Here is a 49,520-nt window from a genome sequence, read left to right as displayed (position 1 = left end):
GGCGCCCCACGTTTGCGGGACAACTCCACTGCCGCCCGCGGACGTTGTGGCCGGCCACCGTCCCGGCATCCGGACGAGATCGATCCGGCCGTTCGCCCTGTGATGGCATGCTTGACCTACGGGCAGCTACGGCCACGGCAGGGAGGACCGCGATGGCGATCGAGACGGCACAGACGCCACCGCGCCCCATGCGCGCGGACGCCCGGCGCAACTACGAGCGGCTGCTCGCCGAGGCCCGTACGGCCTTCACCCGCACCGGCACCGATGCCCCGCTGGAAGACATCGCACGCCGCGCCGGTGTCGGCATCGGCACCCTCTACCGCCACTTCCCGAACCGCACCGCGCTGATGGGCGCGGTCTTCCAGGGCGAGATGTGCGCCCTGCTGACCCGTTCCCGTGAGCTGGCCGAGGCCCCACAGCCCTGTCAGGCCCTGGTCGACTGGCTGCGGGCGATCATCGACCACGCCAGCACCTACCGCGGTCTCGCCCAGGCCCTGATGGCCTGCTCGACCGACGAGAGCTCGGCGCTCTCCCGCGGCTGCAACCTGCCGCTGCGCGAGGCGGGCAGCGAACTGCTCGCCCGCGCCCAGCGGGCCGGGGCCGTACGGCCCGATGTGGTGATCGCCGACCTGATGCAGCTCACCAACGCCATCGCGCTCGCGGTGGAGCAGTCGCCCGACGACCCCGGACTGGCCGACCGGCTGCTGGCGCTCACCTTCACCGGCCTCAAGGCCCGCTGAGCCTCAGCGGCGGCGCGGTGCCAGATCCGCCACCCGGCCCGGCTGCTGCTCCGCGAGCGGCACCGCGCTGCGGAGCTGGGTGCCATGCGGGTGGTTACGGCGCGGTCCCGGCAGCGGAAGCCCGTCCTCACCCGCTCTGGGAGGAGGGCCCAGCCGCCCCGGGCGCCCCGGGCCACCCCCCTCACCGCCCGCCCCCGCGCCCGGTCCGGCCACGGAGATCTGCACCCCCTGGTCGGCCAGCGCCTGGAGCTCGGTGAGCGCCCGGTCGTCATGGCCCGGTGGCTCATCGGTGACCAGCCGCGTGATCACATCGGTGGGCACGGTCTGGAACATGGTGTCGGTGCCCAGCTTGGTGTGGTCGGCGAGCACCACCACCTCCGCCGCGGCCTGCACCAGCGCCCGGTCCACACTGGCCGAGAGCATATTGGAGGTGGACAGCCCGCGCTCGGCCGTCAGCCCGCTGCCGGAGAGGAAGGCACGACTGACCCTCAGCCCTTGCAGGGACTGCTCGGCACCACTGCCGACCAGGGCGTAGTTGGAGCCGCGCAGGGTGCCGCCGGTCATCACGACCTCGACCCGGTTGGCATGCGCCAACGCCTGTGCGACCAGCAGGGAATTGGTGACCACGGTCAGCCCCGGCACCCGCGCGAGCCGGCGGGCCAGCTCCTGCGTGGTCGTACCGGCGCCCACCACGACGGCCTCGCCCTCGTCGACGAAGCCGGCCGCGAGATCGGCGATGGCCGTCTTCTCCGCGGTCGCTAGATGGGATTTCTGCGGGAAGCCGGACTCCCTGGTGAAACCGCCCGGCAGCACCGCACCGCCGTGCCGGCGGTCGAGCAGTCCTTCTGCCTCCAGCGCCCGCACATCACGCCGGACGGTCACTTCGGAGGTCTGGACGACGCGGGCGAGCTCCCGGAGCGATACCGCTCCGTTCGCGCGCACCATTTCAAGGATCAATTGGCGACGTTCTGCAGCGAACACGAAACTGACAGTAACGCCAACGACCGTCTGCTTTCAGCAGCTTGCACCAATTAACAGAAGTTGTTCATCTGCGTGGCCAAGAGCTGCTATAAGGGGGCCGACTACGCCTCACCCTGCGTCTTGCGGGTGTGCAACTGCCGCGCCACCTCGGCGATCGAGCCGGACAGCGACGGATAGACGGTGAACGCGTTGGCGATCTGCTCGACCGTCAGGTTGTTGTCCACCGCCAGCGAGATCGGGTGGATCAGCTCGCTCGCCCGCGGCGAGACCACCACACCGCCGACCACGATGCCGGTGCCCGGACGGCAGAAGATCTTCACGAAGCCGTCCCGGATGCCCTGCATCTTCGCCCGCGGGTTCCGCAGCAGCGGCAGCTTGACCACCCGGGCGTCGATCTTCCCGGCGTCCACGTCCGCCTGGGAGTAGCCGACCGTGGCGATCTCGGGGTCGGTGAAGACGTTGGCCGAGACCGTCTTCAGGTTCAGCGGGGTGACCGCGTCCCCCAGGAAGTGGTACATCGCGATCCGGCCCTGCATGGCGGCCACCGACGCCAGCGCGAACACCCCGGTGCAGTCACCGGCCGCGTAGACGCCCGGAGCGCTGGTCCGGGAGACCTTGTCGGTCTTGATGTGCCCGGACTCCCGGAGCCGGACCCCGGCCTCCTCCAGGCCCATGTCCGCCGTGTTCGGGATCGACCCGACCGCCATCAGACAGTGGCTGCCGGTGATGACCCGCCCGTCGGCGAGCGTGACCTCCACCCGGTCCCCCACGCGCTTGGCGGCCTGCGCCCGCGAACGGGACATCACGTTCATCCCCCGGCGGCGGAAGACGTCCTCCAGCACCGCGGCCGCGTCCGGGTCCTCGCCCGGCAGCACCCGGTCCCGGCTGGAGACCAGCGTGACCTTCGACCCCAGCGCCTGGTACGCCCCGGCGAACTCGGCACCGGTGACACCGGAGCCGACCACGATCAGCTCCTCCGGGAGCTCGTCCAGGTCGTACACCTGCGTCCAGTTCAGGATCCGCTCACCGTCCGGCTGCGCGTCCGGGATCTCCCGCGGATGGGCACCGGTGGACACCAGCACCGCGTCCGCGACCAGCGTCTCCTCGGACCCGTCCGCGGCCCGGACGATCACCCGTCGCGAGCCGTCCGGCGACTGCGAGGGCTCCAGCCGCCCGCGCCCGCGCATCACCCGGCCGCCGGCGCGCGTCACCGAGGCGGTGATGTCATGCGACTGCGCCAGCGCGAGCCGCTTCACCCGGCGGTTGACCTTGCCCAGGTCCACGCCGACCACCCGGGCCGCCTGCTCCAGCGGCGGGGTGTCATCGGCCACGATGATCCCCAACTCCTCGTACGAAGAGTCGAACGTCGTCATCACCTCCGCGGTGGCGATGAGCGTCTTCGACGGCACGCAGTCGGTGAGCACCGACGCCCCGCCCAGGCCGTCGCAGTCGACGACCGTCACCTCCGCGCCGAGCTGCGCGGCGACCAGCGCCGCCTCATAGCCGCCGGGTCCGCCACCGATGATCACGATCCGAGTCACATGCCCCATTGTCCCGCACCCGCTCATCCGGCCACCCCGGGGGGTTGTCCACCCCTCTCCCGTACCCTCGACCCATGTCGCTCTACGCCGCGTACGCCGGCAACCTCGACGCGCGGCTGATGTCCCGCCGCGCTCCTCACTCGCCGCTGCGCGGCACCGGCTGGATCACCGGCTGGCGCCTCACCTTCGGCGGCGAGCAGATGGGCTGGGAGGGCGCCCTCGCCACGATCGTGGAGGCCCCGCGCTCCCAGGTCTTCGTCGCCCTGTACGACATCGCCCCCATGGACGAGGACTCCATGGACCGCTGGGAAGGCGTCGGCCTCGACATCTACCGCCGGATGCGGATGCGGGTGCACACCCTGGACGGCGAGGAACCCGTCTGGCTCTACGTCCTCAACGGCTACGAGGGCGGCCTCCCCTCGGCCCGCTACCTCGGCGAGATCGCCGACGCCGCCGAATCCGCCGGAGCACCCCACGACTACGTCATGGAGCTGCGCAAGCGCCCCTGCTAGCCCCGCGTGCGAATCACAATCCGAACACCGCGGCCGATTACGTCTACGCGCGTAGGCAGTAAGCGGCTACCCTCGACCGCGTGAACGCATCAGTTACTTGGGACAGCCAGGGCGACCCCCACGCCGCCGCCGACGCCGCCGCCGCGCGCCTGCGCGAGCTGACCGGCGCGGAGACCCATGACGTCGCCCTGGTCCTGGGCTCCGGCTGGGTCCCCGCCACCGACGCACTCGGAACGCCGGAGCACGAGTTCCCCGTCACCGAGCTGCCCGCCTTCCCCCCGCCCGCCGTCGAGGGCCACGCGGGCACGATCCGCTCGTACAAGATCGACAACAAGCGGGTTCTGGTCTTCCTCGGCCGTACGCACTTCTACGAGGGCCGCGGTGTCGCCGCCGTCGCGCACGGCGTCCGCACCGCCGTCGCCGCCGGCTGCAAGACCATCGTCCTCACCAACGGCTGCGGCGGCCTCCGCGAGGGTATGCGCCCCGGTCAGCCGGTACTGATCAGCGACCACATCAACCTCACCGCCACCTCCCCGATCATCGGCGCCAACTTCGTCGACCTCACGGACCTCTACTCCCCCCGGCTGCGCGCCCTGTGCCAGCAGATCGACCCCACCCTCGAAGAGGGCGTCTACGCACAGTTCCCCGGCCCGCACTACGAGACCCCGGCCGAGATCCGCATGGCCCGCGCCATCGGGGCGGACCTCGTCGGCATGTCCACCACGCTGGAGGCCATCGCCGCCCGCGAGGCGGGCGCGGAGGTCCTGGGCATCTCCCTGGTCACCAACCTGGCCGCGGGCATGACGGGTGAGCCCCTCAACCACGAAGAGGTCCTCCAGGCGGGCCGCGACTCCGCCGCCCGCATGGGCAGCCTGCTGGCCCAGGTCCTCAACCGCCTGTGACCTAGCCGGTCGGGCCACCGGGGCAACGCGGGGTGCTGCCCCACCCGGGCAGCACCCCGCGCCCTTCCCGGCGCGGCACCGGACCGCAGCCCCGGCGGGGCACACCGGAAAGCCTCGCCGGACCACCGGCGGGGCGCCGGGGATGCCCGGGCACCCACCGGCAGGGTCCCGGGCAGCACTGGCCGGAAGCCGGAACAGCACCAGAGACCACGGCCGCACCACCCCGGCGGGGAGCCAGGCACACGCCCGAACCGCTGGCGGACGACCGGCCGGGAGCCGGGGGCACGCCGGAAGCCGCTGCCGGACCACCGGCGGGGAGCCGCCGACGAGACGGGAGGGGCCGGGGTCGCAGGGGTGGGGTCCTGGACGCTGTCGTGTATTTGTGGCGCCGATCTCCGGCCCAGGCTCACGTCTCCGGGCAACGGCGCCGTAAATATACGGTCCAGGACCCCGCCCCGGAGGCCCCGGACCCGCACCCAGCAACGCACCCACCCCCACCCACCCCGCACCCAGGAGACCTCATGGAGCCCGACCTCCTCACCCAGGCCCGCACCTGGCTCGCCGAGGACCCCGACCCCGACACCCGGGCCGAGCTCAGCGAGCTCCTCCGCACCGAGGCGCTCGACGAGATCGCCGACCGTTTCTCCGGCACCCTCCAGTTCGGCACCGCCGGTCTCCGCGGGGAACTCGGCGCGGGCCCCATGCGTATGAACCGCGCCGTCGTCATCCGCGCCGCCGCGGGCCTCGCGGCGTACCTGGCCCAGCAGGACACCGCCCGCGGCCTCGTCGTCATCGGCTACGACGCCCGCTACAAGAGCGCCGACTTCGCCCGTGACACCGCCGCCGTCATGACCGGCGCCGGTTTCCGCGCCGCCCTGCTGCCGCGCCCCCTCCCCACCCCCGTCCTCGCCTTCGCCATCCGTCACCTCGGCGCCGTCGCGGGCATCGAGGTCACCGCGAGCCACAACCCGCCCCGCGACAACGGCTACAAGGTCTACCTCGGTGACGGCTCCCAGATCGTGCCGCCCGCCGACGCCGGCATCGCCGCCGAGATCGCCGCGATCGGCAGCCTCGACGACGTCCCGCGCCCGGACGGCGGCTGGGAAACGCTGGGCGACGACGTGCTGGAGGCGTACCTCGCCCGCACCGACGCCGTCCTCACCCCCGGCTCCCCGCGCACCGCGCACGTCGTCTACACCCCGATGCACGGCGTCGGCCGCGACACCCTCACCGCGGCGTTCGCCCGCGCGGGCTTCCCGGCCCCGACCGTGGTCGCCGTCCAGGCCGACCCCGACCCGGCGTTCCCGACCGTCGCGTTCCCGAACCCGGAGGAGCCGGGCGCGATGGACCTGGCGTTCGCAACAGCCCGCGAACTCTCCGCCGCCCCCGACATCATCATCGCCAACGACCCCGACGCCGACCGCTGCGCGGTAGCCGTACCGGAGGAGACCTCCGGCGACTGGCGGATGCTCCGCGGCGACGAGGTCGGCGCGCTGCTCGCCGCCCATCTGGTGCGCAAGCGCGCCCACGGCACGTTCGCGACGACGATCGTCTCGTCCTCCCTCCTCTCCCGGATCGCGGCCGCCGCGGAACTGCCGTACGCCGAGACGCTGACCGGCTTCAAGTGGCTCGCACGCGTGGACGGGCTGCGCTACGCCTTCGAGGAGGCGCTCGGCTACTGCGTGGACCCCGCGGGCGTACGCGACAAGGACGGCATCACGGCGGCGCTGCTGATCGCGGAGCTCACCTCGGAGCTGAAGGAGCAGGGCCGCACCCTCTCCGACCTCCTGGACGACATCGCGCTCACGCACGGACTGCACGCGACCGACCAGCTCTCCGTCCGCGTGGAGGACCTCTCCCTGATCGCCACGGCGATGAAGCGGCTGCGCGACCAGCCGCCGACGTCCCTCGCGGGGCTGACCGTGACGACGACGGAGGACCTCTCCCAGGGCACGGCGGCACTCCCGCCGACCGACGGTCTCCGCTACCACCTGGCCGGTAACGGCACCATCCGCTCGGCGAGGGTGATCGTCCGCCCGAGCGGCACCGAGCCGAAGCTGAAGTGCTACCTGGAGGTGGTCGTGGACGTCCCCGGGACGGACGCGCTCACCACGGCCCGCACCACGGCGGAGACGGCGCTCGCGGGGCTCAAGACGGACCTCGCGACCGCGGCGGGCATCTGAACGGCTGTCCGCGCAAACCACCGCCTGCCTCTCTCAGCGTGGGGTAGTGCACGGTCCTCGTCCTGGCCGCCTGCCTCCAAGCACCGGCCGGACGAGCCCTTCTCGACCGGGCTCCGATCGGCGCCGGATCCCCCGCCACCCTGCCGAGGGGGTGTACGCGCCGACGGCAGGGGTCTGGAGGGTGCGCCACCGACGGCGAAGCCACCCCGGGGCGGGGCCCCGGGACCCTGGCATCACCTGATCGGGACGGACCCGGATGCGCTCACGATGACCTGGATAGCCGCAGGGCCCACCCAGCCGGGCCGTCTCCGTCTTCACACCGAACCAGGCTCGGTACGTAGCTCTCGGGAGCCGGGCGCCCTGCCGTCTCCCAGTTGCTGAGCCAGACACGCAGGACTTCAAGAGAGGGAGAGTTGGGCCGGTCTGCCAGAATCGTGCCGTCCTGTTGAATGACTGCTGCTGCGGTCCGGGTTGAGTGCCCGAGCGCCCACAGGTCCGGCTTCAGCCCGGCCATCGTCAGATGCGGATTGCCTGCCGCGGCAAGGAAGGTCCGCCAGGATGGCCAGTCGACCTCGGCACCGTCGTAACGCTCGGTGTACGCGTCCCCCAACAGCCGGTGCAAGGTGGTGCGGGCACCTGAGTTCTGCCAATCATCCTTCCCGCGCCACGCAATGGAGATCCAGGATGGACCCGGGACACGGTTCTCCCAGTCGACCCACCTGCCGGGCAGGTCGAGATCTCCCTTCGGTGAGGCGGTCGCCTCGATGTAGCCGCCTGTGAACACGGCCTCCACCTCGGGCTGCCTGTCACGGACGCGGATCTTGGCGACCACCGTCATGTTGGGCACGGGCGCGACCGGCAGAGGCGTGACGATGAAGCCGCCGCCGACCACCTGCTCCACCCATGCCTGGGGAAGCAACGGAGGGGTGCACCACGCCACCATCCGGTCGTACGGAGCCCGCTCCGGGAAGCCGGCCGTGCCGTCGGCGGTGTGGCAGCGGATGTTGCCCAGGCCCCGGTCGTGGTGGATGAGGTTGGCCCAGCGGGTCAGGTAGTGATCGATGTCGAGGCTGGTCACCTGTCCGGTGGGTCCGACGAGTTGAGCAAGTAGAGCGCCGGAGTATCCGGACCCGGTGCCGAACTCGGCTACGTGCATGCCCGGGTGGACGTCGAGTGTGGTCAGCTCACGGTGGATGACAACCGGGTTGGAGCGGTGTGGAGTGGCGCCGCGGCCTTCGTGGTGGGTGTAGTGGCGTTCGGGGACGGTTTCGGCGATGTCGGCGAGGGTGGTCACTGTTCACTCCTTCGAGGGGATGGGGCACTTGTTTGCGATAACCGCTCCGGATGGGCGAAGGACACGCGCCCGACGACCGCGCCGCGGGGTCAGACCGTCAGGGCGGTGTAGTGGTGCCAGCCTGCATCTGTGTACTCGCCGACCGGGCCGCCGCCAGGGAGTTCGGCCCAGGCGTGGTACTCCACCGGCGGCGGAGAGAATCGCGCTCCCAAGCACCAATTCAGACGGCGGCCGAGGAGCGCGGCCGCCAGGACAGCGCCGAGCGAGGTTTCCATGCACGCGGCCCGGCCGGGCCACAGGCGGCCAGTGTGCCTGACAGCCGAGACAAGGGCTTCGGCCTTCGCGGGAGTCAGCGGCCGTCGGCCCGCCCACCGTGCCCAGCGGACTGCCCGAACGGTGTGGCGGAAGGGCAGCCGCAGCAGCGCCAGGGCCAGCGCGAGACCGACCGCCGCGGCACATCGTTCGAGGAGGGTTCCGGTACGAACGGTGGAGTACGCCTCCATACTGGTCATCGCCACCACCTCAGCCACCGGGGACGGCTCGTACTCGCGATCTCGGTGACGGCGAGTCCCTGCGAGATGAGAGCATCAGCCACGGTGCTGACGTCGGCAGCGGCCTGCACGGTGCTGATGCCGTAGCGGGTGGCGTACTGCTCAACGGCCTGGCGCTCGGTGGTGCCAGCCAAAAGGATCATGACCGCGGCGGCTGCGGTGGGGGTCAGATAGGACCAGCGCCCGGAGAACTCGTCGAGAATGGCCCCGCCTTCGTCGGTGAGTACCGCATGGGCGCCCTCATGTAGCTGCCACATGGCCGGCCACCTCCCACCATGAGGCGGCGGTGGTGGTCTCGAGCTGGCGCAGCCAGACCTCAGCGCTGACGGCCAAGTGCAGGGCGCCCTGGGCGGTCGGCTGTCCGGCTGTGGCACGTTGCAGCATGTGCTCCACGGGAGGCTGAGTGATCAGTCCGGCGGCAGAGAGGCGGGACGAGGGGCCGAGCAGACGGGCGAGGATGGCTGCGTGTCGGGTGAGCCCTGCGTAGGCGATCGCGTTGAAGCCGCCCTTGGTCGCGCGGGCCAGAACGAAGCCCGGCAGAACATTGGTGTGGGCGAAAGCCTCGGCCAGCAGCGGTTTGTACCGGCCGGGGGCGCCGCGCTGGTCAGCGGGGACAGCCAGGCACGCGCGGATCACTTCGTTGTCCAGAAAGGGCGCGGCGACGTCCATGCCGTAGTCGGCACGGGCGAGTTCGCGCAAGCCGCTGGTGTCTGTCCCGACCCGCGCGAGATCCTGCCGGTCCGTCCAGGCAGCCAGGTGCCGAGGTTCTTCGGACAGTTCGTCGGCAGCCGCCTCCAGTGCCTCCGCGAGCTGGTGGCGCACCTCGGGGCTCATCCAGTCAGCGGCGGCCAGTAGGGGTGTCCAGGCGACGGGTCGCTCTGCCTGTGGCACCCACTCACGGGGAGCCTGGTGCAATTCGGTGGCGGTGCACCGCCAGGCGCCGCCCAGCCCGGTGCGCGAGGCCGGACGAGCGCGCCGCAGCACGGTCAGCGGGGAGATGTGCCGCAGCCGGGCGTGGCCGTGCGCGTGTGCAAGGGCTCGGCGGTGCTGGCGGTCGCGCAGCAGATCGGACAGGTAGGAGGAGGGCGCGGACAGTACAGCGTCCCCGGCCGCTCCAGTGAAGTGCACCGCCGCCGACCGGTGTTCGGTCACGGTCTCCAGGACGGCCCGCTTGATAGCGGCCGTGACCGCATACGCGTTGGGCGCGTCAGTCAGCGGCAGCGAGGACAGGTCGTCCAGGCCGCTGTAGTACACGGCCTCGTCGCGGCCGGGCACCGCGTGATGGGTGAGCTGCGGTATCGCAACAGCGGTGCGAATCGCGTAAGTGAGGTCGTCATCGCGCAGCCGGGCATCAGCGAAGGTCACAGCGGTGACCGGCCCGCGCCGAGCAGCGAGGCACGCCAGCGTTGTGGAGTCCAGCCCGGCCAGGTCCGCGCTCGCCGCTCGTGTGCCGTCCAGGCGCATGTCGACTGCGTCGCTCAGTGCGGCCCGTACCCGCGGGGCGGCGTCCGGCAGGCTCACCGGCTGGTAGTTGATCGGCTCATAGCGGACGGTGGTCGCCCCGCCGGGCGTCATCAGCAGCAGGTGGCCGGTCGGTACACGGCTCACTGCGCGGAACAGACTCCGCTGCCCCAAGACATCCGGTTGCGCGAGGGCCAGGTGAGCGGCGAGAGCGGTCGGATCGAACGGTGCGCCATCCAGCGCGGCCAGAGCCCCGGCCGATGTCGCCCACCACGTTCCCGTGCCCTCTGTCCGCCAGTACACCGGGTACTGGCCGGCCAGATCGCCGATCACTGCCAGAGACTCGCCGCTGCGCGCGATCGTGAGATAGGAGCCGGGCCAGCAGGTCAGCGCAGCCCAGCCTCTCGTCCGCACGGTCTTCAGCGCTTGGTGTAGCTGCTGGTCGTCGGCGCCGCAGTCACCGATGACTGCCAGGGCCAGCGGGCCTGAGCCTACTGACCGGACCTGGTTGGTGAGCCAGCCAACGGCCCACGCTGCGTCCAAGCCCGGTACGGGCTTTCTGTTCCTCGGTAGCCGATCGTGTCTGCTCGCTCCGTACCATCCAGTACTCCACCGCATCAGCCGCCCGCTCTCGTCGCCATCGCTCTTGGTGGTCAAAACGGAACGGGCGCCGGGCTACTGGCGGCCGTGCCCCAACACGGTCCTCCGTGACGCTCCGGCGCCCGTTCAAGTCCGGAGCCTGGAGCCGGGCCACGGCGCACACCGCCCGGCCCCAGGCAGCCGATGGATCAGGCGTTCTTGTACTGGGTGTCGTCGGCGGTGTCGAAGTTATTGGTGCCCAGCGTCACCTCGACGACCTCGCCGGCGTCCAGGACGACCGGAGCGTTGTACTCGAGAGCGGTGGTCTGCGTGTTCATGATTCCTACCTCCGTGGTGTTCCATCCCGCGCGCCCGAGAATGGGCGCGCTGTGGACGTGGTACCTGGCCCTGCAGCCGAGGCCGGGGGAGCCACGTTTTTCCCCGACCCCCTGGCCCTGACAAACAGTCAACCCAGTTCAGAGGGTTGGCGGTACGGTGTCGGGCAGGCCGAGCGGTATATCGGGTATACGGGGCAGGTACTCATGACCAAGCGCACGCCGAATCAGCAGCTGACGAGCCTCGTCGCCGAGTCCGGGCTCACGTATGAGTCCCTGGCCAAGGAGGTACGCGCCGTAGCCGCCGAGTGCGGGAAGTTATTACGGACCAACAAGTCGAACATCGACCACTGGATGCGCGGCGCAGTCCCCGCACGCGATACCGGCCGCTATCTCGCCGTAGCCTTGTCCCGTCGGCTCGGCCGCCTGCTGACCCTTCACGATCTGGGCCTCGCACCGCACCAAGGGGAAGACGACAGCCTGGGACTGTCCATCAACCAGGATCCATTGGACACCCTGCTGCCAATGTGGAGGCACGAATTGGACCGGCGCCGCTTCCTCACCACGTCCGCCTACTCGGTCGCCGCCGCCGGCCTCCCGCTGTCGTATGTACAAGAGATTGCCGAGCGCACCGCCGCCGCCCGCACGGGCCAGACCATCGGCATGGCGGAAGTTGCTGCGGTCCGCGACATGGTGCGCCTTTTCTCCGAGATGGATGAACGCCACGGTGGACAGCACGGGCGCAGTGCCCTGGTGCAATACCTTCGCGACGACGTCGCCCCGCTGTGCCGAGGCCGTTTCCGAACCGACGAGATTCGCCAGCACATGCTTTCTGCCGCCAGCCGCGGCGTGCACCTGCTCGGCTGGAAGTCCTATGACGCAGGACAGCAGGGCCTGGCTCAGCGCTATTACCTTCAGTCCTACGCGCTCGCAGTCGAGTCCGGCGTTGCCGGGCACGATGGGTTCGTGATGCGCACGATGGCCATGCAAGGACTCAAGCTGCACAGGCCCGAGCACTGCCAGGCTCTGGCCGAGACCGGGCTGAACCATGCGAAGGGCAAGGTCGATGTGCAGACAGAAGCGCTCTTCCGCGTCGTGCATGCCCACACCCTGGCCAAGTCCGGGCGGAGGCAGGCGGCCATTGCTGAGGCCGAGCGGGCCCGTGCCCTCCTGTCGGCTGACTGTGGGGACGAAGTACCGTTCTGGGCTCTTGCCTGGGGTCCGCCTGCTGCGTCGGTCTACTCGCGCAATGCCAAGGTCTACGAGACGTTGGGCGATCGGAAGGCGGCAGCGGAGCAGTACGCGCGGGCCGCCGCGTCTCGCCCAGCCGCCTATGCACGGATCGTCGCCCTCGACCTGGTGGCGAGCGCCGAGATGCAGCTCAAGGGCGGCGGTATCGAGCAGGCGTGCGCGACCTGGAACACGGCGATGGACCATATGAACGGTGTGCGGTCCGTCCGCACCCGCAAGGCCGTGAAGCGGATGCGTAGTGATCTCGCTCGTTTTCGGGCCCGCGGTGTGCGATGTGCCGCTGAGCTGGATGAGCGGGCTGTCGAGTTCCTGGCCGCGACCTGATCGCCACTCGTTGGAGAGTCGGCCGGCGGCTGTGATCCCCACGTGGACCTCCCCGGCAGACACATCGACCTCCGGAAGGCGGCCGACGCCGAGCGCACCCCACCGGCCCTAGATGGCCAGCATGATCACCAGCAGTACGGCCCCCGCCACCGCCGGTGCGATGACCTCGACCGCCCAGCGGATCTCAGGAGCCCCCTGCGCACCGTCCCGCCCCGCGTTGAGCTCGGCCATCTCCCGCAGGTCACCGATCGCCGCGTCGGACGGCGCGCGCCGGTCCTCGTGGGTGTCGACGGCGACATGGGCGGAGGTGCGGCTGTAGGGGTCCTCGGCGGCGGACCGGGCCTGACGCCGTGCGGCTCGCTTGCGCTGGCGCAGGGAGACGGGGATCGCCCACAACTGGTACTTGCCCCCGGCGGCCAGCACCTCGCTGGTGTAGCCCGCGCGCAGCGCGTCGACCGAGGCCCACGGCAGGGTGATGGTGCGGAAGGGGTTGCGGACCAGCAGCCGGTCCGCGCCCGCGTAGACGGCGGGGCGGACGGTGAAGGCGATGACGACCGGCACCGCGAACAGCAGCCCGGCCAGGGCCAGCCAGGGCGTCCGACCCTCGCCTCGGATCATCGCGTCGATGCCGAGCCAGGCGCCGACCGCGAGCAGCAGCACCCCGCCGGCGATACCGGCCGGGGACCGGTAGACGCGGTCGGCGAAGGCGCCCTCCTGGCCGTCGTCCGAGGACTGCGGGGCCGCGTCCGGACCCGGCGCGGGGGCCGGGTCGCGACTCGGGTCGCGACCCGAGTCGCGGGCCGAGTCAGAGGTGGAGTCATCCGGGCTCGTCATGCGCCCGATTGTGCACCACGCCCCCGCGGCACCGGACCCCGGAGCGAAGGACCCGCCTTCCGCAACAGACCCCCGAAGGATCCCCACCCCCGGGGGTGACATCTGCTACGCGCGTAGATATGCTCACCTGGTGACCATGCCCAGCACAGTTCCCGCATACGGCAAAGAGGCCGCGGAGCGACTCGCGTCCATGGCGGACGTGACCGCCTCGGACGGCGCGCTGCGCCGCTTCCTGCACGGCCTGCCGGGCGTCGACGCGGTCGGCCTCCAGGTGCGCGCCGCGACCCTCGGCACCCGCTCGATCAAGACCACGGCGAAGGCGTACGCCATCGACCTGGCGATCTCGATGATCGACCTGACGACCCTGGAGGGCGCGGACACCCCGGGCAAGGTCCGGGCGCTGTGCGCGAAGGGGGCCCACCCCGACCCCACCGACCGTACGGTCCCCAAGGTCGCGGCGATCTGCGTCTACGGCGACATGGTCGCGACCGCCAAGGAGGCGCTGGCCTCCGCGAGCGGGAGCGACATCCACGTCGCCGCCGTCGCCACCGCCTTCCCCTCCGGCCGCGCCGCGATGCCGGTGAAGCTGGCGGACACCCGGGACGCGGTGGCCGCAGGGGCGGACGAGATCGACATGGTGATCGACCGCGGCGCCTTCCTCTCCGGCCGCTACCTCGACGTCTTCGAGGAGATCAAGCAGGTGAAGGAGGCGTGCGCCCGCCCGGACGGCGGCGCGGCCCATCTGAAGGTCATCTTCGAGACCGGTGAGCTCCAGACCTACGACAACGTCCGCCGGGCGTCCTGGCTGGCGATGCTGGCCGGGGCCGACTTCATCAAGACCTCCACCGGCAAGGTGGCGGTGAACGCCACCCCGCCGGTCACCCTGCTGATGCTGGAGGCCGTGCGCGACTTCCGCGCCGCCACCGGGGTGCAGGTGGGCGTGAAGCCCGCGGGCGGCATCCGCACCTCCAAGGACGCCATCAAGTACCTGGTGATGGTCAACGAGACGCTGGGCGAGGAGTGGCTGACGGCCGACTGGTTCCGCTTTGGCGCCTCCAGTCTGCTCAACGACCTGTTGATGCAGCGCCAGAAGCTCCGCACCGGCCACTACTCCGGTCCCGACTACATGACGGTGGACTGAGACACCCATGGCACCCACGACTCCCACGAAGCCCATGACCTTCGCATACGCACCCGCACCCGAGTCCCGGTCCGTCGTCGACATCGCCCCCTCCTACGGGCTGTTCATCAACGGCGAGTTCACCGAGGCGGCCGACGGCAAGGTCTTCAAGACCATCTCGCCCTCCTCCGAGGAGGTGCTCTCCGAGGTCGCCCAGGCCACGGCCGAGGACGTCGACCGCGCGGTGAAGTCCGCCCGCAAGGCGTTCGAGAGCTGGTCCGCCCTGCCGGGTTCGGAGCGCGCCAAGTATCTGTTCCGGATCGCCCGTGTCATCCAGGAGCGCTCACGCGAACTGGCCGTGCTGGAGTCCCTGGACAACGGCAAGCCGATCCGCGAGTCCCGGGACGCCGACCTCCCGCTGGTCGCGGCGCACTTCTTCTACTACGCGGGCTGGGCCGACAAGCTGGCCCACGCGGGCTACGGCCCCGACCCCCGGCCGCTGGGCGTGGCCGGTCAGGTCATCCCGTGGAACTTCCCGCTGCTGATGCTGGCGTGGAAGATCGCCCCGGCCCTCGCCGCGGGCAACACGGTGGTGCTCAAGCCCGCCGAGACGACACCGCTCTCCGCCCTGTTCTTCGCGGACATCTGCCGTCAGGCCGGACTGCCCAAGGGCGTGGTCAACATCATCACCGGCGACGGCGCCACCGGCGCCGAGCTGGTCGGCCACCCGGGGATCGACAAGGTGGCCTTCACCGGTTCCACCGAGGTCGGCAAGGCCATCGCCCGCACCGTGGCGGGGACGTCGAAGAAGGTCACCCTCGAACTGGGCGGCAAGGCGGCCAACATCGTCTTCGATGACGCGCCGATCGACCAGGCGGTCGAGGGCATCGTCAACGGGATCTTCTTCAACCAGGGCCATGTCTGCTGTGCGGGCTCCCGCCTCCTGGTCCAGGAGTCGGTCCAGGACGAGCTGCTGGACGCCCTCAAGCGCCGGATGCGGACGCTGCGCGTGGGCGATCCGCTGGACAAGAACACCGATGTCGGCGCGATCAACTCGGCCGAGCAGCTCGCCCGTATCCGCACGCTCGCCGAGGCGGGCGAGGCCGAGGGCGCCGAGCGCTGGGCCCCGGACTGCGAACTGCCCGGCTCCGGCTTCTGGTTCGCGCCCACGCTGTTCACCGGCGTGACACAGGCCCACCGGATCGCCCGCGAGGAGATCTTCGGCCCGGTGCTGTCCGTGCTGACCTTCCGCACCCCCGAAGAGGCCGTCGCCAAGGCCAACAACACCCCCTACGGCCTCTCCGCCGGGATCTGGACGGAGAAGGGTTCGCGGATCCTGTGGATGGCGAGCCGGCTCCGCGCCGGGGTGGTGTGGTCCAACACGTTCAACAAGTTCGACCCCACCTCGCCGTTCGGCGGCTACAAGGAGTCGGGCTACGGCCGCGAGGGCGGTCGCCACGGCCTGGAGGCGTACCTCGATGTCTGACCGCAGTGAGCGACTGTCCGTGCTCAAGACCTACAAGCTGTTCGTCGGGGGCAAGTTCCCCCGGTCCGAGAGCGGGCGGGTGTACGAGGTGACCGACGCAAAGGACCGCTGGCTGGCCAACGCCCCGCAGGCGTCCCGCAAGGACGCCCGGGACGCCGTGGTGGCCGCTCGCAAGGCGTTCGGCGGCTGGTCGGGAGCCACGGCCTACAACCGCGGCCAGATCCTCTACCGCGTGGCCGAGATGCTGGAGGGCCGCCGCGAGCAGTTCGTCCGCGAGGTGGCCGACGCCGAGGGGCTCTCCAAGTCCAAGGCGGGCGCCCAGGTGGACGCGGCGGTCGACCGCTGGGTCTGGTACGCGGGCTGGTCCGACAAGGTCGCCCAGATCGCCGGATCCGCCAACCCGGTCGCGGGGCCGTACTTCAACCTCTCCAGCCCCGAACCCACCGGGGTCGTCGCGGTCCTGGCCCCGCAGGACTCGTCCTTCCTCGGCCTGGTCTCGGTGATCGCGCCGGCGATCGTCACCGGTAACACCACGGTGGTCGTCGGCAGCGAGGACCGTCCGCTGCCCGCGCTCTCCCTGGGCGAGGTGCTGGCCACCTCCGATCTGCCGGGCGGCGTGGTCAACGTGCTCTCCGGCCGCACCGCCGAGATCGCGGCCCCGCTCGCCTCGCACCAGGACGTGAACGCGTTCGACCTCACCGGCGCGGCGCCCGAGCTCGCCGCCGAACTCGAGGCGGCCGCGGCGGAGAACCTCAAGCGGGTCGTCCGTCCACAGGCTGTGGACTGGACGGCCGACCCCGGCACCCGCCGGATGCTGTCGTTCCTGGAGACCAAGACGGTCTGGCACCCCATGGGCGTCTGACGGACGTCCGAGGGGCGTCCGACCCCACCGGCTCACCGGCTCACCGGCCCACCGGCCCCCGCTCCTCCCGTCCGAGGATGCGGGGGCCGGTGCACATCACATCCGCCCCGCCGCATTTGTCCGGACCCGGGAGGTCACAGGGGCGGCGCCATACGCCACACTGGTCTTCCGTGACCTTCCATCCCGCCCCCGCCCGTGTCGTCCTGCTGACCGGTCCGTCCGGCTCCGGCAAGTCCTCGCTCGCGGCCCGCACCGGGCTGCCCGTGCTGAACCTCGACGACTTCTACAAGGAGGGCGACGACCCGACCCTCCCCAAGCTGGCGGAGGACGGGAGCACCGACTGGGACTCCCCGCTCTCCTGGGACGCGGACGCGGCGGTGGCGGCGGTCGAGGAGCTGTGCCATACGTCGCGGACGACCGTGCCGGTGTACGACATCGCCTCCAGCTCCCGCGTGGGCGCGGAGCCGTTGCACATCGGGCGGACCCCGCTGTTCGTGGCCGAGGGGATCTTCGCGGCGGACATCATCGGGCGGTGCCGGGAGCTGGGACTGCTGGCGGACGCGATCTGTCTGCGGGGCCGTCCCTCGACCACGTTCCGGCGGCGGCTGCTGCGCGATCTGCGGGAGGGCCGCAAGTCGGCGTCGTATCTGGTGCGAAGGGGCTGGCGGCTGATGCGGTCGGAGCGCGGCATCGTGGCGCGGCAGACGGCGCTGGGCGCGTACGCCTGCGACCGGGACGCGGCCCTGGGCCGGATAGCGGCGGCGGCCGTGGCGGGCCGGCGGCCCGCGGGGGTCAGGACCTGAGTTTTCCGGACACCCCGAGAAGACCCCTCGCATAAAACGACGGCGGAGCGCCCCGGAATCGGGACGCTCCGCCGTGGTATTCAGCCCGCGGCCGGAAAGGACCGCCGAATGGCTGATTTACCAGGGGTACATGATGACCGCGTCGCCGTGCGGCACACAGTTGAACCCGGTGAGCTCACCCTGCTGAGCCAACTTGTTGCCCAGCGTCTGGCACTCGAGGTAGGAGTTGGTCCAGTGCGGGAGCAGACGGGTCTCGGCCGAGGCCGTGTTCGCCATGGCCACCGGCAGGGCGACGGCGGCCGTGGCGACGGCGGCCACGGCGAGCGCCTTCGCGCGTCGGGTCTTCTTCATGTGAGCCTCCAATTAAGCGGGGGATACACAACAGAGCCTTTTCCGCCCACGGTCGGCCACACCTTCACAGCGGCATTCCACCACCAGAATTCCGGGCCGCCGCGGCGACGCGAAAGACGTTAGCAGCGCACTTGGCGTTTTTGCCCGACCGACAATAGTGAAACAAGGGAAAGGCAATTGCCGCGATTTCTGGAACCCGGAATTCCCTCGGCGCATCAGGCACGCGAACCCGCACACATGCGAGCGGGACCGGATGGACCCCCCGGCCCTCCGGTCCCGCACTTGTTCCCCCGTGCTCCCCCGTGTCCCCCGTACTCTCCCGCGGATCCCCCGATCCCCGGTTCCCCCGTTTTCCCCCGATCCCCCGTACTTTCCCCCGTGTTCCCCCGTTTTCCCCCGCCTTCGATCTCCCGCCGCCGTCAGGCGACCAGTTCGCCGAAGGACTCCTCTTCGTCGCGGCCGAAGCTGAGGGCTTCGTCCTCGCGCAGCCGCCGCAGCGACCGCCAGATACTGCTCTTGACCGTTCCGACGCTTATGTTCAGTATGTCCGCGATCTCCGGGTCCGTACGGCCCTCGTAGTACCGCAGGACGAGCATCGTGCGCTGGAGCTCGGGGAGCCGGGCCAGGGCCTGCCACAGCACGGCGCGCAGCTCGGTGCCGCGCATCGCGTCCTGGTCGCCCGCCGTCTCCGGCAGCTCCTCCGTCGGGTACTCGTTGAGCTTGCGGCGCCGCCAGGCGCTGATGTGCAGATTGGTCATGGTCCGCCGCAGATAGCCGCCGACCGCCGCCTTGTCACTGATCCGGTCCCAGGCCCGGTAGGTCGAGAACAGCGCGCTCTGCAGCAGGTCCTCGGCCTCGAACCGGTCTCCGGTCAGGTGGTAGGCCGTGGCGTACAGGGAGGCGCGGCGCTCCTGGACGTAGGCGGTGAACTCCGCCTCCGACGCAGCGCGCCGCTCCCCCATTGCCTCCCCGTACGAGCCGCCCCCGTTTCCCCCGTGCCCCCCGAGGCCGCCGGTGTCCCCCTCGGCCTCCGTCTTCGCGTCAATGGCCACCATGTAAGGAGGCCGCTGACGCCCGGCGCCGCGAGCGCACCCCCGCCCGCTCACGGCACCGGACTTCTCGTGGCTCCGGCCGGCGTCGTGAAGGCGTGTGCGAACTGCGCTGGTGGTAGTGAAGTGCAGTGTGCTCATCTCGCGCCCCCCGTCGGTGGAGCCGGTCCGTCCGGTCTGGTTCTGGTTGCTCCGGCCGGTGTACCGCCCCGGTGCACAGATGACTCTGCCGGGCCAGTTTCATCGCGCTGTCTGTCGACTGTCACAGGCTCGTCACAGGGGATCGGGCCGATAAACCCCCGGCGGTCGAACTACAGGCCCCTTGTAGGCCAGAATGACCAACGTGCCTTTCCTGTTGCTGATCGAGGACGACGACGCCATCCGCACGGCCCTCGAACTCTCACTGTCCCGCCAGGGCCACCGTGTGGCGACGGCGGCGACAGGCGAGGACGGCCTGAAACTGCTGCGCGAGCAGCGGCCGGATCTGGTCGTGCTGGATGTGATGCTGCCCGGGATCGACGGCTTCGAGGTGTGCCGTCGTATCCGCCGCACCGACCAGTTGCCGATCATCCTGCTGACCGCACGCAACGATGACATCGATGTGGTGGTCGGGCTGGAGTCGGGAGCCGACGACTATGTGGTCAAGCCCGTGCAGGGGCGGGTGCTCGACGCCCGGATCCGCGCGGTGCTGCGCCGGGGCGAACGGGAGGCGAACGACGCCGCCTCGTTCGGCAGCCTGGTGATCGACCGTGCCGCCATGACCGTGACCAAGAACGGTGAGGATCTCCAGCTCACCCCCACCGAACTGCGGCTCCTGCTGGAGCTCAGCCGCCGGCCGGGGCAGGCGCTGTCCCGGCAGCAGTTGCTGAGACTGGTGTGGGAGCACGACTACCTCGGCGATTCCCGGCTGGTCGACGCCTGTGTGCAGCGACTGCGCGCCAAGGTGGAGGATGTGCCGTCCTCGCCGACGCTGATCCGTACCGTGCGCGGAGTGGGTTACCGGCTGGACGTTCCGCAGTGAGCGCAGCCGGGGCCCGGGGCGCAGGCGCCGAGATCCGGGGCGGAGACGTAAGGAATTGAGCGGGGTGAGCGAGGAGCCCGGTCGTGCGCGGGGCTGGACCGCGGGTCTGCTGCGGTGGCTGAGTCTGCGGCTGCGGCTGATGCTGGTCTTCGGTCTGGTGGCGCTGGCCGCCGCCGTGTCCGCCTCGGCCATCGCCTACTGGCTGAACCGTGACGCGGTGCTGACCCGTACCCAGGACGCGGCGCTGGACGAGTTCCGCAAAGCGCTCAAGGAGGACACCGACCCGCTGCCCGCCCTACCGACATGTCCCGAATTGCAGGACGCGGCGGACCGTATGTCGGACAACAGCCAGAAGTACGAAGTGCTGCTGATCTCCGGTACGCGCGGCGGCGGGACCTGTGTCGCGGCCTCGGACGAGGCGCTGTTCACCCAGAAGGTGGTGCCGAGGTCGCTGCGTCACGCGGTGGACCAGCGGCGTGCGATGGACGGCTCAAACGAGGCCCCGTACCACCTCTACTGGCAGCGGATCACGCTGGACGGTACGCCGTACCTGGTCGGCGGGGCGAAGGTGAACGGCGGCGGCCCGACGGGCTACATGCTCAAGTCGCTGGACACCGAGCGCCAGGACCTCAACTCGCTGGCCTGGTCGCTGGGGATCGCCACCGCCCTGGCGCTGATCGGTTCCGCGCTGCTGGCCCAGGCCGCCGCGGCCACCGTGCTGCGGCCGGTGCAGCGGCTCGGCGAGGCGGCACACCGGCTGGGCGAGGGGCAGTTGGACACCCGGCTCCAGGTGTCCGGCTCCGATGAGCTGGCCAATCTCTCCCGCACCTTCAACCGGACCGCGGAGCGGCTGGAGAAACGGGTGGCGGAGCTGAGCGCCCGGGAGGCGTCCAGCCGCCGCTTCGTGGCGGACATGTCGCATGAGCTGAGGACCCCGCTCACCGCGATCACGGCCGTCACCGAGGTGCTGGAGGACGAGGCCGATTCGCTCGACCCGATGATCGCCCCGGCGGTGCAGCTCGTGGTGAGCGAGACCCGGCGGCTGAACGACCTGGTGGAGAACCTGATGGAGGTGACCCGCTTCGACGCGGGCACGGCCCGTCTGGTGCTGGACGACGTGGACGTGGCGGACCAGGTGACGGCGTGCATCGACGCACGCGCCTGGCTGGACGCGGTGGAACTGGACGCGGAGCGCGGGATCATGGCCCGGCTCGATCCGCGGCGGCTGGATGTGATCCTGGCGAACCTGATCGGGAACGCGCTGAAGCACGGTGGTTCACCGGTGCGGGTGTCGGTGCACACCGACGGCGACGACCTGCTGATCAGGGTGCGGGACCACGGCCCCGGTATCCCCGAGGACGTCCTGCCGCATGTCTTCGACCGCTTCTACAAGGCGAGCGCCTCCCGGCCCCGGTCGGAGGGGAGCGGACTCGGTCTGTCCATCGCCATGGAGAACGCGCATATCCACGGCGGTGACATCAGCGCGGCCAACTCCGAGGAGGGCGGGGCGGTCTTCACCCTGCGGCTGCCGATGGACGCCTCGCAGCTCGCCTCGGAGGAGCAGCTCAAGGACGAGGAGTGCAAGAACGACCGGCGCAAGGGCTCCGAGCAGCGCAAGAACGAAGGGGGCGCCCGATGAAGCGGACGGTCGACCGGCGCCGTACCCGTCCGGCGCTCGCACTGCTGACCGCGGCGGCCGCGCTGCTGGCCACCGGCTGCGGAATCCGGGGGACATCGGTGCCGGTGGACGCGGGGGCCGCGCCCTCGCGCGCGTCATGCGAGGCGCCGGAGCCGGACCGGTCGGCCGAACGGACGGGCCGGGTCTCGATGCGGATCTATCTGCTGTGCGGTTCCCGCGTGCTGTCGGTGAGCCGCGAGGTGCGGATGCCGGACGAGAAGCCGCCGGCCGAACCGGTGCAGATCGGGCGTGCGCTGCTGGAGCAGTTGCGGCAGCCGCCCTCGTCGGCCGAGACGGGGGCCGGGTTCGCCACCGCGGTGGAGGACTGGGTGCAGGTCTCCGCGCCCGCGCAGGACGATCCGGACCGGGCGCTGCGGCTGAACCGGCCGCCGGAGGAGCTGCAGTCCATGGCGCTGGCCCAGATCGTGTGCACGCTCGCGGAGTCCACGGCGGCGGACGAGCACCACCGGGTGGTGCTGGGCGGTCCGGAGAGCGACCGCGATCCGCTCAAGCGCTACACCTGCTCCGAGGAGATGCGCCGCCATCCCGAGATCGCGGTCAACTCCGGGGTGCTGCTCTCCTGATCAGCTCTGACCGCTTCTCGTATCGCGGACGACCGCTCGTGATCGCGTGAGGATTCGTTACGTTTCATGAGCCGGTCACCCCAGGTGGGGCCCCTCTCGGTAACAAGCTGCTGACCAGCGGGGCACAGGCGGAACCGGCACCCCCGCACGGCGCGTCCTGTGATGCGTGCAGGGTCGTTCCGGCCGAAGGGCCGCCTTCCGCTACCGCGCCACGGGCGTCGTACTCCTTGTCGTACACCTGTCGTTCGTGGGCTGGCTGACCCTGCGCCCGCTCACGGTGCCCTGGGTGTCAGCCGAAACCCTGGAGCCGCTGGCCACCATCCGCGCCGATCTGGCGCTCAGCCCGTGGGCGGCGATCCGCTCGATCGGCGGCGAACTGCTGCTGCTCGCACCGCTGGGGGTGCTGCTGCCACTGGCCGCGGGCCGGGTGGAGGCGTATCCGCTGATCTCACTGGCGCGTACGGTGCTCACCGGGGCGATGGCGGCCCTGGCGGTCGCGCTGCTGCGCAGCGAGGTGACCGGGCAGATCATGAACGTGGACTCGGTGCTGCTGAACACCGCCGGGGTGGCGCTCGCGCATGTCCTGGTGGTCCCCGCCGTGAGGGGCGGACTCCGCCGCCGGGCTGACCGGGCGCGCTCCACGGCCCTCCCCCGGGAGGAGGGGACTCCGACGGTGACCCCGACGATTCACAGGGTCGGGCTGGCACCCTGGAGCGACGCCTCGACGGGCTCGCGTCCCTAGCGTTGGAGGTATCGGGAAGAGCTTCCCGGGTACCCCGGCCTCCGGTCCACCACGGATCGCACCGGTCCGGAGTCCGACGAGACGAGGAGTCACACCATGGCCGCCGCACTGTCCCGCCCCCGTAGCCAGAAGATGATCGCCGGAGTCTGCGCGGGGCTGGCCCGCCGCTTCGGCACCACCCCGACCACGATGCGGGTGATCTTCGTGGCTTCCTGTCTGCTGCCGGGTCCGCAGTTCGTGCTCTACCTGGCGCTGTGGTTCCTGCTCCCGGCGGAGGACGGCCACCGCGAGGCATGGTGACGCGGGGCGGTGCGGCCCGCCCCGGGCGCACCGCGCCGTACCGCGGTTACAGCCCCGCCTTCTCCAGCTTCGCAAGCTGCTTGTCGACGATCACCCGCGGCACCGGGAACTCGCTGAGCCCCTTGAAGTCCACGCCCATGAAGAGGGCGACGGTCGAGCCGGAGCGCACCGCGACCACCCGCATCGGGATCTTCGTCCCCTGGGCGGAGGCGGTCAGTCCGTAGCCGACGCTGTCGTCCCCGGCCGCCTTGAGGGGCTCTGGCCGCACCTCGCTGTAGCGCACGGTCCGCCCGCTGAGCGTGGTGCTGAACCCGCCGGAGCACTTGCCGAGCGCGGCCTTCAGCTCACGCATGAAGGTCTTGGCCTCCGCCGCGCCGTAGCTGCTGATCCCGGCCGTGACGCCCTTGTACGGCGCCTTGTGGCCGTTCACCCCGCGCCGCACGGTCTCCTTGGCCGCGGGGCTCGGCTCGTCACCGGTGGCGTCGGCGAGCGGCTGGCAGGCGCGGGTGCCGGACTTCGGCTGACCGCTGGCCCAGTTCTCGGCCTTGCGGGTGGTGACCCGGTAGCCCTTGAGGTCGCCCTGCGCCAGGGCGGCCTTCTCCAGCCGGGTGGGGGCCGGAGCGGCGGACCGGCTGCGGTCGGCGGACGGGGTGGCCTTGGCGTCACTGTCGTCCGAACCGCCGCCGCACGCGGTGGTGAGGGCCAGGAGGGGACAGGCCAGGAGGGCCGTCACGGTGGTCGCGCGGGTCCGCCCGGACCGCGCCGCCGGTCTGCTCGTCGATGTCCGCACGGGAGGCTCCCCCACAGTCGGCCGCCGGTCTGCCGCGGCATGTCGGCATGATCCTGGCATACGACGCGGCCGGGCCGCACACCCCTGTACGGGACGCGCGGCCCGGCCCGTCGCCGGACGTGCGGATCAGCCCAGGCGCAGGCCGTTGCCCAGCACACCGCCGACCGGGAGCTTGCCGAGCAGCCCCTGGTCGGGCGCGGCCTTGCCGGCCGCGGGCTTGCCGGCGCCCTGGCCGGGGATCTGCGGGGTGGCCGCGCCACCGCCGGGCACCGGGGCAGGCGAGACCGCCGACGCGGTGCTGCCTCCGGCGATGATGGCGACCGTGCCGAGGGCAACGACGCCGAGGGTCTTCAGGGTTCCCTGCTTCATCAGAAATCTGTCCTTGAGACGGGGGCTTGACCGATACGAAAACGTAGTCATGGATTTCGCCTGCCCGCAAACACCGGAAAGGGCTGCCGTGACATCACGCCGTATCGGTCAACTCCGCGCCCCGCCTCGTGAGATCAGCTCTCGTCGCCGGCAGAACCCCTGGTCACAGCGGACTCGGACGCCACTTGGCGGAACAGCCATTCGGACTTCAATTCAGCATACCCAGGCTTGATCACGTCATTGATCATCGCCAGACGTTCACCAAAAGGAATGAAGGCCGACTTCATGGCATTGACCGTGAACCACTGCATGTCGTCCAGCGAATAGTGGAATGTTGATACGAGATGCTGGAATTCAGCACTCATACTCGTTCCACTCATCAGACGATTATCCGTATTGACGGTGGCCCGGAAGTGCAGCCGGCGCAGCAGTCCGATGGGGTGCTCGGCGTACGAACTGGCCGCGCCCGTCTGGAGGTTGGAGGTCGGGCACAGCTCCAGCGGGATGCGCTTGTCCCGGACGTAGGAGGCGAGGCGGCCCAGTGTGATGCTGCCGTCGTCCGCCACCTCGATGTCGTCGATGATGCGGACGCCGTGGCCGAGCCGGTCCGCACCGCACCACTGGAGCGCCTGCCAGATGGACGGCAGCCCGAACGCCTCACCCGCGTGGATGGTGAAGTGGTTGTTCTCCCGCTTCAGGTACTCGAAGGCGTCCAGGTGGCGGGTGGGCGGGAAGCCCGCCTCGGCACCCGCGATGTCGAAGCCGACGACGCCGAGGTCGCGGTAGCGGTTGGCGAGTTCGGCGATCTCCAGGGCGCGGGCCGCGTGGCGCATCGCGGTCAGCAGGGCCCCCACCCGGATGCGGTGGCCGTTCTCGCGGGCCCGCCGCTCACCCTCACGGAAGCCCTCGTTGACGGCCTCGACGACCTCCTCCAGGGACAGCCCCTTCTCCAGGTGCTGCTCGGGGGCGTAGCGCACCTCGGCATAGACGACCCCGTCGGCGGCGAGGTCCTCGGCGCATTCGGCGGCGACCCGGACCAGCGCGTCCCGGGTCTGCATGACGGCGCAGGTGTGCGAGAAGGTCTCCAGATAGCGCTCCAGCGAACCGGAGTCGGCGGCCTCGCGGAACCAGACGCCCAGCTTGTCCGGCTCGGCCTCGGGCAGTGCGTCGTACCCCGTCTCGCGGGCGAGGTCGATGATGGTGCCGGGGCGCAGCCCGCCGTCGAGGTGGTCGTGCAGCAGCACCTTGGGGGCGCGGCGGATCTGTTCGGGGGTGGGTTGGTGGGTGTGCTCGCTCGTCATCTGCGAAGCCTAGCCCCTACGCGCGTAGAACGGGATGGATAGATACGCAACAGTGACCCGCACGGGTAGTGGAGTACACCTGTCCTTCTGCGATCGTGTCGGCATGGCTCAGCAAGCGTTGCCCGAACGGGGCGCACGGCTGGGGCGGCCGATGGGCGCGGCCGCCGCGCGGAGGACCGTACAGGGTGTGGTGCTGCTGCTCCCGGGCGGTGAGGCCGTCGGGACCCGGCGCCCCTCCCGGATGTCGGCGGCGGCCGTACTGCCACTGGCCCGAAGACTGGTGCGGGCCGGTCAGGAGGAGGGTCTGACCGCCCATGTCGTCCGCTATCGGCGGCGCGGCTGGAACGGCTCCGCAGCGGACCCCGCCGCGGATGCCGCATGGGCGGCGGACGAGGTGGGGCGGCTCTACGGCGACGTACCGGTCTGTCTCACCGGTCACGGCATGGGCGGCCGGGCCGCCCTTCATGCCGCCGGACACCCGGCCGTCACCTCGGTGGTCGCCCTCGCCCCCTGGCTGCCGGAACCGGAACCGGACACGGACCCGACCCCCGAACCGGTGAAACAGCTCACGGGGCGGCAGGTGCTGATCGCCCACGGGACCAATGACGAGCGCACCGACCCCGATCTGTCCTACCGGCTGGCGGAACGGGCCAAGAAGATCAACCGGGATGTGTGCCGGTTTGAGGTGCACAGCGACGGCCACGGTCTGCACCAGCACCGCTCCGAAGTCCAGGCCCTCACCGCGGACTTCCTGCTCGGCTCCCTCTTCGCCACCGGCTACTCCCGCCCGGTGGCCGACGCGCTGGCGGCTCCGCCGCCGCTGGGCCTGCGGATGCCGCTGGCGGCGGGCTTCGGCTCCACGCTGCGCCGCTGAGCGCTGCGGGGGGCCGTTGCCGCTGCCGTGACGCGTCCGCGGCCACGTCGCGGCCGGTCGCGCCCACGCGGCGGAGCCGTACGCCGGCACAGGCCCGCGCCCGCCACCACTGGCGGACCGGGACCGGAAAGGGCGGAGGGGCCGCTCGCTGGACAGGGGCGAGCGGCCCCTCCGGGCCTGTGGGGGGGCGTTCAGGCGCGGACGGGGACACCGCGCAGGGCCTGGCGGGCCACCTCCGCGCGCCGCTCCACCTGGGCCTGACGGGTGCCGTAGAGCGTGATCCCCGCCGCGCCGGTCACGGCCGCGAGGCCGAGCACGACCACACCGGACCATCCGGCCGCGTGGAAGGCGAGGGCGCCCAGCGCGCCACCGGCGCTGCTGCCCAGGTAGTACGACGCCTGGTAGAGCGCCGCGGCCTGGGCCCGCCCGGTCTTCGCGGTGCGGCTGACCGCCGAGGAGGCCGCCGCATGGCCCGCGAAGAAGCCCGCGGTGATCAGCACCAGACCGAGCAGCACCGCGCCGATCGAGTCCAGCAGGGACAGCAGCAGTCCGGCCGCGGTGGTGGTCACCGCGACGTACAGGGCGCCGCGGCGGCCCAGACGGCCGACCAGCTTGCCGGTGGCGGCCGAGGAGACCGTGCCGACCAGGTAGATCAGGAAGATCGAGCCGATCACGGACTGCGAGAGGCCGAAGGGCTCGGCCACCAGCCGGTAGCCGATCACCGTGTAGACGGCGCCGAAGACGGTCATGAAGAGCGCGCCGATCGCGTACAGCCGGCACAGCAGCGGGTCGCGGAGGTGTCCGGCGACGGTACGGCCCAGGTCGCGCGGACTCACCGCGGTCGGGGTGAAGTGCCGGGCCGGGGGCAGCAGCAGCCGGAAGGCCACCGCGCACAGCAGCGCCATGACGCCGACCGCGGCCAGCGCGGTCCGCCAGCCCCAGCCGTCGGCCACCCAGCCGGTGAGGATCCGGCCGCTCATACCGCCGATGCTGTTGCCCGCCACGAACAGCCCGATCGCGCCGATCAGGGCCTTGGGCTGCACCTCCTCCGAGAGGTACGCCATCGCCGAGGCGGGGATCCCGGCCAGGGCCGCGCCCTGGACCGCGCGCAGTCCGATCAGCCAGCCCAGGTCGGGGGCGAACGGCACCAGCAGGGCGAGCGCCACCGCGATGGTGAGCGAGCCCGTCATCATCGCGCGGCGGCCGAACCGCTCGGACAGGGCGCTCAGCGGGAGCACCGCGAGCGCCAGACCCGCGGTGGCCGCGGAGACGCTCCAGCTCGCCCGGTCGGCCTGGACATGGAGGTCGCCGGAGATGGCGGGCAGCAGCGCCTGGGTCGAGTAGAGCAGGGCGAACGTCGCGATCCCTGCGGTGAAGAGGGCGAACCGCATCCGGACGTAGCCGGGGCGGCCCGGGCTCATCCGCTCGGGAGCGGGCGCGGCGGCGGTGGAGAGAGGTGCGGAGGACAGCGCGGGGGAGGCGTCCACACGGTGGTTCCCGGTGGACGCCCCGGTATCAGCGGGAGGCATGGTTCGACCGTATGTACCCACGGCTGATGCGTCCAATGCACGGAATCAAGATAATCGTTCCATCACAGCATCAGCCGAGGTCAGGGGCGTACGTGTCACGCATCAGTTACGAACACGACATTCCGGTGACAGGAGGAATGGAGGCGGAGGAGGAGTCATGGGCGGTGGCGCTCACCCCGCGGCTCGCCCAGTTCGCCGCCGTGGCCCGCCACGAGCACGTCACCCGGGCCGCCCAGGAGCTCGGGGTACCGCAGTCCACGCTCAGCCGGGCGATGGTCCGGCTGGAGGAGGACCTCGGGGTCGCGCTGTTCGCCCGGCGCGGCCGCACGGTGGCGCTCACCCCGGCGGGCCGGACCTTTCTGCGCTCGGTGGAACGGGCCCTGGCCGAGGTGGACCGCGCCGCCGAGTCGGTACGGGCGGACGCCGATCCCGCCGCCGGGCGGGTCTCGTTCGGCTTTCTGCACACCCTCGGCTCGGAGACCGTGCCCGGACTGATCCGCGCCTTCCGGGTGGACCATCCCCGGGTCCGCTTCCAGCTGGTGCAGAACTACGGCGAGGCGATGATCGAGCGGATGCGGGCGGGCGGCCTCGACCTCTGTCTGACCTCGCCCATGCCCGACGCCCCCGATCTCGTCGCCCGGCGGCTGGACGAACAGCGGCTGCGGCTGGTGGTGCCGGACGGCCACCGGCTGGCGAACCGCCGCCGGATCCGGCTGGCCGAGGCCGCCGCCGAGGTGTTCGTCACCCTCGAACCGGGCTACGGGCTGCGCCGGATCACCGACGCGCTGTGCGCCGAGGCGGGGTTCACCCCGAAGATCGCGTTCGAGGGCGAGGAGGCGGAGACGATCCGCGGTCTGGTGGCGGCCGGACTGGGGGTGGCGCTGCTGCCGCCCCCGGCGGTGCCGCGCCCCGGAGTGGCCGAACTGACGGTCACCGCGCCGCGCGCGGTGCGGGAGATCGGCGTCGCCTGGCTGGACGGCCATCCGGACACCCCTCCGGTGGCGGCCTTCAAGCGCTTCCTGCTGAGCAGGAGGGGGCAACTGCTGGACTGAATCCCTGGACTAACATTCGATCAACTCGGGCCGCCGGCAGGCGAAGCCCGGCATCGACAAGAGTTCTTTCTCTGAAAGGGCAACGGGGACTTGCGATCCAACAGAAGGCTGCGCTCCAGCAGGAAGCGCCGGATATCCATCGTCGCGGTGTGCGCCGCGGCGGCGATCACCGGAGGGGTGCTCTCGTCCAGCGCGTTCGGCACCGGCGACGAGGAACGGCCCGCGACGGCGAAGCCGTCCACGGCCTCCCTGCCGGTCACGGACAACGCCGGGGCCGCCACCGATGACGCCACCTTCGACAAGGGCGTCATGACGCTGAAGGCGGCGCCCGCCGCGCAGCGCAAGGCCGCGGCGGCACAGCCCCACGGTGAGGGCTGGAAGCTGGGCGGTCCGGGCAAGGCGCTGGCCACCGGCTACACGATCAAGTTCTACGACCAGAAGTCCGCGGACTGGCTGTCCCGTTACGCGAAGGCGACCGCGGCGGACCTCCGGCGGGTCACCCATCTGCCGATCACCGTGGACACCACACCGGTCGGCTGGGAGTACGAGCGGCCCAGGGGCGAGATCGTCATGGGCGTGCTCAAGCGCCCCTGCGTCCCGCCCGCGGACGGCGGCAGCCACGGCTGGAAGGTCGTCCACGACGGTTCCGGCACCAAGAACCTCAGCTGCGGCTTCTACGCCTCGTCGGTGGCCGACACGGTCACCAGCGGCCACACCTACATCGACAGCTCGTTCTTCACCGCGGACGGCAAGCCGCTGCCGTCCTGGGGCGAGACGTTCATGCGCAACCACATCAGCCATGAGCTCGGGCACACGATGGGCATGACGCACGCCAACCGCAGCTCCGCGCGCGGCGACTGCGTCAAGGGCACCGACTCCGGCCAGAAGCCGGTGATGTGCACCCCGGCCGACGCCTACCAGGACAAGCGCGCGGGCACCTACGTCCAGCAGTTCGACGTCCAGGGCCTGCGCCATCTCGCCAAGGGCGCCGGGGCCACCCTCTCGCCCCAGGGCAAGGTGACCGGCATCGGCGGCAAGTGCCTGGACGTCAAGGGCGGCAAGGCCGCCAACGGCACCCAGATCCAGGTCTTCCGCTGCCATGGAAAAGCCTCCCAGTCCTGGCTGCTGGAGCAGGACGGGACCTTCCGTGCCAACGGCAAGTGCCTGGACGACGCCGGCAACGCGGCCACCGACGGCAACAAGATCCAGCTCTCCGACTGCACCGGCAAGGCGTCGCAGAAGTGGTCGGTCAACGCCAAGGGCCAGATCGTCCACGTCGCCTCGGGCAAGGTGCTCGATGTGACCGGCGGCTCCACCGCCGACAGCACCAAGGTCCAGCTCCACTCGGCCAACTCCAACAAGCGACAGGTGTGGGTCGCCCCGAAGTAGCGCGTACACGCCGAGAGGGCCGGACGGGGAACTCCCCGTCCGGCCCTCTCGCGTCGGTGCGCCGCGCGTTATGCGATGCGTTCCATGACGATCGGCGAGGCGGTGAACTCCGTACCGGCCGGGGCGTAGTCGACCGCGCCGTCCAGGGCCTGGAGGGCGTAGTCGAACTTCTCGGGGGTGTCGGTGTGCAGGGTCAGCAGCGGCTGACCGGCGGTGACCCGCTCCCCCGGCTTGGCGTGGATCTCGATACCGGCGCCCGCCTGCACCGGGTCCTCCTTGCGGGCGCGGCCCGCGCCCAGCCGCCAGGCGGCGACACCGACCGCGTAGGCGTCCAGCCGGGTGAGTACCCCGTCGGCGGTGGCCGGGACCACCTGTCGCTCACGGGCGACCGGCAGCTCCGCGTCCGGGTCGCCGCCCTGGGCGGCGATCATGCGGCGCCAGTGGTCCATCGCGGAGCCGTCCGCGAGGGCCTTGGCCGGGTCGGCGTCGGGCAGGCCCGCGGCGTCGAGCATCTCCCGGGCCAGGGCGAGGGTGAGCTCCACGACATCGGCGGGACCGCCGCCCGCCAGCACCTCGACGGACTCGCGGACCTCGAGCGCGTTGCCCGCCGTCAGACCGAGCGGGGTGGACATGTCGGTGAGCAGCGCGACGGTGCGCACACCGTGGTCGGTGCCCAGGCCCACCATGGTCCGGGCCAGCTCCCGGGCGGCGTCGATGTCCTTCATGAAGGCGCCGGAGCCGACCTTGACATCGAGCACCAGCGAACCGGTGCCCTCGGCGATCTTCTTGGACATGATCGACGAGGCGATGAGCGGGATGGACTCGACGGTGCCGGTCACATCGCGCAGCGCGTAGAGCTTCTTGTCGGCCGGGGCGAGTCCGTCGCCCGCGGCGCAGATGACCGAGCCGACGTCCCGCAGCACGTCCATCATCTCGTCGTTGGACAGCAGCGCCCGCCAGCCGGGGATGGACTCCAGCTTGTCGAGGGTGCCGCCGGTGTGGCCGAGACCGCGGCCGGAGAGCTGCGGTACGGCGGCGCCGCAGGCGGCCACCAGGGGCGCCAGCGGCAGGGTGATCTTGTCGCCCACGCCACCGGTGGAGTGCTTGTCGGCGGTGGGGCGGGTGAGCGAGGAGAAGTCCATCCGCTCACCGGACGCGATCATGGCGGCGGTCCAGCGGGCGATCTCCGCGCGGTCCATCCCGTTGAGGAAGATCGCCATCGCGAGCGCGGACATCTGCTCGGGGTCGACCTCGCCGCGGGTGTAGGCGTCGATGATCCAGTCGATCTGGCCGTCGTCGAGGCGGCCGCCGTCGCGCTTGGCGCGGATGACGGAGATGGCGTCCATGGTGGGGTGCGGGCCCTTTCTCAACGGGTGCGGGCGCCGCAGGTACGGGGCGCCGGGGAAGGAGGGGGCGCGGCCCGGTGGTGGCCGGACCGCACCCGGAAGGCCGCCGTCAGGCGCCGAGGCGTTCGAGGTCGGCCGGGCCGAAGGCGTCCGGCAGCAGCTCGGAGAGCAGTCGGACGCCGGAGGCCGTGTCGATCCGGAGACCGGGGCCGCCGTGCTCCCACAGGAGCTGGCGGCAGCGGCCGCAGGGCATCAGCACCGCGCCCTCGCCGTCGCAGCAGGTGAAGGCGGTGAGCCGGCCGCCGCCGGAGGCGAAGAGCGCCGAGACCAGTCCGCATTCGGCGCACAGGGCGACACCGTACGCCGCGTTCTCCACATTGCACCCGGTGACCGTGCGGCCGTCGTCGACAAGCGCCGCGGCGCCCACCGGGAAGCGGGAGTACGGGGCGTAGGCCCGGGACATCGCGTCCCGGGCCGCCGCGCGCAGCGACTCCCAGTCGGGAGCCGCCGCAGCGGGTGTCGTCATGTGCCCTGTCCCTTCCGGTAGGGCCGGTTGTTGGCCTTGGGCATCCGCAGCCGTTGTGAGGCCAGGGCCATCACCAGCAGGGTGACGATGTACGGGGTACCGGCGACCAGGTCGTTGGAGACGGTGTCGGTCAGCAGGTACCAGACCATCAGCAGCACCGCACCGGCACCGGCCGTCGCGCCCGCCAGATAACTCTTGCGGAAGAGCCGCCAGCCCGCCAGCAGAGCGAGGCCGAGTGCCACCAGCAGGAGCAGCGCATGCACGGTGGCACCGCCGTTGCGGAGCTGGAGGGCGTCGGAGTAGCCGAACAGACCCGCGCCCATCGCCAGCCCGCCGGGCCGCCAGTTGCCGAAGAGCATCGCGGCGAGACCGATGTAGCCGCGGCCGCCGGTCTGGCCCTCGTTGTAGATGTGCGAGCGGACCAGGGCGAGGAAGACCCCGCCGAGCCCGGCCAGGGCACCGGAGGTGATCACGGCCAGGTACTTGTACAGGTAGACGTTGACGCCCAGGGACTCGGCCGCCGTCGGGTTCTCACCGCAGGACCGCAGCCGCAGTCCGAACGAGGTCTTCCACAGCACGAAGAAGCTGCCGACGACCAGCACGATGGTCAGCACGGTGAGCACCGAGATGTCGGTGACCAGGCCACCGAGGATGCCGGCGACGTCCGAGACCACGAACCAGTGGTGGTTCTCCAGGGTCGACAGCCAGTCGGACAGACCGGGCACGGTGAACGTCGGGAGGTCGTCGACCTGCGGGGAGTTCTTGGGCGAGCCGCCGATGTCGCTCAGCGGTTCGAACCAGCGCTTGGCCAGATAGGTGGTGGCACCGAGCGCGAGGATGTTGATCGCCACACCGGAGATGATGTGGTCCACCCCGAAGGTGACGGTGGCGACGGCGTGGACCAGACCGCCGAGGGCGCCGCCGAGGACACCCGCGAGCACACCGATCCAGGGGTTGCTCTGGTAACCGGCCCAGGCGCCGAAGAAGGTGCCGAGGATCATCATGCCCTCGAGACCGATGTTGACCACACCGGCCCGCTCGGCCCACAGACCGCCCAGGCCCGCGAGGCCGATGGGCACCGCCAGGCCCAGCGCGGCGCCGATCTGGTCGGCGGAGGTGACACGGTCGAAGTCCGCCTGCTGGGCGGCGTCGACGAAGGTCCGCAGCACCGACAGGGCGATCAGCGCCCCGGCGATGATCAGCAGCACCTTGGCCAGGGACATCCGGGAGGCGGGCTTGGTGTCCTTGCCCGGCGTGGGCGTGCTCTTGGTGGTGGTCACCGTGGCACTCATGCCGGCACCTCCTGCTTGTCACTCTTGGCGGCCTTGGCCTGGGCGGCGAGCTCCGCACCGACCTTCTGCTGCTGGCGCTTGAGGCCGTAGCGGCGCACCAGTTCGTACGCGATGACGACGCACAGGACGATCACGCCCTGCATCACGCCGACGATCTCCTTGTCGTAGCCCTCGAACTCCAGCCGGTTGGCACCGCGCTCCAGGAAGCCCCAGAGCAGGGCGGCCAGGGCGATGCCGACCGGGCTGTTACGGCCGAGCAGGGCGATGGCGATACCGGTGAAGCCCACGCCGACGGGGAAGTCGGCGGTGAACTGGTGGGTGTCGTTCAGCACGGTGGGCATGCCGATCAGACCGGCCATCGCGCCGGAGAGCAGCATGCTGCTGAGGACCATGCGCTTGACGTTGACACCGCTGGCCTCGGCAGCGGACTCGGAGCGGCCCACCGCGCGCAGGTCGAAGCCGAACCGGGTGCGGCCCAGCAGGAACCAGAAGCCGACCCCGGCGAGGACGGCGACGACGATGAAGCCCCAGATCGGGTCCAGGTCGCCACCGGCCGGGATGGTGAAGAAGTGGCTGGACTCCGGCAGCGCCTTGGTGGCCACGATGTTGGTCTGCTTGTCCAGGACGCCCAGTCGGCCGTCCACCAGCAGATAGCTGATGAGGATGCCCGCGAGGGAGTTCAGCATGATGGTGCTGATCACCTCGCTGACGCCGCGGTAGACCTTGAGCAGACCGGCGATCGACGCCCACATCGCGCCGACCAGCATGGCGACCAGGATGATCAGCGGGATCTGCACCAGACCGGGCAGCCCCATCGCGCCACCGGCGGCGGCGCCGAAGAAGGCGCCCAGCCGGTACTGGCCGTCGACGCCGATGTTGAACAGGTTCATCCGGAAGCCGATGGCCACCGCGAGACCCGCCAGGTAGTACGTCGTCGCCTTGTTGAGGATGTAGACCTGGCTGTCGGACTTCACCCCGTACTCGAACATCACGCCGAAGGCTTCGAACGGCGCCTTGCCGGTCGCCGCCAGCACCAGTGCGGTCAGCAGGAACGCGCTGACGATCGCGAGCAGCGGGGCCGCGACCGCGAGGAGCATCCGCTCCTTGTCGAACTTCTTCATCGGTCCTCTCCCCCAGCCGGGGCGGCGTCGGCCGGTGCGGCGGCCGGGACGGTGTCGGCCGGTGCGTCGGCGTCGGCCGAGCCCTCCAGATGGCCGGACGCCGCGCCGGTCATGGCCGAGCCCAGCTCCTCCGGGGTGATCGTGCAGGGGTCGGCGTCGGCGACCAGCCGGCCGCGGTACATCACCCGCAGGGTGTCGGACAGGCCGATCAGCTCATCGAGGTCGGCCGAGATCAGCAGTACCGCCAGGCCCTCGCGGCGGGCGGCCCGGATCTGGTCCCAGATCTGCGCCTGGGCGCCGACGTCCACACCGCGGGTGGGGTGCGCGGCGATCAGCAGCTTGGGGTGGTGGCTCATCTCCCGGCCGATGATCAGCTTCTGCTGGTTGCCGCCGGAGAGGGACGCCGCGGTGACCTCGATACCGGGGGTGCGCACGTCGTACTCGGTGACGATGCGCTCGGTGTCACGGCGCGCGGCGCCCGGGTTGAGCAGTCCGCCCTTGCTGTTGGGCTCCTCGGTGACATGGCCGAGGATGCGGTTCTCCCACAGCGGGGCCTCCAGCAGCAGGGCGTGCCGGTGGCGGTCCTCGGGGATGTAACCGATGCCGTCCTCGCGCCGCTTGCGGGTGGGGGCCTGGCTGATGTCGGTGCCGTCGAGGGTGATGACACCCACGTCGGGCTTCCGGATGCCCATGACGGCCTCGACCAGTTCGGCCTGGCCGTTGCCCTCCACACCGGCGATGCCCAGGACTTCGCCCTTGTGGATGGTGAAGTCGATGCCGTCGAGCACCGCACGCTCCACACCGTCCACATCGGTGGCGGTCAGCCGCAGACCGTCGACGGTCAGCATCTTCTGGTCGGTGACGGTGGACTCGCGGGTCTCCGGGGAGGGCAGTTCGCTGCCGACCATCAGCTCGGCGAGCTGCCGGGGGTTGGTCTCGGAGGGGACCACGGAGGCCACCGTGGTGCCGCGCCGGATGACGGTGATGTCATCGGCCACCGAGAGCACCTCGCCCAGCTTGTGGGAGATGAAGATGACGGTGAGGCCCTCGGACTTGAGCTCGCGGAGGTTGTCGAAGAGCGCGTCGACCTCCTGCGGCACCAGGACCGCGGTCGGCTCGTCGAGGATCAGCGTCCGAGCGCCGCGGTAGAGGACCTTGAGGATCTCCACCCGCTGGCGGTCGGCGACACCGAGCTCCTCCACGAGGGCGTCGGGGCGCACCCCCAGACCGTAGGAGTCGGAGATCTCCTTGATCCTGGCGCGCGCCTTGGCGCCGATGCCGTGCAGCTTCTCCGCGCCGAGGACGACGTTCTCCAGCACCGTGAAGTTGTCGGCCAGCATGAAGTGCTGGTGCACCATGCCCACGCCGCGGGATATCGCGTCCGCCGGGGAGTGCAGTTCGACCGTGGCGCCGTCGAGCGCGATGGTGCCCTCGTCCGGGCGCTGCATCCCGTAGAGGATCTTCATCAGGGTCGACTTGCCCGCACCGTTCTCGCCCACGAGGGCGTGGACGGTACCGCGGCGCACGGTGATGTCGATGTCGTGGTTGGCGACGACTCCGGGGAACCGCTTGGTGATTCCGCGGAGTTCAACGGCGATGTCCTGGACGTCGCCGGCGGGGGCGCCCTGGGGCGGGCTGGCGGCTTTGATGGCGCACTCCTGAGGGGCGTGAGCGGTGGGGCTGGCCGGGGGAGCGCCACGGACCCGGGGGGACGGCGGGTCCCCCGGGTCCGTGGCGGAAGGAGATCAGTCCTTGTAGGTGTCAGCCACCTTGATCTTGCCGTCGATGATCTTCTTCTTGGCCGCCTCGATCTTCGGCTTGATGTCGTCGATGAATCCGCCGGAGTAGGAGAGGGAGACGCCGCCGCGCTTCAGGTCGTAGGACTGGATGCCGCTCTCGGGCTTCTTGTCCTTGGCCACGCTCTTGATGAAGTCGTAGACCGAGCCGTCCACGGTCTTGATCATCGAGGTCATGATCGTGTGCTTGTACTGGGCCAGGCCCTTGTCGTAGTACTGGTCGCCGTCGACACCGATCGACCAGGTGCCCTTCTTCTTGGCGGTGGCCTCGATGGCGCCCGCGCCGGAGCCGCCGGCCGCCGAGAAGATCACGTCGACCTTGTTGGAGAGCATGCCGTCCGCGATGTCCTTGCCGCGGTCGGGCATGCCGAAGCCCTTGGCCGAACCGACCTGGACCCACTGGACGTTGAGCGCCGCCTTGGGGTTGGTGTCCTTCAGGCCCTGCTGGAAGCCGCCCGCGAACTTCTTGATCAGCGAGCTGTCGGTACCGCCGATGAAGCCGACCTTGTTGGTCTTGGTCTTCAGGCCCGCGGCCACACCGGCGAGGTAGGAGCCCTCGTGCTCGGCGGAGACCAGGCTCGCGACGTTCTTGAGGTCGACGACCGAGTCGACGATCGCGAAGTCGGTGTCCTTGTACTTCTTGGCGGCCTTGGAGAGCGAGGGGGTCCACGCGTAGCCGACGCCGATGACCGGGTTGTAGCCCTCCTCGGCCAGGCTGGCGAGCTTGTCGTAGCGGTCGGCGTCGGTGTCGCCGTCCTTCGCCGTCAGCTCCTTGCCGCCGATCTTGAAGTCCTTCTTGGCCTTGTCATAGCCCTTGGCGGCGGAGTCGTTGAAGGAGTGGTCACCGCGGCCGCCCACGTCATAGGCCAGGCCGATGCCCTTGTCCTTGCTTCCTGATTCCGAACTGCTGCCACAGGCGGTGGCGGAGAATGCGAGGGCCGCGGTGGCAAGCCCCGCGACAACTATCCTGGATACCCGGCGCACGAGGGTCCCCTCTGACTCGAAGCGCCTCCTTTGGCGCTGGCTCCGCCGCATCGTAACGCGCGTAGATGTCAGATAAAGCCCCCCTCGGAAGCCGTTATCGGATCGTCGCGAACGTGCCTTGACCGAGGGGGCGCGAGGGGGTGACGAGGCGGTGACGCGGGGTCTACAGAAGGTTCCGGTCCAGCAGCGCGGCCGCGGTGAACAGCTCCACGCCGACGCCGATGGCGCCCTCGTCCACGTCGAAGTCGCCGCAGTGCAGATCGCGCCGGGTGGTGTCGCCGACCCGGCGGACGCCCAGCCGGGCCATGGCGCCCGGCACCCGCTCCAGGTACCAGGAGAAGTCCTCGCCGCCGAGGCTCTGTTCGGTGCCCTCGACCGCGGCCGAACCACGCCGGGCGACCATGGCGTCACGCAGCAGCTCGGTGGAGCTCTCCTCGTTGACCACCGGAGGGACCCCGCGGATGTAGTTGATCTCCGACTTGGCCCGGTGCAGGGTGGCGATCTCGTCCACCGCGGCGTGCACCAGGTCCGGGGCCTCGCGCCAGGCGGGCAGGTCCAGACAGCGCACGGTTCCGGACAGCTCGGCGTGCTGCGGGATGACGTTGCAGGCGTGACCGGACTCCACCCGCCCCCAGGTCAGGGCGAGCCCGGAACGGGCGTCGACCCGGCGGGCCAGCAGCGCGGGCACCTCGGTGATCACCTTGGCGGTGGCGGTCACCAGGTCGGTGGTCAGATGCGGGCGCGCGGTGTGGCCGCCCGGCCCGTCGAGGGAGATCTCCAGCCGGTCGCAGGCCGAGGTGATCGGCCCGGTGCGCAGCCCGATCCGGCCGACCTCGACCTTGGGGTCGCAGTGCAGGGCCAGGATCCGGCCGACGCCGTCCAGCACCCCCGCCTCCATCGCGTCGGCCGCGCCGCCGGGCAGCACCTCCTCGGCGGGCTGGAACAGCAGCCGCACGGGGCGGTGCAGCCGCCCCTCACGGGCCAGCTCGGCCAGCACCAGACCGGCGCCGAGCACCACGGTGGTGTGCACATCGTGACCACAGGCATGGGCACGGTCGGCGAAGGTCGAGCGGTAGGGGACGGTCTTGGTGTCCGGGATGGGCAGTCCGTCGATGTCGGCGCGCAGCGCGAGCAGCGGCAGTGTCGTCGACAGACTGTCCTGGGGACCGATGTCACAGATGAGACCGGTGCCGGAGGGAAGCACCCGCGGGGTGAGGCCCGCACGCTCCAGCCGCGCCTTGATCGCGGCCGTGGTGCGGAACTCGCAGTTGCCGAGCTCCGGGTGCATATGCAAATCCCGCCGGAAGGCGATCAGTTCGGCGCGGAGCGCGTCGGGAAGCGCGCCGGGCAGTGCCGCGTCGGCGATGGGTGTGGCATCGGTCTCATCGAGGGACATCAATTGCTTCACCTGAAGAAGCGTAGAACGGCGACCCGGCCGTCCGAATGTCGATCAACAAAACTTCAACCGGATCGGGGAAGGAAAAGTCCCCCTCCCGGCGCATGATCTCCCTAGTCAGGGGGTATAACAGTCCGCTTTGTCGTGAGAAGCGCCACACGCCCGTCCGAGCGACGGTGTCAGGAAGCTGCCACGGCGGTCCCGGGGGTCGCGGGCCGCCCCGGGGACGACGCGGGCGGTGTCGGCGGCACCGGCGGTGCCGGGGCCGCACCAGGAGCCGCCCCGGTCGCCGTACCGGTCGCGGCGCCGGTCGCAGCGCCGGGAGACGGGCCGGTCGCCGCGCCGGGGGGCGGGCCCAGCCGGGTCACGTCCCGGGCGGTGCCGGTGACGCCCGACAGGAAGCCCTGGGCGCGCGGCGAGGCGTCGCTCGTCAGCCAGGCGGGGTCCACATCGCAGACCGCGACCTGCACCCCGGTGCCCACCAGCGCCAGCGGGAGGGTGTGCACCACGGTCGAGGGGAAGCTCACGATGGTGTGGCCGATGGGGCCGCGGCGCGCTATCAGCTCCAGCGGCAGATCGGGCCGTACGATCTCCAGCCCCACCTCGGCCGAGACCCGGTGCAGCTTCTCGGCGCTCTCCCGGCGGTGCGCGAAGTAGCGGGTGGCGCCGTGGGCACGGGCCAGACCGGCGACCGCCTCCAGATAGCGCTCCAGGTCCACCACCCCGGTCTCCACCAGCGAGGTGCCCACCAGATCGGTGCCGCGGGTGAGCCGGGGCGGGCCGAAACGGGACCGGGTCCAGGCGAAGTCATGGGCGGTGACGGTCACCCCGGGGGGCGGTTCGACCGGCATGGAGCTGAAGACCTCGACCCGGCGCTTGTCGCCCGGGGTGAGCCGACGGCGTGCGGTGGCCGACACCGGCGCGAAGACCATGTCGCGCGCCCCCCGCCCGCTGCCGCGGCGGTGCCAGCGCTCCAGCCGCTCCCCGCCCGCGAGCTGGGAGATGAACTCCATGGTGGCCGTGCCGTCGTCCACCACGACCAGATCCCGGGCGCGGGTCAGGGTCAGCAAGAGCTGGACGTAACGGGAGAAGGGATCGCCGATGACGATCCGCCCGGCGCGGCGCAGCGGTCCGCGCAGTCCGCCGATGGTCTTCAGCGGGGCGCCCGCCCCGCCGCGCGCGTCCTCCCAGCGCACCGTGAGGCCCTCGTCCCGGGCCAGCTCGGCCATCCGGCGAAGCTGGCCGCGGGTCATCGGATCGTGCGGGGAGAGCACCACCACGGTGAGGTCCAGGGCCGCGCCCAGCGACGGCGGCCGCTCCGGTCCCGCAGTACCGCGCCGCACGTCCGCGTACGCCCACTCCAGCACGTTGAGAAGCTGGACCGGGCTCTCCACGAAGGCGAGGGTGCTCGGGGGTGACGAGGGGGCGGGGGGCATCACACCGTCCACGAGGGCATCGCACCGTCCGGGGGAAGGGCCCGGACCCGGCGGGCGGCTCCCGAGTGCTCGGGGCCGCCCGCCGTCTCCGGGCGCGGGCCGGTCTCACCGGCCGGTGGGTTCACGTCGAGGTGTCTCAGACCGCGACCGGCTCGCGCTCGGCGGTCTCGCTCTCGGCGACGACGCCCGGCACCCGGCGCAGCTTCTTCATCGGGCCGAGCTCGCTCTCGTAGACCTTCTTGACGCCGTCGCCCAGCGACTCCTCGACCACGCGGATGTCACGGACGAGGCGTGTCAGGCCCTGCGGCTCCACCGACGCGGCCTGGTCCGAACCCCACATGGCGCGGTCCAGGGTGATGTGGCGCTCGATGAAGGTCGCGCCGAGCGCGACGGCGGCCAGCGTGGTCTGCAGACCGGTCTCGTGGCCGGAGTAGCCGATCGGCACATTGGGGAACTCGGCCTGGAGCGTGTTGATCACGCGCAGGTTGAGCTCCTCGGCCTTCGCCGGGTAGGTGGAGGTGGCGTGGCAGAGCAGGATGTTGTCGCTGCCCAGCACCTCGACCGCGTGGCGGATCTGCTTGGGGGTGGACATGCCCGTCGACAGGATGATCGTGCGGCCGGTCGCCCGCAGGGCGCGCAGCAGCTCGTCGTCGGTCAGCGAGGCGGAGGCCACCTTGTGGGCCGGGACGTCGAACTTCTCCAGGAAGGCGACGGCCTCGGTGTCCCACGGGGAGGCGAACCAGGAGATGCCGCGCTTCTTGCAGTGCTCGTCGATGGCGCGGTACTCGTCCTCACCGAACTCCACGCGGTGGCGGTAGTCGATGTAGGTCATCCGGCCCCAGGGGGTGTCGCGCTCGATGTCCCACTGGTCGCGAGGGGTGCAGATCTCCGGGGTTCGCTTCTGGAACTTGACCGCGTCGCAGCCCGCGTCGGCGGCCGCGTCGATCAGCTTGAACGCGTTCTCCAGGTCGCCGTTGTGGTTGATGCCGATCTCACCGGTGACGTAGACGGGCTGGCCGGGGCCGGCGGTCTTGTCGCCGAGGGTGCGGAGGCGGGAGATGGAGCTCACTTAAGACAGTTCCTTTCCGAGAATCCACGAGGCGATCTCGCGGATCGCGCCGTCACCGCCGGGGGTGGAGGTGACCGCGCGCGCTGCGCCGCGCACGACGTCGTGCGCACCTGAGACCGCCACGGGCCAGCCGACGAGGCCGAAGCACGGGAGGTCGTTGACGTCGTTGCCGACGTAGAGCACGCGCTCCGGCGCGATGCCCTGCTCCTCGCACCACTGCTTCAGTGCGAGATCTTTTCGGTCGATGCCGTGGAGCACGGGGACCTGGAGTTTGCGGGCCCGTGCGGCGACGACCGGGTTCTTCTCCGTGGACAGGATCAGCAGTGCGAGTTCCGCCCGGCGCAGGGCGGCGATCCCGAGCCCGTCACCGCGGTGCACGGCGACGAGTTCACGTCCTTCGGAGTCGATCAGCACCCTGTCGTCGGTCTGGGTGCCGTCGAAGTCGAGTACCACCGCGTCGATGTCGTCGCGGGTGGGGAGGGAGCCCGCCCGGCCCGCGTCCAGCAGCGGCGCCAGTGCGCGGGCGCGGGCCAGGTCGTGCGGATCGTCGACCTCCAGCACCCGGGCGGCGTCGGTGCGCACCAGGTCGGTACGGCCGAAGAAGCGGTGTCCGGCCTCGCGGAAGCCACGGGCGTCCATGGCGTAGGCGGCACCGGTCTCCAGGAAGTCCTGCGGGCGGTCCTGGCGGCGCGGGCGGTACGCCTTGTCGTGGTTGACGCCCATGCCGCCTGCGGCGGCGGGGACCGGGTTCACGCCCGTCGGCGCGGCGGCCGCCGCGTCGGGCACGGCGGAGGCTGCCGCGGTCCCGCCCCCCGACTCGGCGTCGGCCGGGCTCGCGGCGTCACCCGCGGTTCCGGCCGCGGCCGGAACCTCGCTGCTCGGGGTGGAGGAGACCGCCGTCGGTGCGGTCGGGGCGCCGCTGTTCTCGTCCTCGCGCCAGACGAAGCCGTGGAACGGGGCGACGGTCAGGGCGCTGTCGGCGCCCTTCTCGACCACCGCCGCGGCCACCCCGTCGATGTCCTCGCGGGCCAGGAACGGGCTGGTGCACTGGACCAGCAGCACCACGTCCACCGGTCCGCCGCCGAGCGCCTCACAGGCGTCCATGGCGTGGATCACCGCGGCCTCGCTGGTGGCGGTGTCGCCCGCGATGGCCGGGGGCCGGTGGACCACCTCGGCGCCCGCGCCGCGGGCCGCGGCGGCGATCCCGGAGTCGTCGGTGGACACCACCACGTCCGTCACCAGGCGGCTGGCCCGGCACTCCCGGACGGCGCGCGCCACCAGCGGTACGCCGCCCACGGCGGCCAGGTTCTTGGCGGGGACGCCCTTGGATCCGCCGCGGGCGGGGATCACGGCGAGTACTCGCCGGTCGGAGGACGGGGGCATCGCGGCTCCTTCGGTGCGTGGAGAGGTGGTCGCGGGGGCGGTGGTCGCCGGGGTGGTGGTCGCCGGGGTGGTGGTCGCGGGGGCGGTCACAGCTCCCCCATCCGCCGGATGACGGGTGCCACGCGCTGGACGCCGTGGCGGTACGCGCCGCGGGCCGCCTCGCGCACCGTGTGGCGCACCACCCGGCGCAGCCCTCCGGCCCCGTCCCCGTCCTCGGGCGCGGCGCCGGGGCGCGGCCGGCCGTCCGGTGCGAAGCCGTAGCGGGCCAGCCGTCCGGGCAGATAGCCGGGCGCCGTGGCACGGGTGTAGTAGGGGTCGAGCGGCGGCAGGGTGTCCGCGGCGGCCAGTGCGGCGACCCGCTCCCGGGCGGCGTCGAACCAGGTCTCGTACGGCCCGTCGGCGGCGACGCCCTGGCGGGCCAGCCACCCGGGGTCGGGCTCGGGCCGGTGTCCGGCGTCCAGCTGGTCCCAGGAGGCCAGACAGCCGGAGCCGAGGAAGTGGTGGTTGCCCAGGGCCTCGCGGATCCCCAGGTCGGTGAGGACGGCGGTGGGCACGCCCCGGTGCAGGGACTCCAGGGCGGCCGTGGAGCTGACCGTGACCAGCAGGTCGGCGGTGTCCAGGACCTCGCCCATGTTCCCGTACGCCAGGCGGAAGTTGGCGGGGACGCCGTCACCGAGCCGGTCGATCAGCTTCTGGTAGGGCAGTTCCTCGATATGGGTGGTGTGCTCACCCGGCTTGCTGCGCAGTTTGACCACGACCTCGCGGTCGGGGTGGCTGCGGGCGTGCTCCACCGCGCGGCGCAGCAGATAGGTGCGGTCCGCGCGGTTGTCGGGGACGGACGGCTGGACGGCGAAGACCACGGTGCCGCCGGGATGGGCGCGGCCGAGCCGGGCCCGCTCGTCGTAGCGGGCGCCGCCGAGGAACGGCAGCGCGCACTCCACGACGCTGTCCGCCGGGGCGCCCACGCCCCGGTAGACCTCGCGGAACCGCTCCGCGTCATGGCGGGAGTTGGCGAGCACGACATCGGCGCCGTGGCGCAGCAGCAGTCCGTCGGCCAGCTTCTCGTAGACCACGCCGACGTAGCCGGTGACGACCACCGGGCGGCGGGCGGCCCCGCGCCAGGCGTGCGCCAGACCGTGCACCATGGCCTGGACGGCCCCGCCGACCAGCGAGAGCACGATGATGTCGTAGCGGTCACGGTCCATCGCGCGGACGAACTCGGGTCCCGTCACCTCGCGCAGCGCGTCGGCGCGCACCCCCACCTCGGCGAGCTGCCGGACGGTCGGCGTCGCGCGACCGCGCAGCAGGAAGCCGTCCAGGCGGCCGCCCGTCTCCGGACCTTCGGGGACGAGGCGCTGCGCGGTGAGCGCGCCCCATTTCCACCGGGTGTCGGAGTCGGCGAGCACGGCCACTCGCGGGGATGCAGGGATAGGTGAGGACACGTCGAAGACGCTAGGAAGCGATATCGATTCACGGCCCAACGCGGGAGCAACAAAGGGTTAACAGCGCGTCGACGATTGGCGAATCGGCCGCCGGGAAGGGCGGGTTAACCGTTCCGACGTTCTTCGTTCACCTTCAGGTACTCCGCTGGTCAAGACGAATGCCGGACGGCGACCTAGCGTCACCCGCGTGGTTAAGCTCTCCGTCATCGTGCCGTTCTACAACGTGCAGACCTATGCCCCCGACACGCTCAGAAGCCTGCGTGCGAACGCGCGCGAGGACTTCGAATTCATTCTCGTCGACGACTGTGCCACCGATGGGACACCGGAGATCCTGGAGCGCGCCGAGCGCGAGCTGCCGGGCGCGGTGTACCTGCGGCATGAGCAGAACGGCGGGCTCGCCACCGCGCGCAACACCGGGCTCGACGCGGCCCGCGGCGAGTACCTGACCTTCCTCGACGGCGACGACTGGCTGGCCCCCGGGTACTACGCCCGGCTGCTGGCCGCCATGGAGGACCTGGACTGCGACTTCGTCCGTACCGACCATGTGCAGTGCACCGCCCGCGCGCGCTCGATCACCCGCGCGCCGCACGGCCGGCGCGGAGTGGTGATGAACCCGCGGGACGCGATCCTGCCCGCCGACCGCTCCACCTCCGTCGACTATCCCTACGCCTGGGCGGGCATGTACCACCGGCGGCTGCTGGACGAGGGGCTGCTGCACTTCACCCACGGGCTGCGCACCGCCGAGGACCGGCCCTGGATCTGGCGGCTGCACCGTGAGGCGCGTACCTTCGCCGTCCTCGGTCTGTACGGGGTGTTCTACCGGCGCGGTGTTTCCTCCTCGCTCACACAGATCGGCGATGTGCGCCAACTGGACTTCATCCGCGCATTCGATCAGGTCATCGAGGAAACGGCCCGCGACCGGGACGCCGACACCCTGCTCCCGAAAGCGGTCCGCACCTATTGCGCGATCATTTCCCATCACCTCGGAAACATCGAGAGATTCGAACCCCAAGTGGCCAGGAAACTCCGTTCCCTGTCGGCGGCCGCGATGAAACGCATGCCCCAGGACGTACTGAAGGACGCGCTGGATTCCATGGACTACGAGCGCGCCGCACGACTGCGGCGGATCAAGCGCCGCCCCGCACCGGAGGTGGCGGCCTGATGTCCGGCTACACCCCCCGCGCCGCGCGCGGACGCACCCAGATCTTCCTCGCCTCGACCCTCTACGGGGCGGCGACCCTGGCGGCCGCCGTCGACGCGGGAAGCATCGGACCGGCCGACCGCCGGCTGCTCCTCATCAGCAACAACGCGGCGACCCCGGAGACCACCCCGGCCGTGGACGAGATGCCCGGCTTTGAGCGGCTGCGCGGCCGCTTCGACCGGGTGCTCTCCTGGAACGAGACGATCAGCCCGTTCCACCCCGGCGGCTGGTCACCGCGGTCCGACGACACCCCGCTGTGGGAGCGCCATCTGCGGCTGCTGTGGAACCTCGGCGAGGACGACATCGAACTGGTCCTGGAGTCCATCCAGGTCAACCCGGCGATGGCGGTGGCGGGCGTCTTCCAGGGCGCGCCCATCGACGTCTACGCCGACGGCCTGATGAGCTACGGCCCGACCCGCAACAAGCTGGACCCGCTGATCGGCACCCGGATCCGGCGGCTGCTCCACCTGGACCTCGTACCGGGTCTGCGGCCGCTGCTGCTCACCGAGTTCGGTGTGGAGCCGGAGGTCCTGCCGACCGAGGTGTTCACCAAGGTGCTCGGCGAGGTCGCCGACGCGGCCCCGCGCGGGGTGGCCTCCGCCAGCGAGCGGATCGCCACCGGCGACGGACCGGCGCTGATGCTCGGCCAGTACCTCTCCGCGCTGGACATCCTCACTCCGCAGGAGGAGGAAGAGCTGCACGTACGGATGTTGCGCGGCGCCGTGGCGCTCGGCCACCGCACGGTGGTCTTCAAACCGCATCCCACCGCCCCGGCCCGCTGGTCCCGGCTGCTGGAGAAGAAGGCCGCGGAACTGGGCGCGGAGCTGACCGTGCTGGACACCCCGGTCCTGGCCGAGGTGCTGTACCAGCGGATGCGCCCGGCACTGGTGATCGGCTGCTTCTCCACCGCGCTGCTCACCGCGAGCGTCTTCTACGGACTGCCCGTCGCCCGGATCGGCACCGAGGTGCTGCTGGAGCGGCTGTCCCCGTACCAGAACAGCAACCGGGTGCCGGTGACCATCGTGGACGCGCTGCTGCCGGACCTGGAGGACCACCGCGCGGTGGCCGCGGGCGCGGCGCCGGTCGACGAGCGCGCCGGACGGCGGCTGACCGGGCTGGTCTCCGCGGTGGGCTTCGCGATGCAGTCCAAGATCTACCCCGGGCTGCGTCCGGCCGCCGAACGCTATCTGTCGGCCCATCTGGACGCCCACACCTGGCGCTACTTCAAGCGGCGCAGGCTCACCGCGCTCGCCCTGCCCGGTGCGGTCCCCTCTCAGCTCGCGTTCATCCCGCGCAACGAGGCGGTGCGCCGGGTCGCCCGCCGGGCCCGCGCCCTGAAGCGGACGGCGCTGAAGCGGACGGCCACCGGATGAGCCGGACGCCCTGTATACGGTGCCCGCGTCCGGGGGCGGGCGGATGACCGCCACCACCGCCCCCGACGCGGGCCCCCTGTCTCTCTCCTCCTCCCCCGCGCCCCCGGCCGGAGCGAAGGCACGCCCGGCGCGCACCGCCGGTCCGCCGCGGCTGCGCGCCCTGGACGGGCTGCGGCTGCTGGCCGCCCTGATGGTCGCCGCGTACCACTACGGAGGCCGTACCGGTGAGATCGGCCAGGCGTGGGGCACCTCGCCCCGTGAGCAGTTCCCCACCGCCTCGTCCTTCTTCGCCTACGGCTGTCTGGGCGTCCAGATCTTCTTCGTCATCAGCGGGTTCGTCATCTGCATGAGCGGCTGGGGGCGTCCGCTGCGCTCGTTCTTCGCCTCCCGGGTCTCCCGGCTCTTCCCCGCCTACTGGGCCGCGATCATCCTGGTGACGGCGGTCTTCGCGCTCCCCTGGGTCGTCTACGAGGCGGTCTCGCCCAGTGACGCGCTGGTCAACCTGACCATGCTGCAACAGCCGCTCGGGGTGGACCGGGTGCTGGGCGTGTGCTGGACCCTCTGGGCCGAACTGCGCTTCTACGCCCTCTTCGCGCTCTTCGTCGTCCTGCCCGGCGCCAACCGCCGCCGGGTGGTGCTGTTCTGCGCCGTCTGGACCCTGGGCGCGGCCGTGGCCGAGGCGGCGGACCTGCCGCTGCTGGACGTGGTGCTGATGCCCGAGTACGCCTCGTACTTCATCGGCGGCATCGGCCTGTACCTGGTCCACCGCTATGGCCATGACGCCCTGGCCTGGGGCATCGTCGCGATCAGCTTTCTGATCGGCCAGCACTACGCGATCGCCGGGCTCTGGCACCCGGCGGACCTGGACGCCTTCTCCTACCGCTCGTCCACCGGCATCATCGCCGTGGTGGCCTTCGGCTACGCGGCCGTCGCGCTCATCGCCCTCGGCAGACTGCGGTGGGCCGACTGGCGCTGGCTGACCGTGGCCGGGTCGCTGACCTACCCGTTCTACCTGGTGCATGAGCATCTGGGCTGGGTGGTGGTCGGGGTGCTGCACCGGAAGCTGGGACTTCCCTCCTACGCCACCCTGGTGCTGACCGTGGCCCTGATGCTGGGCCTGGCCTGGCTGCTGTACCGCTTCGTCGAGCGACGGCTCACCCCGGTGCTCAAGCGGTCGCTGTCCGCCGCCGGGCTGCCGTACCCCCACCCCCGCCACGGGGGGGGGCCCCCCCCCGCCCGGGGGGCGGGGGGGGGCCCCCGCGGTGTCCGGCGCGGCTTTGCCGGGCTGTTGCCTGGTGGTGTCTGCGGCTGTTGGACCAGTGACCGAATCTGGCCCGGCTGGGGCGGCTCGTAAGCACTCCACGACGCCGTCAGGCGGACAGCGCTCCGGTGCGCGCAGCGAATTCGCGGACACCCTGGACGCGAGCCGAGGAGAACAGCAGATCCGATGTCAGGGCTCGGAGCGCTGGTCGGCGCACTTCCTGCGGCGCCTCGCGCTCGATGTTCCTCAGAGCGGAGAAGGTTTTCCGGTCCTCACCGAGCGCGTGCCACATGCGGGCAGTGTCGGTCCAGGCCCGTGCTCGGCGCTCCGCGGTCGGCATTCGGTCAATATCCAGCCCCACAGCGATCGCGACGCCCTCGTCCGGCGTGCCAAGTGCGTTGTGGACGCCGATGCGGTAGACGTCGGCGTGGGCTTGAGTCGCGTCCACGGTGAACAGTCCTGATGGTGTCACTGCCCGCCAGCGGTCGATCTCTTCATCGGCAGTGCCGAGAAGGTCCATCGCGGCTGTCCGATCGCCGCCATTGGCCGCTGTGTAGGCGGCTGTCAGCATCAGCGTGGTCCGTACCGCCCCGGTCTGGACGTCTCGAGCGTCGAGATCGCGCGCCTCGTCCGTGAGGAACCGCACTGCGGCTGGGCAGCGGCCGGAGCGTCGCATCGTGATGGCCAGCACACGGGAGGACTCACCGATCGGCACCGGGTGACCGCTCGCCCGAGCGGCAGCGAGCGCACGGTCAGCAGCAACCCAAGCGGCGTCATCGTGCTGTTTGAGAGCCAGTTCGGCTGTGAGCACATATCCACGGGCGAGTGCGACGTTCGCTTCCTCCCGCTCGCGTCCCGTCGCTGCGTCCCGTGTCGCCGACGCGGCGGCCAGCAGCCCGGGCAGTAAGCGGCCAAGCATGGTGTATTGAGTGGCGCGAAACGTTGCCCGGGCTCGGGCAGTCTCCTGCGTGAGAAGTGCCAGCGGCACGGGCGCAACGGACGGGAGTGAGGTGCGGGATGTGTGGGATAGGTCCATGCGCCACGCTCAGCATCTCCTGTCCGATGTCCTCCCGCGCCTGGGCCACATCACGCCCCGACAGCAGGAC

46 protein-coding genes and 1 pseudogene (1 of these 47 running past the window's edge) are annotated in these 49,520 nt (G+C 71.1%); 21 read left to right on the top strand and 26 right to left on the bottom strand.

Annotation, left to right across the window (positions count from 1 at the left end):
• Window positions 1-152: 152 nt before the first annotated feature.
• Window positions 153-740 carry a TetR/AcrR family transcriptional regulator gene (locus NMK44_RS19110; protein WP_254744631.1) on the top strand — a complete coding sequence of 196 codons (588 nt, stop codon included), beginning with the start codon at window positions 153-155 and terminating at the stop codon, window positions 738-740.
• Between the two features lie 3 nt (window positions 741-743).
• Here NMK44_RS19110 and NMK44_RS19105 read toward each other — a convergent pair whose 3' ends face one another.
• Window positions 744-1,721 (bottom strand): DeoR/GlpR family DNA-binding transcription regulator, encoded by a 978-nt coding sequence (locus NMK44_RS19105; protein WP_308358476.1) that lies wholly within the window; start codon window positions 1,719-1,721, stop codon window positions 744-746.
• 101 nt (window positions 1,722-1,822) lie between these two features.
• A pseudogene (locus tag NMK44_RS19100) lies at window positions 1,823-3,292 on the bottom strand (NAD(P)H-quinone dehydrogenase); the annotation flags it as partial.
• 44 nt (window positions 3,293-3,336) lie between these two features.
• Here NMK44_RS19100 and NMK44_RS19095 point away from each other — a divergent pair.
• The 3 genes from NMK44_RS19095 to NMK44_RS19085 all read left to right on the top strand — a co-directional run bounded on the left by NMK44_RS19095 (window position 3,337) and on the right by NMK44_RS19085 (window position 6,859).
• Window positions 3,337-3,774 carry a gamma-glutamylcyclotransferase family protein gene (locus tag NMK44_RS19095; RefSeq protein ID WP_254744627.1) on the top strand — a complete coding sequence of 146 codons (438 nt, stop codon included), beginning with the start codon at window positions 3,337-3,339 and terminating at the stop codon, window positions 3,772-3,774.
• An 80-nt stretch (window positions 3,775-3,854) separates the two neighbouring features.
• Window positions 3,855-4,676, top strand: coding sequence for a purine-nucleoside phosphorylase (locus NMK44_RS19090; RefSeq protein WP_254744624.1), 822 nt, complete (start codon window positions 3,855-3,857; stop codon window positions 4,674-4,676).
• 521 nt (window positions 4,677-5,197) lie between these two features.
• A complete protein-coding gene (locus NMK44_RS19085; protein ID WP_254744622.1) occupies window positions 5,198-6,859 on the top strand; it encodes a phospho-sugar mutase in 1,662 nt (553 codons plus the stop codon).
• 262 nt (window positions 6,860-7,121) lie between these two features.
• Here the strand turns inward: NMK44_RS19085 and NMK44_RS19080 are convergent, their stop codons facing one another.
• From NMK44_RS19080 to NMK44_RS19060, 5 genes are all read right to left on the bottom strand, one after another.
• Window positions 7,122-8,153, bottom strand: coding sequence for a protein-L-isoaspartate O-methyltransferase family protein (locus NMK44_RS19080; protein ID WP_254744619.1), 1,032 nt, complete (start codon window positions 8,151-8,153; stop codon window positions 7,122-7,124).
• A gap of 89 nt (window positions 8,154-8,242) precedes the next feature.
• Window positions 8,243-8,665, bottom strand: a complete 423-nt coding sequence (locus tag NMK44_RS19075; protein WP_254744617.1) for a lasso peptide biosynthesis B2 protein — start codon at window positions 8,663-8,665, stop codon at window positions 8,243-8,245.
• Window positions 8,662-8,961: a PqqD family protein gene (locus tag NMK44_RS19070; protein WP_254744614.1), complete on the bottom strand. Its 300-nt coding sequence runs from the start codon at window positions 8,959-8,961 to the stop codon at window positions 8,662-8,664. The genes NMK44_RS19075 and NMK44_RS19070 overlap by 4 nt, the downstream gene beginning before the upstream one ends.
• Complete coding sequence (locus tag NMK44_RS19065) at window positions 8,945-10,783, bottom strand: albusnodin/ikarugamycin family macrolactam cyclase (RefSeq protein WP_254744677.1); 1,839 nt, start codon at window positions 10,781-10,783, stop codon at window positions 8,945-8,947. Before NMK44_RS19065 ends, NMK44_RS19070 begins: the two co-directional genes overlap by 17 nt.
• 170 nt (window positions 10,784-10,953) lie before the next feature.
• Window positions 10,954-11,082, bottom strand: coding sequence for a lasso RiPP family leader peptide-containing protein (locus NMK44_RS19060; RefSeq protein ID WP_254744612.1), 129 nt, complete (start codon window positions 11,080-11,082; stop codon window positions 10,954-10,956).
• A gap of 204 nt (window positions 11,083-11,286) precedes the next feature.
• Here NMK44_RS19060 and NMK44_RS19055 point away from each other — a divergent pair, with 204 nt between their 5' ends.
• Window positions 11,287-12,654 carry an NsdA family TPR-like regulatory protein gene (locus NMK44_RS19055; protein ID WP_254744610.1) on the top strand — a complete coding sequence of 456 codons (1,368 nt, stop codon included), beginning with the start codon at window positions 11,287-11,289 and terminating at the stop codon, window positions 12,652-12,654.
• Window positions 12,655-12,762: 108 nt separating this feature from the next.
• On the opposite strand, the gene NMK44_RS19050 is transcribed toward NMK44_RS19055, so the two are convergent.
• A complete protein-coding gene (locus NMK44_RS19050; RefSeq protein ID WP_254744608.1) occupies window positions 12,763-13,488 on the bottom strand; it encodes a PH domain-containing protein in 726 nt (241 codons plus the stop codon).
• A gap of 136 nt (window positions 13,489-13,624) precedes the next feature.
• Between NMK44_RS19050 and deoC the strand changes: the two genes are divergently transcribed.
• The 4 genes from deoC (at window position 13,625) to NMK44_RS19030 (ending at window position 17,759) form a co-directional block, all read left to right on the top strand.
• A complete protein-coding gene (gene deoC, locus NMK44_RS19045) occupies window positions 13,625-14,629 on the top strand; it encodes a deoxyribose-phosphate aldolase (RefSeq protein ID WP_254744675.1) in 1,005 nt (334 codons plus the stop codon).
• A gap of 34 nt (window positions 14,630-14,663) precedes the next feature.
• Entirely contained in the window at window positions 14,664-16,094 is a 1,431-nt protein-coding gene (locus NMK44_RS19040; protein ID WP_254744606.1) for an aldehyde dehydrogenase family protein, read from the top strand.
• Window positions 16,087-16,956: an aldehyde dehydrogenase family protein gene (locus NMK44_RS19035; RefSeq protein ID WP_254744604.1), complete on the top strand. Its 870-nt coding sequence runs from the start codon at window positions 16,087-16,089 to the stop codon at window positions 16,954-16,956. The genes NMK44_RS19040 and NMK44_RS19035 overlap by 8 nt, the downstream gene beginning before the upstream one ends.
• Window positions 16,957-17,126: 170 nt before the next feature.
• On the top strand, window positions 17,127-17,759 hold the full coding sequence (locus NMK44_RS19030) for an ATP-binding protein (RefSeq protein ID WP_254744602.1): 633 nt from the start codon (window positions 17,127-17,129) through the stop codon (window positions 17,757-17,759).
• Window positions 17,760-17,876: 117 nt separating this feature from the next.
• On the opposite strand, the gene NMK44_RS19025 is transcribed toward NMK44_RS19030, so the two are convergent.
• A complete protein-coding gene (locus NMK44_RS19025; RefSeq protein WP_254744600.1) occupies window positions 17,877-18,110 on the bottom strand; it encodes a hypothetical protein in 234 nt (77 codons plus the stop codon).
• 419 nt (window positions 18,111-18,529) lie between these two features.
• Window positions 18,530-19,300 (bottom strand): SigE family RNA polymerase sigma factor, encoded by a 771-nt coding sequence (locus NMK44_RS19020; RefSeq protein WP_254744598.1) that lies wholly within the window; start codon window positions 19,298-19,300, stop codon window positions 18,530-18,532.
• A gap of 202 nt (window positions 19,301-19,502) precedes the next feature.
• On the opposite strand from NMK44_RS19020, the gene afsQ1 reads away from it, so the two are divergent.
• The 5 genes from afsQ1 to NMK44_RS18995 all read left to right on the top strand — a co-directional run bounded on the left by afsQ1 (window position 19,503) and on the right by NMK44_RS18995 (window position 23,484).
• Window positions 19,503-20,180: a two-component system response regulator AfsQ1 gene (gene afsQ1, locus NMK44_RS19015; protein ID WP_254744596.1), complete on the top strand. Its 678-nt coding sequence runs from the start codon at window positions 19,503-19,505 to the stop codon at window positions 20,178-20,180.
• 139 nt (window positions 20,181-20,319) lie between these two features.
• The gene (locus tag NMK44_RS19010; protein ID WP_254744673.1) at window positions 20,320-21,819 is read left to right on the top strand and encodes an ATP-binding protein; all 1,500 of its coding nucleotides are present in this window, start codon (window positions 20,320-20,322) and stop codon (window positions 21,817-21,819) included.
• Window positions 21,816-22,442, top strand: coding sequence for a hypothetical protein (locus NMK44_RS19005; RefSeq protein ID WP_254744594.1), 627 nt, complete (start codon window positions 21,816-21,818; stop codon window positions 22,440-22,442). Before NMK44_RS19010 ends, NMK44_RS19005 begins: the two co-directional genes overlap by 4 nt.
• Window positions 22,443-22,608: 166 nt before the next feature.
• Window positions 22,609-23,184, top strand: coding sequence for a VanZ family protein (locus NMK44_RS19000; protein WP_254744592.1), 576 nt, complete (start codon window positions 22,609-22,611; stop codon window positions 23,182-23,184).
• Between the two features lie 96 nt (window positions 23,185-23,280).
• Window positions 23,281-23,484 carry a PspC domain-containing protein gene (locus tag NMK44_RS18995; RefSeq protein WP_254744590.1) on the top strand — a complete coding sequence of 68 codons (204 nt, stop codon included), beginning with the start codon at window positions 23,281-23,283 and terminating at the stop codon, window positions 23,482-23,484.
• 46 nt (window positions 23,485-23,530) lie between these two features.
• On the opposite strand, the gene NMK44_RS18990 is transcribed toward NMK44_RS18995, so the two are convergent.
• From NMK44_RS18990 to NMK44_RS18980, 3 genes are all read right to left on the bottom strand, one after another.
• Window positions 23,531-24,274 (bottom strand): hypothetical protein, encoded by a 744-nt coding sequence (locus NMK44_RS18990; RefSeq protein WP_254744588.1) that lies wholly within the window; start codon window positions 24,272-24,274, stop codon window positions 23,531-23,533.
• Window positions 24,275-24,400: 126 nt separating this feature from the next.
• Complete coding sequence (locus NMK44_RS18985) at window positions 24,401-24,643, bottom strand: hypothetical protein (protein ID WP_254744586.1); 243 nt, start codon at window positions 24,641-24,643, stop codon at window positions 24,401-24,403.
• A 134-nt stretch (window positions 24,644-24,777) separates the two neighbouring features.
• Entirely contained in the window at window positions 24,778-25,944 is a 1,167-nt protein-coding gene (locus NMK44_RS18980) for an adenosine deaminase (protein WP_254744584.1), read from the bottom strand.
• Window positions 25,945-26,047: 103 nt separating this feature from the next.
• On the opposite strand from NMK44_RS18980, the gene NMK44_RS18975 reads away from it, so the two are divergent.
• Complete coding sequence (locus tag NMK44_RS18975; protein WP_254744582.1) at window positions 26,048-26,818, top strand: alpha/beta hydrolase; 771 nt, start codon at window positions 26,048-26,050, stop codon at window positions 26,816-26,818.
• Window positions 26,819-27,009: 191 nt separating this feature from the next.
• Here the strand turns inward: NMK44_RS18975 and NMK44_RS18970 are convergent, their stop codons facing one another.
• The gene (locus NMK44_RS18970) at window positions 27,010-28,347 is read right to left on the bottom strand and encodes an MFS transporter (RefSeq protein WP_254744579.1); all 1,338 of its coding nucleotides are present in this window, start codon (window positions 28,345-28,347) and stop codon (window positions 27,010-27,012) included.
• A 137-nt stretch (window positions 28,348-28,484) separates the two neighbouring features.
• Here NMK44_RS18970 and NMK44_RS18965 point away from each other — a divergent pair, with 137 nt between their 5' ends.
• A complete protein-coding gene (locus NMK44_RS18965; RefSeq protein WP_374215300.1) occupies window positions 28,485-29,399 on the top strand; it encodes a LysR family transcriptional regulator in 915 nt (304 codons plus the stop codon).
• Window positions 29,400-29,489: 90 nt separating this feature from the next.
• On the top strand, window positions 29,490-30,788 hold the full coding sequence (locus NMK44_RS18960) for a ricin-type beta-trefoil lectin domain protein (protein WP_254744576.1): 1,299 nt from the start codon (window positions 29,490-29,492) through the stop codon (window positions 30,786-30,788).
• Between the two features lie 68 nt (window positions 30,789-30,856).
• On the opposite strand, the gene NMK44_RS18955 is transcribed toward NMK44_RS18960, so the two are convergent.
• From NMK44_RS18955 to NMK44_RS18905, 11 genes are all read right to left on the bottom strand, one after another.
• Window positions 30,857-32,134: a thymidine phosphorylase gene (locus NMK44_RS18955; RefSeq protein ID WP_254744574.1), complete on the bottom strand. Its 1,278-nt coding sequence runs from the start codon at window positions 32,132-32,134 to the stop codon at window positions 30,857-30,859.
• Window positions 32,135-32,243: 109 nt separating this feature from the next.
• Complete coding sequence (locus NMK44_RS18950) at window positions 32,244-32,660, bottom strand: cytidine deaminase (RefSeq protein WP_254744572.1); 417 nt, start codon at window positions 32,658-32,660, stop codon at window positions 32,244-32,246.
• Window positions 32,657-33,952, bottom strand: a complete 1,296-nt coding sequence (locus NMK44_RS18945) for an ABC transporter permease (protein ID WP_254744570.1) — start codon at window positions 33,950-33,952, stop codon at window positions 32,657-32,659. Before NMK44_RS18945 ends, NMK44_RS18950 begins: the two co-directional genes overlap by 4 nt.
• Complete coding sequence (locus NMK44_RS18940; protein ID WP_254744568.1) at window positions 33,949-35,073, bottom strand: ABC transporter permease; 1,125 nt, start codon at window positions 35,071-35,073, stop codon at window positions 33,949-33,951. The genes NMK44_RS18945 and NMK44_RS18940 overlap by 4 nt, the downstream gene beginning before the upstream one ends.
• Window positions 35,070-36,722 carry an ABC transporter ATP-binding protein gene (locus tag NMK44_RS18935; protein WP_254744669.1) on the bottom strand — a complete coding sequence of 551 codons (1,653 nt, stop codon included), beginning with the start codon at window positions 36,720-36,722 and terminating at the stop codon, window positions 35,070-35,072. The genes NMK44_RS18940 and NMK44_RS18935 overlap by 4 nt, the downstream gene beginning before the upstream one ends.
• Before the next feature lie 96 nt (window positions 36,723-36,818).
• The gene (locus NMK44_RS18930) at window positions 36,819-37,853 is read right to left on the bottom strand and encodes a BMP family lipoprotein (protein ID WP_254744566.1); all 1,035 of its coding nucleotides are present in this window, start codon (window positions 37,851-37,853) and stop codon (window positions 36,819-36,821) included.
• Window positions 37,854-38,016: 163 nt separating this feature from the next.
• A complete protein-coding gene (locus tag NMK44_RS18925; RefSeq protein WP_254744667.1) occupies window positions 38,017-39,249 on the bottom strand; it encodes an amidohydrolase in 1,233 nt (410 codons plus the stop codon).
• Window positions 39,250-39,428: 179 nt separating this feature from the next.
• Entirely contained in the window at window positions 39,429-40,685 is a 1,257-nt protein-coding gene (locus NMK44_RS18920; protein ID WP_254744564.1) for a hypothetical protein, read from the bottom strand.
• Window positions 40,686-40,821: 136 nt separating this feature from the next.
• On the bottom strand, window positions 40,822-41,754 hold the full coding sequence (locus NMK44_RS18915) for an N-acetylneuraminate synthase family protein (protein ID WP_254744562.1): 933 nt from the start codon (window positions 41,752-41,754) through the stop codon (window positions 40,822-40,824).
• Window positions 41,755-43,137, bottom strand: coding sequence for an acylneuraminate cytidylyltransferase (locus tag NMK44_RS18910; protein WP_254744665.1), 1,383 nt, complete (start codon window positions 43,135-43,137; stop codon window positions 41,755-41,757).
• Window positions 43,138-43,223: 86 nt separating this feature from the next.
• On the bottom strand, window positions 43,224-44,543 hold the full coding sequence (locus tag NMK44_RS18905; RefSeq protein ID WP_254744663.1) for a DUF6716 putative glycosyltransferase: 1,320 nt from the start codon (window positions 44,541-44,543) through the stop codon (window positions 43,224-43,226).
• A 223-nt stretch (window positions 44,544-44,766) separates the two neighbouring features.
• Here NMK44_RS18905 and NMK44_RS18900 point away from each other — a divergent pair, with 223 nt between their 5' ends.
• Genes NMK44_RS18900 through NMK44_RS18890 form a run of 3 tightly spaced genes read left to right on the top strand, consistent with a single transcriptional unit; the run spans window position 44,767 to window position 48,507 of the window.
• Window positions 44,767-45,741, top strand: a complete 975-nt coding sequence (locus NMK44_RS18900; RefSeq protein WP_254744560.1) for a glycosyltransferase family 2 protein — start codon at window positions 44,767-44,769, stop codon at window positions 45,739-45,741.
• Window positions 45,741-47,153, top strand: coding sequence for a polysialyltransferase family glycosyltransferase (locus tag NMK44_RS18895; RefSeq protein WP_254744558.1), 1,413 nt, complete (start codon window positions 45,741-45,743; stop codon window positions 47,151-47,153). The genes NMK44_RS18900 and NMK44_RS18895 overlap by 1 nt, the downstream gene beginning before the upstream one ends.
• A gap of 43 nt (window positions 47,154-47,196) precedes the next feature.
• On the top strand, window positions 47,197-48,507 hold the full coding sequence (locus NMK44_RS18890; RefSeq protein WP_254744556.1) for an acyltransferase family protein: 1,311 nt from the start codon (window positions 47,197-47,199) through the stop codon (window positions 48,505-48,507).
• Window positions 48,508-48,523: 16 nt separating this feature from the next.
• Here the strand turns inward: NMK44_RS18890 and NMK44_RS18885 are convergent, their stop codons facing one another.
• Window positions 48,524-49,402 carry an XRE family transcriptional regulator gene (locus NMK44_RS18885; RefSeq protein ID WP_254744554.1) on the bottom strand — a complete coding sequence of 293 codons (879 nt, stop codon included), beginning with the start codon at window positions 49,400-49,402 and terminating at the stop codon, window positions 48,524-48,526.
• Between the two features lie 46 nt (window positions 49,403-49,448).
• Between NMK44_RS18885 and NMK44_RS18880 the strand changes: the two genes are divergently transcribed.
• Window positions 49,449-49,520: the 5' end (the start) of a hypothetical protein gene (locus tag NMK44_RS18880; RefSeq protein ID WP_254744551.1), read on the top strand. 90 nt of this gene lie beyond the right edge of the window; the window shows 72 of its 162 coding nt (coding positions 1-72); it begins with the start codon at window positions 49,449-49,451; the stop codon falls past the right edge of the window.

Origin of the sequence: Streptomyces cucumeris, assembly GCF_024295805.1 — a bacterium.
Taxonomy (GTDB): Bacteria; Actinomycetota; Actinomycetes; order Streptomycetales; family Streptomycetaceae; genus Streptomyces; species Streptomyces cucumeris.
The sequence above is the reverse complement of the archived record's forward strand: the minus strand, read 5'-3'. Positions and strand labels throughout refer to the sequence as shown.

Excerpts from the sequence above, each read along its gene's own strand:
- NMK44_RS18965 (WP_374215300.1), top strand. The coding sequence starts at position 28,485 with ATGGAGGCGGAGGAGGAGTCATGGGCGGTGGCGCTCACCCCGCGGCTC.
- NMK44_RS19025 (WP_254744600.1), bottom strand. The coding sequence starts at position 18,110 with ATGAAGAAGACCCGACGCGCGAAGGCGCTCGCCGTGGCCGCCGTCGCC.
- NMK44_RS19035 (WP_254744604.1), top strand. The coding sequence starts at position 16,087 with ATGTCTGACCGCAGTGAGCGACTGTCCGTGCTCAAGACCTACAAGCTG.
- NMK44_RS19005 (WP_254744594.1), top strand. The coding sequence starts at position 21,816 with ATGAAGCGGACGGTCGACCGGCGCCGTACCCGTCCGGCGCTCGCACTG.
- deoC (WP_254744675.1), top strand. The coding sequence starts at position 13,625 with ATGCCCAGCACAGTTCCCGCATACGGCAAAGAGGCCGCGGAGCGACTC.
- NMK44_RS19020 (WP_254744598.1), bottom strand. The coding sequence starts at position 19,300 with ATGAGCACACTGCACTTCACTACCACCAGCGCAGTTCGCACACGCCTT.
- NMK44_RS18940 (WP_254744568.1), bottom strand. The coding sequence starts at position 35,073 with ATGAAGAAGTTCGACAAGGAGCGGATGCTCCTCGCGGTCGCGGCCCCG.
- NMK44_RS19065 (WP_254744677.1), bottom strand. The coding sequence starts at position 10,783 with ATGCGGTGGAGTACTGGATGGTACGGAGCGAGCAGACACGATCGGCTA.
- NMK44_RS18995 (WP_254744590.1), top strand. The coding sequence starts at position 23,281 with ATGGCCGCCGCACTGTCCCGCCCCCGTAGCCAGAAGATGATCGCCGGA.
- NMK44_RS18975 (WP_254744582.1), top strand. The coding sequence starts at position 26,048 with ATGGCTCAGCAAGCGTTGCCCGAACGGGGCGCACGGCTGGGGCGGCCG.
- NMK44_RS18895 (WP_254744558.1), top strand. The coding sequence starts at position 45,741 with ATGTCCGGCTACACCCCCCGCGCCGCGCGCGGACGCACCCAGATCTTC.
- NMK44_RS19070 (WP_254744614.1), bottom strand. The coding sequence starts at position 8,961 with ATGTGGCAGCTACATGAGGGCGCCCATGCGGTACTCACCGACGAAGGC.
- NMK44_RS18950 (WP_254744572.1), bottom strand. The coding sequence starts at position 32,660 with ATGACGACACCCGCTGCGGCGGCTCCCGACTGGGAGTCGCTGCGCGCG.
- NMK44_RS19095 (WP_254744627.1), top strand. The coding sequence starts at position 3,337 with ATGTCGCTCTACGCCGCGTACGCCGGCAACCTCGACGCGCGGCTGATG.
- NMK44_RS18925 (WP_254744667.1), bottom strand. The coding sequence starts at position 39,249 with ATGTCCCTCGATGAGACCGATGCCACACCCATCGCCGACGCGGCACTG.
- NMK44_RS18910 (WP_254744665.1), bottom strand. The coding sequence starts at position 43,137 with ATGCCCCCGTCCTCCGACCGGCGAGTACTCGCCGTGATCCCCGCCCGC.
- NMK44_RS19055 (WP_254744610.1), top strand. The coding sequence starts at position 11,287 with ATGACCAAGCGCACGCCGAATCAGCAGCTGACGAGCCTCGTCGCCGAG.
- NMK44_RS19050 (WP_254744608.1), bottom strand. The coding sequence starts at position 13,488 with ATGACGAGCCCGGATGACTCCACCTCTGACTCGGCCCGCGACTCGGGT.
- NMK44_RS19085 (WP_254744622.1), top strand. The coding sequence starts at position 5,198 with ATGGAGCCCGACCTCCTCACCCAGGCCCGCACCTGGCTCGCCGAGGAC.
- NMK44_RS18920 (WP_254744564.1), bottom strand. The coding sequence starts at position 40,685 with ATGCCCCCCGCCCCCTCGTCACCCCCGAGCACCCTCGCCTTCGTGGAG.
- NMK44_RS19060 (WP_254744612.1), bottom strand. The coding sequence starts at position 11,082 with ATGAACACGCAGACCACCGCTCTCGAGTACAACGCTCCGGTCGTCCTG.
- NMK44_RS18890 (WP_254744556.1), top strand. The coding sequence starts at position 47,197 with ATGACCGCCACCACCGCCCCCGACGCGGGCCCCCTGTCTCTCTCCTCC.
- NMK44_RS18985 (WP_254744586.1), bottom strand. The coding sequence starts at position 24,643 with ATGAAGCAGGGAACCCTGAAGACCCTCGGCGTCGTTGCCCTCGGCACG.
- NMK44_RS18955 (WP_254744574.1), bottom strand. The coding sequence starts at position 32,134 with ATGGACGCCATCTCCGTCATCCGCGCCAAGCGCGACGGCGGCCGCCTC.
- NMK44_RS18980 (WP_254744584.1), bottom strand. The coding sequence starts at position 25,944 with ATGACGAGCGAGCACACCCACCAACCCACCCCCGAACAGATCCGCCGC.
- NMK44_RS18945 (WP_254744570.1), bottom strand. The coding sequence starts at position 33,952 with ATGAGTGCCACGGTGACCACCACCAAGAGCACGCCCACGCCGGGCAAG.
- NMK44_RS19110 (WP_254744631.1), top strand. The coding sequence starts at position 153 with ATGGCGATCGAGACGGCACAGACGCCACCGCGCCCCATGCGCGCGGAC.
- NMK44_RS19040 (WP_254744606.1), top strand. The coding sequence starts at position 14,664 with ATGACCTTCGCATACGCACCCGCACCCGAGTCCCGGTCCGTCGTCGAC.
- NMK44_RS19010 (WP_254744673.1), top strand. The coding sequence starts at position 20,320 with ATGCTGGTCTTCGGTCTGGTGGCGCTGGCCGCCGCCGTGTCCGCCTCG.
- NMK44_RS19075 (WP_254744617.1), bottom strand. The coding sequence starts at position 8,665 with ATGACCAGTATGGAGGCGTACTCCACCGTTCGTACCGGAACCCTCCTC.
- NMK44_RS18970 (WP_254744579.1), bottom strand. The coding sequence starts at position 28,347 with ATGCCTCCCGCTGATACCGGGGCGTCCACCGGGAACCACCGTGTGGAC.